The sequence below is a fragment of the Pseudomonas sp. AC239 genome (assembly GCF_979258545.1).
Genome location: NZ_OZ409864.1, coordinates 1,256,472 through 1,312,547 on the forward strand (window position 1 = coordinate 1,256,472; position 56,076 = coordinate 1,312,547).

General features: G+C 56.6%; 57 protein-coding genes, 6 tRNA genes and 3 rRNA genes (2 of these 66 running past the window's edge). 10 read left to right on the forward strand and 56 right to left on the reverse strand.

The window, feature by feature from the left end; translation table 11 throughout:
- The 44 genes from rplF to tyrS form a co-directional block, all read right to left on the reverse strand.
- A protein-coding gene (gene rplF, locus ACZ0AZ_RS05810) for a 50S ribosomal protein L6 (protein WP_007966176.1) crosses the window boundary here: on the reverse strand, positions 1-213 show its 5' end (the start). Its footprint begins 321 nt before the window's first position; only the first 213 of its 534 coding nucleotides appear in the window; the start codon lies at positions 211-213; the stop codon falls past the left edge of the window.
- A gap of 12 nt (positions 214-225) precedes the next feature.
- On the reverse strand, positions 226-618 hold the full coding sequence (rpsH, locus tag ACZ0AZ_RS05815) for a 30S ribosomal protein S8 (protein ID WP_016772944.1): 393 nt from the start codon (positions 616-618) through the stop codon (positions 226-228).
- 208 nt (positions 619-826) lie between these two features.
- Positions 827-1,132: a 30S ribosomal protein S14 gene (rpsN, locus tag ACZ0AZ_RS05820; protein ID WP_003186042.1), complete on the reverse strand. Its 306-nt coding sequence runs from the start codon at positions 1,130-1,132 to the stop codon at positions 827-829.
- A 13-nt stretch (positions 1,133-1,145) separates the two neighbouring features.
- On the reverse strand, positions 1,146-1,685 hold the full coding sequence (gene rplE, locus ACZ0AZ_RS05825; RefSeq protein WP_003210069.1) for a 50S ribosomal protein L5: 540 nt from the start codon (positions 1,683-1,685) through the stop codon (positions 1,146-1,148).
- 20 nt (positions 1,686-1,705) lie between these two features.
- Positions 1,706-2,020, reverse strand: a complete 315-nt coding sequence (gene rplX / locus ACZ0AZ_RS05830) for a 50S ribosomal protein L24 (protein WP_003186046.1) — start codon at positions 2,018-2,020, stop codon at positions 1,706-1,708.
- Between the two features lie 11 nt (positions 2,021-2,031).
- The gene (rplN, locus tag ACZ0AZ_RS05835; protein ID WP_002555479.1) at positions 2,032-2,400 is read right to left on the reverse strand and encodes a 50S ribosomal protein L14; all 369 of its coding nucleotides are present in this window, start codon (positions 2,398-2,400) and stop codon (positions 2,032-2,034) included.
- Between the two features lie 23 nt (positions 2,401-2,423).
- Positions 2,424-2,690 (reverse strand): 30S ribosomal protein S17, encoded by a 267-nt coding sequence (gene rpsQ, locus ACZ0AZ_RS05840; RefSeq protein WP_003194644.1) that lies wholly within the window; start codon positions 2,688-2,690, stop codon positions 2,424-2,426.
- 2 nt (positions 2,691-2,692) lie between these two features.
- A complete protein-coding gene (rpmC, locus tag ACZ0AZ_RS05845; RefSeq protein ID WP_002555481.1) occupies positions 2,693-2,884 on the reverse strand; it encodes a 50S ribosomal protein L29 in 192 nt (63 codons plus the stop codon).
- On the reverse strand, positions 2,884-3,297 hold the full coding sequence (gene rplP, locus ACZ0AZ_RS05850) for a 50S ribosomal protein L16 (RefSeq protein ID WP_003228729.1): 414 nt from the start codon (positions 3,295-3,297) through the stop codon (positions 2,884-2,886). Before rplP ends, rpmC begins: the two co-directional genes overlap by 1 nt.
- A 12-nt stretch (positions 3,298-3,309) precedes the next feature.
- The gene (gene rpsC, locus ACZ0AZ_RS05855) at positions 3,310-3,996 is read right to left on the reverse strand and encodes a 30S ribosomal protein S3 (RefSeq protein ID WP_003176422.1); all 687 of its coding nucleotides are present in this window, start codon (positions 3,994-3,996) and stop codon (positions 3,310-3,312) included.
- Between the two features lie 13 nt (positions 3,997-4,009).
- Positions 4,010-4,342 (reverse strand): 50S ribosomal protein L22, encoded by a 333-nt coding sequence (rplV, locus tag ACZ0AZ_RS05860; RefSeq protein ID WP_003103908.1) that lies wholly within the window; start codon positions 4,340-4,342, stop codon positions 4,010-4,012.
- A gap of 11 nt (positions 4,343-4,353) precedes the next feature.
- Positions 4,354-4,629, reverse strand: coding sequence for a 30S ribosomal protein S19 (gene rpsS / locus ACZ0AZ_RS05865; protein ID WP_011336172.1), 276 nt, complete (start codon positions 4,627-4,629; stop codon positions 4,354-4,356).
- Positions 4,630-4,645: 16 nt separating this feature from the next.
- Positions 4,646-5,470, reverse strand: a complete 825-nt coding sequence (gene rplB / locus ACZ0AZ_RS05870) for a 50S ribosomal protein L2 (RefSeq protein WP_016772943.1) — start codon at positions 5,468-5,470, stop codon at positions 4,646-4,648.
- 14 nt (positions 5,471-5,484) lie between these two features.
- A complete protein-coding gene (gene rplW, locus ACZ0AZ_RS05875; RefSeq protein WP_002555488.1) occupies positions 5,485-5,784 on the reverse strand; it encodes a 50S ribosomal protein L23 in 300 nt (99 codons plus the stop codon).
- Positions 5,781-6,383 carry a 50S ribosomal protein L4 gene (rplD, locus tag ACZ0AZ_RS05880; protein WP_003228735.1) on the reverse strand — a complete coding sequence of 201 codons (603 nt, stop codon included), beginning with the start codon at positions 6,381-6,383 and terminating at the stop codon, positions 5,781-5,783. Before rplD ends, rplW begins: the two co-directional genes overlap by 4 nt.
- A 12-nt stretch (positions 6,384-6,395) precedes the next feature.
- On the reverse strand, positions 6,396-7,031 hold the full coding sequence (gene rplC / locus ACZ0AZ_RS05885; RefSeq protein ID WP_463537073.1) for a 50S ribosomal protein L3: 636 nt from the start codon (positions 7,029-7,031) through the stop codon (positions 6,396-6,398).
- 80 nt (positions 7,032-7,111) lie between these two features.
- Positions 7,112-7,423 (reverse strand): 30S ribosomal protein S10, encoded by a 312-nt coding sequence (rpsJ, locus tag ACZ0AZ_RS05890; protein ID WP_003186070.1) that lies wholly within the window; start codon positions 7,421-7,423, stop codon positions 7,112-7,114.
- A gap of 154 nt (positions 7,424-7,577) precedes the next feature.
- Positions 7,578-8,771: an elongation factor Tu gene (tuf, locus tag ACZ0AZ_RS05895; RefSeq protein ID WP_024014521.1), complete on the reverse strand. Its 1,194-nt coding sequence runs from the start codon at positions 8,769-8,771 to the stop codon at positions 7,578-7,580.
- 31 nt (positions 8,772-8,802) lie between these two features.
- A complete protein-coding gene (fusA, locus tag ACZ0AZ_RS05900) occupies positions 8,803-10,908 on the reverse strand; it encodes an elongation factor G (RefSeq protein WP_016772942.1) in 2,106 nt (701 codons plus the stop codon).
- Between the two features lie 30 nt (positions 10,909-10,938).
- Entirely contained in the window at positions 10,939-11,412 is a 474-nt protein-coding gene (rpsG, locus tag ACZ0AZ_RS05905; RefSeq protein WP_016772941.1) for a 30S ribosomal protein S7, read from the reverse strand.
- 107 nt (positions 11,413-11,519) lie between these two features.
- Positions 11,520-11,891 (reverse strand): 30S ribosomal protein S12, encoded by a 372-nt coding sequence (rpsL, locus tag ACZ0AZ_RS05910; protein WP_003186084.1) that lies wholly within the window; start codon positions 11,889-11,891, stop codon positions 11,520-11,522.
- A 216-nt stretch (positions 11,892-12,107) separates the two neighbouring features.
- Positions 12,108-16,307 (reverse strand): DNA-directed RNA polymerase subunit beta', encoded by a 4,200-nt coding sequence (rpoC, locus tag ACZ0AZ_RS05915; RefSeq protein ID WP_016772940.1) that lies wholly within the window; start codon positions 16,305-16,307, stop codon positions 12,108-12,110.
- 64 nt (positions 16,308-16,371) lie between these two features.
- Positions 16,372-20,445 carry a DNA-directed RNA polymerase subunit beta gene (rpoB, locus tag ACZ0AZ_RS05920; protein ID WP_016772939.1) on the reverse strand — a complete coding sequence of 1,358 codons (4,074 nt, stop codon included), beginning with the start codon at positions 20,443-20,445 and terminating at the stop codon, positions 16,372-16,374.
- A gap of 221 nt (positions 20,446-20,666) precedes the next feature.
- Positions 20,667-21,032, reverse strand: a complete 366-nt coding sequence (rplL, locus tag ACZ0AZ_RS05925; protein WP_007962228.1) for a 50S ribosomal protein L7/L12 — start codon at positions 21,030-21,032, stop codon at positions 20,667-20,669.
- 73 nt (positions 21,033-21,105) lie between these two features.
- The gene (gene rplJ / locus ACZ0AZ_RS05930) at positions 21,106-21,606 is read right to left on the reverse strand and encodes a 50S ribosomal protein L10 (protein ID WP_008081912.1); all 501 of its coding nucleotides are present in this window, start codon (positions 21,604-21,606) and stop codon (positions 21,106-21,108) included.
- Positions 21,607-21,804: 198 nt separating this feature from the next.
- Positions 21,805-22,500, reverse strand: a complete 696-nt coding sequence (gene rplA, locus ACZ0AZ_RS05935) for a 50S ribosomal protein L1 (protein WP_024014523.1) — start codon at positions 22,498-22,500, stop codon at positions 21,805-21,807.
- On the reverse strand, positions 22,500-22,931 hold the full coding sequence (rplK, locus tag ACZ0AZ_RS05940; protein ID WP_003176435.1) for a 50S ribosomal protein L11: 432 nt from the start codon (positions 22,929-22,931) through the stop codon (positions 22,500-22,502). Before rplK ends, rplA begins: the two co-directional genes overlap by 1 nt.
- 118 nt (positions 22,932-23,049) lie before the next feature.
- Positions 23,050-23,583 carry a transcription termination/antitermination protein NusG gene (nusG, locus tag ACZ0AZ_RS05945; protein ID WP_007957598.1) on the reverse strand — a complete coding sequence of 178 codons (534 nt, stop codon included), beginning with the start codon at positions 23,581-23,583 and terminating at the stop codon, positions 23,050-23,052.
- Between the two features lie 9 nt (positions 23,584-23,592).
- A complete protein-coding gene (gene secE / locus ACZ0AZ_RS05950) occupies positions 23,593-23,961 on the reverse strand; it encodes a preprotein translocase subunit SecE (protein WP_016772937.1) in 369 nt (122 codons plus the stop codon).
- A gap of 45 nt (positions 23,962-24,006) precedes the next feature.
- A tRNA-Trp gene (locus tag ACZ0AZ_RS05955) sits at positions 24,007-24,082 on the reverse strand.
- A 53-nt stretch (positions 24,083-24,135) separates the two neighbouring features.
- Positions 24,136-25,329 carry an elongation factor Tu gene (gene tuf, locus ACZ0AZ_RS05960; RefSeq protein WP_024014521.1) on the reverse strand — a complete coding sequence of 398 codons (1,194 nt, stop codon included), beginning with the start codon at positions 25,327-25,329 and terminating at the stop codon, positions 24,136-24,138.
- Positions 25,330-25,414: 85 nt separating this feature from the next.
- Positions 25,415-25,490, reverse strand: a tRNA-Thr gene (locus ACZ0AZ_RS05965).
- Between the two features lie 27 nt (positions 25,491-25,517).
- Positions 25,518-25,591 (reverse strand) — tRNA-Gly (locus ACZ0AZ_RS05970).
- A gap of 25 nt (positions 25,592-25,616) precedes the next feature.
- A tRNA-Tyr gene (locus ACZ0AZ_RS05975) sits at positions 25,617-25,701 on the reverse strand.
- A 142-nt stretch (positions 25,702-25,843) separates the two neighbouring features.
- Complete coding sequence (locus tag ACZ0AZ_RS05980; protein WP_463537074.1) at positions 25,844-26,275, reverse strand: hypothetical protein; 432 nt, start codon at positions 26,273-26,275, stop codon at positions 25,844-25,846.
- A 7-nt stretch (positions 26,276-26,282) separates the two neighbouring features.
- A complete protein-coding gene (locus tag ACZ0AZ_RS05985; RefSeq protein WP_039764222.1) occupies positions 26,283-27,035 on the reverse strand; it encodes a pantothenate kinase in 753 nt (250 codons plus the stop codon).
- Positions 27,025-27,978 carry a bifunctional biotin--[acetyl-CoA-carboxylase] ligase/biotin operon repressor BirA gene (gene birA / locus ACZ0AZ_RS05990; RefSeq protein WP_129999700.1) on the reverse strand — a complete coding sequence of 318 codons (954 nt, stop codon included), beginning with the start codon at positions 27,976-27,978 and terminating at the stop codon, positions 27,025-27,027. Before birA ends, ACZ0AZ_RS05985 begins: the two co-directional genes overlap by 11 nt.
- A 132-nt stretch (positions 27,979-28,110) precedes the next feature.
- Positions 28,111-28,226, reverse strand: a 5S ribosomal RNA gene (gene rrf, locus ACZ0AZ_RS05995).
- A 153-nt stretch (positions 28,227-28,379) separates the two neighbouring features.
- A 23S ribosomal RNA gene (locus tag ACZ0AZ_RS06000) occupies positions 28,380-31,273 on the reverse strand.
- 247 nt (positions 31,274-31,520) lie between these two features.
- Positions 31,521-31,596 (reverse strand) — tRNA-Ala (locus tag ACZ0AZ_RS06005).
- 30 nt (positions 31,597-31,626) lie between these two features.
- A tRNA-Ile gene (locus ACZ0AZ_RS06010) sits at positions 31,627-31,703 on the reverse strand.
- 81 nt (positions 31,704-31,784) lie between these two features.
- Positions 31,785-33,321: ribosomal RNA gene (locus ACZ0AZ_RS06015) — 16S ribosomal RNA — on the reverse strand.
- The 16S, 23S and 5S rRNA genes sit together here with 2 tRNA genes alongside, the layout of an rRNA operon.
- Positions 33,322-33,614: 293 nt before the next feature.
- The gene (locus ACZ0AZ_RS06020; protein ID WP_463537075.1) at positions 33,615-33,794 is read right to left on the reverse strand and encodes a hypothetical protein; all 180 of its coding nucleotides are present in this window, start codon (positions 33,792-33,794) and stop codon (positions 33,615-33,617) included.
- 80 nt (positions 33,795-33,874) lie between these two features.
- A complete protein-coding gene (gene tyrS, locus ACZ0AZ_RS06025; protein ID WP_129998085.1) occupies positions 33,875-35,074 on the reverse strand; it encodes a tyrosine--tRNA ligase in 1,200 nt (399 codons plus the stop codon).
- A gap of 212 nt (positions 35,075-35,286) precedes the next feature.
- Between tyrS and ACZ0AZ_RS06030 the strand changes: the two genes are divergently transcribed.
- On the forward strand, positions 35,287-36,711 hold the full coding sequence (locus tag ACZ0AZ_RS06030; protein WP_463537076.1) for a peptidoglycan DD-metalloendopeptidase family protein: 1,425 nt from the start codon (positions 35,287-35,289) through the stop codon (positions 36,709-36,711).
- Positions 36,712-36,714: 3 nt separating this feature from the next.
- Positions 36,715-37,806, forward strand: coding sequence for an anhydro-N-acetylmuramic acid kinase (locus ACZ0AZ_RS06035; protein WP_217878908.1), 1,092 nt, complete (start codon positions 36,715-36,717; stop codon positions 37,804-37,806).
- 69 nt (positions 37,807-37,875) lie between these two features.
- Here ACZ0AZ_RS06035 and erpA read toward each other — a convergent pair whose 3' ends face one another.
- Entirely contained in the window at positions 37,876-38,226 is a 351-nt protein-coding gene (gene erpA, locus ACZ0AZ_RS06040) for an iron-sulfur cluster insertion protein ErpA (protein ID WP_007918905.1), read from the reverse strand.
- 168 nt (positions 38,227-38,394) lie between these two features.
- Positions 38,395-39,429, reverse strand: a complete 1,035-nt coding sequence (gene argC / locus ACZ0AZ_RS06045) for an N-acetyl-gamma-glutamyl-phosphate reductase (RefSeq protein ID WP_463537077.1) — start codon at positions 39,427-39,429, stop codon at positions 38,395-38,397.
- Positions 39,430-39,563: 134 nt separating this feature from the next.
- Between argC and hemJ the strand changes: the two genes are divergently transcribed.
- The 6 genes from hemJ (at position 39,564) to coq7 (ending at position 44,108) form a co-directional block, all read left to right on the forward strand.
- Entirely contained in the window at positions 39,564-39,992 is a 429-nt protein-coding gene (gene hemJ / locus ACZ0AZ_RS06050; protein ID WP_129997717.1) for a protoporphyrinogen oxidase HemJ, read from the forward strand.
- A 32-nt stretch (positions 39,993-40,024) separates the two neighbouring features.
- Complete coding sequence (locus tag ACZ0AZ_RS06055) at positions 40,025-40,993, forward strand: NAD(P)H-dependent flavin oxidoreductase (RefSeq protein WP_129997718.1); 969 nt, start codon at positions 40,025-40,027, stop codon at positions 40,991-40,993.
- Between the two features lie 78 nt (positions 40,994-41,071).
- Positions 41,072-42,019, forward strand: a complete 948-nt coding sequence (locus ACZ0AZ_RS06060; protein WP_463537078.1) for a DUF805 domain-containing protein — start codon at positions 41,072-41,074, stop codon at positions 42,017-42,019.
- Between the two features lie 61 nt (positions 42,020-42,080).
- The gene (locus ACZ0AZ_RS06065) at positions 42,081-42,869 is read left to right on the forward strand and encodes an SDR family NAD(P)-dependent oxidoreductase (RefSeq protein WP_039757750.1); all 789 of its coding nucleotides are present in this window, start codon (positions 42,081-42,083) and stop codon (positions 42,867-42,869) included.
- Positions 42,870-42,925: 56 nt separating this feature from the next.
- Entirely contained in the window at positions 42,926-43,264 is a 339-nt protein-coding gene (locus ACZ0AZ_RS06070) for a histidine triad nucleotide-binding protein (RefSeq protein WP_017128660.1), read from the forward strand.
- Between the two features lie 196 nt (positions 43,265-43,460).
- A complete protein-coding gene (coq7, locus tag ACZ0AZ_RS06075) occupies positions 43,461-44,108 on the forward strand; it encodes a 2-polyprenyl-3-methyl-6-methoxy-1,4-benzoquinone monooxygenase (RefSeq protein WP_039757746.1) in 648 nt (215 codons plus the stop codon).
- A gap of 111 nt (positions 44,109-44,219) precedes the next feature.
- Here coq7 and speD read toward each other — a convergent pair whose 3' ends face one another.
- Positions 44,220-45,014: an adenosylmethionine decarboxylase gene (gene speD, locus ACZ0AZ_RS06080; RefSeq protein ID WP_463537079.1), complete on the reverse strand. Its 795-nt coding sequence runs from the start codon at positions 45,012-45,014 to the stop codon at positions 44,220-44,222.
- Between the two features lie 237 nt (positions 45,015-45,251).
- Positions 45,252-45,674 carry an OsmC family protein gene (locus ACZ0AZ_RS06085; protein ID WP_016772921.1) on the reverse strand — a complete coding sequence of 141 codons (423 nt, stop codon included), beginning with the start codon at positions 45,672-45,674 and terminating at the stop codon, positions 45,252-45,254.
- 235 nt (positions 45,675-45,909) lie between these two features.
- Here ACZ0AZ_RS06085 and crp point away from each other — a divergent pair, with 235 nt between their 5' ends.
- Positions 45,910-46,554, forward strand: a complete 645-nt coding sequence (gene crp, locus ACZ0AZ_RS06090) for a cAMP-activated global transcriptional regulator CRP (protein WP_016772920.1) — start codon at positions 45,910-45,912, stop codon at positions 46,552-46,554.
- Positions 46,555-46,563: 9 nt separating this feature from the next.
- Here crp and ACZ0AZ_RS06095 read toward each other — a convergent pair whose 3' ends face one another.
- The 4 genes from ACZ0AZ_RS06095 to ACZ0AZ_RS06110 form a co-directional block, all read right to left on the reverse strand.
- Positions 46,564-47,265: a lipoate--protein ligase family protein gene (locus ACZ0AZ_RS06095; RefSeq protein ID WP_039757743.1), complete on the reverse strand. Its 702-nt coding sequence runs from the start codon at positions 47,263-47,265 to the stop codon at positions 46,564-46,566.
- Between the two features lie 136 nt (positions 47,266-47,401).
- Complete coding sequence (gene trpC, locus ACZ0AZ_RS06100; RefSeq protein ID WP_150743524.1) at positions 47,402-48,238, reverse strand: indole-3-glycerol phosphate synthase TrpC; 837 nt, start codon at positions 48,236-48,238, stop codon at positions 47,402-47,404.
- Complete coding sequence (gene trpD, locus ACZ0AZ_RS06105; RefSeq protein WP_039757740.1) at positions 48,235-49,284, reverse strand: anthranilate phosphoribosyltransferase; 1,050 nt, start codon at positions 49,282-49,284, stop codon at positions 48,235-48,237. Before trpD ends, trpC begins: the two co-directional genes overlap by 4 nt.
- A 9-nt stretch (positions 49,285-49,293) precedes the next feature.
- On the reverse strand, positions 49,294-49,887 hold the full coding sequence (locus ACZ0AZ_RS06110; RefSeq protein WP_463537080.1) for an aminodeoxychorismate/anthranilate synthase component II: 594 nt from the start codon (positions 49,885-49,887) through the stop codon (positions 49,294-49,296).
- A 407-nt stretch (positions 49,888-50,294) separates the two neighbouring features.
- Between ACZ0AZ_RS06110 and estP the strand changes: the two genes are divergently transcribed.
- Complete coding sequence (gene estP / locus ACZ0AZ_RS06115) at positions 50,295-52,202, forward strand: esterase EstP (RefSeq protein ID WP_463537081.1); 1,908 nt, start codon at positions 50,295-50,297, stop codon at positions 52,200-52,202.
- Between the two features lie 172 nt (positions 52,203-52,374).
- Here the strand turns inward: estP and trpE are convergent, their stop codons facing one another.
- The 4 genes from trpE to ACZ0AZ_RS06135 all read right to left on the reverse strand — a co-directional run.
- Positions 52,375-53,856 (reverse strand): anthranilate synthase component I, encoded by a 1,482-nt coding sequence (gene trpE / locus ACZ0AZ_RS06120; RefSeq protein WP_039757736.1) that lies wholly within the window; start codon positions 53,854-53,856, stop codon positions 52,375-52,377.
- Positions 53,857-53,926: 70 nt separating this feature from the next.
- Complete coding sequence (locus tag ACZ0AZ_RS06125; RefSeq protein ID WP_041476686.1) at positions 53,927-54,745, reverse strand: phosphoglycolate phosphatase; 819 nt, start codon at positions 54,743-54,745, stop codon at positions 53,927-53,929.
- A complete protein-coding gene (gene rpe, locus ACZ0AZ_RS06130; RefSeq protein WP_007918813.1) occupies positions 54,742-55,416 on the reverse strand; it encodes a ribulose-phosphate 3-epimerase in 675 nt (224 codons plus the stop codon). The genes ACZ0AZ_RS06125 and rpe overlap by 4 nt, the downstream gene beginning before the upstream one ends.
- 114 nt (positions 55,417-55,530) lie before the next feature.
- Positions 55,531-56,076, reverse strand: the 3' portion of a protein-coding gene (locus ACZ0AZ_RS06135; protein ID WP_463537082.1) for an iron-containing alcohol dehydrogenase. The gene runs 603 nt beyond the window's last position; the window shows 546 of its 1,149 coding nt (coding positions 604-1,149); its start codon lies off the right edge, out of view; the stop codon is at positions 55,531-55,533.

A 56,076-nucleotide genomic window follows, 5' to 3' on the forward strand; every position in this document is an offset into this window, starting at 1 on the left:
CAACGCACGCGTGGTACCGGCCATTGCGCGAGTTTGTTGATCGCCATTGCGAGCAGCGAAACGCAGCTCACCAGCTTCTTCAACGATCTCAACGGACGAATGGATGTTCAGTTCAAGAGTGCCCTTGGCACCCTTCACCGAAAGCTGTTGGCCTGCGAATTTGACTTCGACACCGGCTGGCAGCTTAACGGGGTTCTTAGCGACGCGAGACATGCTTATCCCCCCTTAGAACACAGTGCAAAGAACTTCGCCGCCGACACCGGCAGCGCGCGCAGCACGATCCGTCATCACACCTTTGTTGGTGGAGACGATAGACACGCCAAGACCGCCACGAACTTTCGGCAGATCTTCAACGGACTTGTACTGACGCAGGCCTGGACGACTAACGCGCTTCACTTCTTCGATAACCGGACGGCCTTCGAAGTACTTCAGCGAGATGGACAGCGACGGCTTGGCGTCGGTGGTGATCTGAAAATCCGCGATGTAACCTTCGTCCTTCAGGACTTTTGCTACAGCTGCCTTCAACGTGGAAGACGGCATGCTTACGACAGACTTTTCAGCCATCTGGGCATTACGGATTCGAGTTAGCATGTCCGCTAACGGGTCCTGCATACTCATGGGCTAGACGCTCCTAATACAAAAAAATTAGCCTTGCGGCTACTACTTGTCGCCGAGAACTTCCGGGCAGAAAAACACGGGCTCAGGCGAGCCGGTCATTCTAGACACACCCCAGAAATGAATCAAGCCCCAAAAGGGGCTTGATTCAGATTCAAGGCCACCGATGGTCAGGTTCTTGCGAACCCGAACATCGAGACTTTGACAACTATTACCAGCTGGCTTTAACCAGACCTGGCACGTCACCACGCATTGCAGCTTGACGCAGCATGTTACGGCCGAGGCCGAACTTGCGGTACACGCCGTGCGGACGACCAGTCAGGCGGCAACGGTTACGCATGCGCGAAGCGCTTGCGTCACGTGGTTGCTTCTGCAGTGCTACGGTAGCTTCCCAACGCGCTTCTGGACTTGCGTTCAGATCGACGATGATAGCTTTCAGCGCTGCACGCTTGGTGGCGTACTTGGCAACGGTGAGCTGACGCTTCAGCTCACGGTTCTTCATGCTCTTCTTGGCCATTTTCCTACTCCAATCAGTTGCGGAACGGGAATTTGAAAGCACGCAGCAGAGCGCGGCCTTCATCATCGTTCTTGGCAGTGGTGGTCAGGGTAATGTCCAGACCGCGGAGAGCATCGATCTTGTCGTAGTCGATTTCCGGGAAGATGATCTGCTCTTTCACGCCCATGCTGTAGTTGCCACGACCATCGAAGGACTTGGCATTCAGGCCGCGGAAGTCGCGAACCCGAGGCAGGGAGATCGACAGCAGACGATCCAGGAACTCGTACATACGCTCACGGCGCAGGGTCACTTTGACGCCGATCGGCCATCCTTCGCGGACTTTGAAGCCAGCGATGGATTTACGAGCGTAGGTCACAACGACTTTCTGGCCGGTGATCTTTTCCAGGTCAGCAACAGCGTGCTCGATGACTTTTTTGTCGCCGATCGCTTCGCCCAGACCCATGTTCAGGGTGATTTTGGTAACGCGCGGAACTTCCATCACGTTCGAAAGCTTAAGTTCTTCCTTAAGTTTCGGAGCGATTTCCTTCCGGTAAATCTCTTTTAGTCGTGCCATGGTCTTCTACCTAGCAGTGTTCAAGCATCAACCGCTTTTTGGGTCGACTTGAAGACACGAATTTTCTTACCGTCTTCTACTTTGAAACCAACGCGGTCAGCCTTGTTGGTTTCGCCGTTGAAGATGGCGACGTTGGAAGCGTGCAGTGGCGCTTCTTTCTCGACGATACCGCCCTGTACGCCCGACATCGGGTTAGGCTTGGTATGACGCTTGACCAGGTTCAGACCACCAACAACCAGACGGTTGTCAGCAAGAACCTTCAGCACCTTACCGCGCTTACCTTTGTCTTTGCCGGCGATCACGATGATCTCGTCGTCACGACGAATCTTTTGCATGTCGGATCTCCTTACAGCACTTCTGGGGCGAGCGAGACGATCTTCATGAACTTCTCAGTACGAAGTTCACGGGTCACTGGCCCAAAGATACGGGTGCCGATCGGCTCTTGCTTGTTGTTCAGAAGAACAGCAGCGTTGCCATCAAAGCGGATAATGGAGCCATCAGCACGACGTACGCCGTGACGAGTGCGGACTACAACAGCAGTCATCACTTGGCCTTTTTTCACCTTACCGCGAGGAATTGCTTCCTTCACGGTAACTTTGATGATGTCACCGATACCAGCGTAACGACGATGGGAGCCACCCAGCACCTTGATGCACATAACACGGCGAGCGCCGCTGTTATCGGCCACATCGAGCATGGATTGAGTCTGAATCATATAATTTCTCCGACCCCTAGCCCTTAGACTTCCACAGCGCGTTCGAGAACATCAACCAGCGCCCAAGACTTGGTCTTGGCCATCGGACGAGTTTCACGAATAGTGACTTTGTCGCCGATGTGGCACTGATTGGTTTCGTCGTGCGCGTGCAGCTTAGTCGAACGCTTAACGTATTTACCGTAGATCGGGTGCTTTACGCGACGCTCGATCAGAACGGTGATGGTTTTGTCCATCTTGTCGCTGACAACACGGCCAGTCAGCGTACGGACAGTTTTTTCGGCTTCAGCCATGATCACTTACCTGCCTGCTGGTTGAGCACAGTCTTCACGCGAGCGATGTCACGCTTAACTTGCGAGAGCAGATGAGACTGCCCCAACTGGCCAGTTGCTTTCTGCATGCGCAGATTGAACTGGTCGCGCAGCAAGCCGAGCAGTTGCTCGTTCAGCTGCTGTGCGGATTTTTCACGAAGTTCATTCGCTTTCATCACATCACCGTCCGTTTAACAAAGGAGGTGGCGAGCGGCAGCTTTGCAGCAGCCAGGGCGAAAGCCTCACGCGCCAGCTCTTCAGAAACACCCTCGATTTCATACAGGACTTTGCCTGGCTGAATCTGGGCAACCCAGTACTCCACGTTACCCTTACCTTTACCCATACGAACCTCGAGAGGTTTCTTGGAGATCGGCTTGTCCGGGAATACACGGATCCAGATCTTGCCGCCACGTTTTACGTGACGGGTCAGAGCACGACGCGCTGACTCGATCTGACGAGCGGTGAGACGACCACGAGCAACAGACTTCAGCGCGAACTCGCCGAAGCTGACTTTGCTACCGCGCAGTGCCAGACCACGGTTGTGGCCGGTCATCTGCTTGCGGAACTTCGTACGCTTTGGTTGCAACATTTGGCGTACCCCTTACTTAGCAGCTTTTTTACGAGGCGCTGGTGCTTGTGGTTTCAGTTCTTCTTGGCGACCACCAATAACTTCGCCTTTGAAGATCCAAACCTTTACACCGATCACACCGTAAGTGGTGTGAGCTTCGTAGTTGGCATAGTCGATGTCGGCACGCAGGGTGTGCAGTGGCACACGACCTTCGCGATACCATTCAGTACGTGCGATTTCAGCACCGCCGAGACGACCGCTCACTTGGATTTTGATGCCTTTGGCACCAATGCGCATGGCGTTCTGTACAGCGCGCTTCATAGCGCGACGGAACATTACACGACGCTCCAGCTGCTGAGCTACGCTCTGCGCAACCAGCATACCGTCGAGCTCCGGCTTGCGGATCTCTTCGATATTGATGTGCACAGGCACACCCATTTGCTTGGTCAGGTCCTGACGCAGTTTCTCAACATCTTCACCTTTCTTCCCGATAACGATACCTGGACGAGCGGTGTGGATGGTGATGCGTGCAGTTTGGGCCGGACGATGGATATCGATACGGCTTACGGACGCGCTTTTTAGTTTGTCTTGGAGATACTCACGCACTTTCAGATCTGCGAACAAGTAGTCCGCATAAGTCCGACCGTCTGCGTACCAGACGGAGGTGTGCTCCTTGACGATTCCCAGGCGAATGCCAATGGGATGTACTTTCTGACCCATCTCTTCGACTCCGTTACTTGTCAGCAACCTTGACAGTGATATGGCAAGACCGCTTGACGATGCGATCAGCACGGCCTTTGGCACGTGGCATGATGCGCTTCAGCGAACGCCCTTCGTTGACGAAAACGGTGCTGACCTTCAGGTCATCAACGTCTGCGCCTTCGTTATGCTCGGCGTTGGCTACGGCCGACTCCAGCACTTTCTTCATGATCTCGGCGGCTTTCTTACTGCTGAAAGCCAACAGGTTGAGCGCTTCGCCCACCTTCTTCCCGCGGATCTGGTCGGCGACCAAGCGGGCTTTCTGGGCGGAGATTCGAGCGCCCGACAACTTAGCGGCTACTTCCATTTCCTTACCCCTTAACGCTTGGCTTTCTTGTCAGCCACGTGCCCGCGATAGTTGCGGGTACCGGCGAACTCGCCCAGTTTGTGGCCGACCATGTCTTCGTTAACGAGAACTGGGACGTGCTGACGACCGTTGTGTACTGCGATGGTCAGACCGACCATTTGTGGCAGGATCATCGAACGACGCGACCAGGTTTTAATTGGTTTGCGATCGTTCTTTTCCGCCGCCACTTCGATCTTCTTCAGTAGGTGAAGATCAATAAAAGGACCTTTTTTCAGAGAACGTGGCACTGTCGTATCCCTCTATTTACTTGCGACGACGGACGATCATTTTGTCGGTACGCTTATTACCACGAGTCTTCGCGCCCTTAGTCGGGAAGCCCCATGGCGATACCGGATGACGACCACCAGAGGTACGACCTTCACCACCACCATGTGGGTGGTCAACCGGGTTCATGGCAACACCACGAACGGTTGGGCGAACGCCACGCCAGCGTTTGGCACCAGCTTTACCCAGCGAACGCAGGCTGTGCTCGGAGTTCGAGACTTCACCCAGGGTCGCACGGCATTCAGCCAGGACTTTACGCATTTCACCGGAACGCAGACGCAGGGTCACGTAGACACCTTCACGAGCGATCAGCTGAGCCGAAGCACCAGCGGAACGAGCGATCTGTGCACCTTTACCTGGCTTCAATTCGATGCCGTGTACGGTAGAACCGACTGGAATGTTGCGCAGCTGCAGAGCGTTGCCTGGCTTGATTGGAGCCAGAGCGCCTGCGATCAGCTGGTCGCCAGCACTCACGCCTTTAGGGGCGATGATGTAGCGGCGCTCGCCGTCTGCGTAGCAGAGCAGTGCGATGTGAGCAGTACGGTTTGGATCGTATTCAATACGCTCGACAGTGGCGACGATGCCATCTTTGTCGTTGCGACGGAAATCGACCATACGGTAATGCTGCTTATGACCACCACCGATGTGACGAGTGGTAATACGGCCATTGTTGTTACGACCACCAGACTTCGATTTTTTCTCGAGCAGCGGTGCGTGAGGAGCGCCTTTATGCAGCTCCTGGTTGACCACCTTGACCACAAAACGGCGGCCAGGGGAAGTCGGTTTGCATTTAACGATTGCCATGATGCACCCCTTCCTTACTCAGCACTGCTGCTGAAATCGAGATCTTGGCCTGGCTGAAGGGAGATAACTGCCTTCTTCCAGTCATTACGCTTGCCCAGACCGCGAGCAGTGCGCTTGCTCTTACCCAGAACGTTCAGGGTAGTGACGCGCTCTACTTTCACGCTGAACAGGCTTTCGACGGCCTTCTTGATTTCCAGCTTGGTTGCATCGGTAGCAACCTTGAAAACGAACTGGCCTTTCTTGTCTGCCAGAACCGTAGCCTTCTCGGAAACGTGCGGGCCAAGCAGAACTTTAAATACGCGTTCCTGGTTCATCCCAGCAGCTCCTCGAATTTCTTCACGGCCGACACGGTGATCAACACCTTGTCGTATGCGATCAGACTAACTGGATCGGAACCTTGCACATCACGTACATCTACGTGCGGCAGGTTGCGAGCAGCCAGGTACAGGTTCTGATCAACAGCGTCCGACACGATCAGAACGTCGGTCAGGCTCATGTTGTTCAGTTTGCCCAGCAGATCTTTGGTTTTCGGAGTTTCAACAGCGAAATCCTGAACCACGACCAGACGATCAGTACGCACCAGCTCAGCAAGGATGGAACGCATTGCTGCGCGATACATCTTCTTGTTCAGCTTCTGGGAGTGATCCTGTGGACGAGCTGCGAAAGTGGTACCGCCGCCACGCCAGATTGGGCTACGGATAGTACCGGCACGAGCACGGCCAGTACCTTTCTGACGCCATGGGCGCTTGCCGCCACCACGAACGTCGGAACGGGTCTTCTGCTGCTTGCTACCTTGACGGCCGCCGGCCATGTAGGCCACGACTGCTTGGTGAACCAGCGTCTCGTTGAATTCGCCGCCAAATGTCAGTTCGGAAACTTCGATCGCTTGAGCGTCATTTACATTTAATTGCATGTCAGCTTCCCCTTAACCGCGAGCCTTGGCTGCTGGACGTACAACCAGGTTGCCGCCAGTAGCGCCAGGAACAGCACCCTTGACCAACAACAGATTGCGTTCAGCGTCCACGCGCACTACTTCCAGGGACTGCACGGTCACGCGCTCAGCGCCCATATGACCGGACATTTTTTTGCCCTTGAATACACGACCAGGAGTCTGGCACTGGCCGATAGAGCCTGGGACGCGGTGGGATACGGAGTTACCGTGGGTGTTATCTTGCCCGCGGAAATTCCAACGCTTGATCGTACCCTGGAAGCCTTTACCCTTGGACTGACCGGTTACATCAACCAGTTGACCAGCGGCGAAGATTTCAGCGTTGATCAGATCGCCTGCCTGGTACTCGCCTTCTTCAAGGCGGAATTCCATGGTGGTGCGACCAGCGGCAACGCTCGCTTTAGCGAAGTGGCCAGCCTGAGCTGCTGTTACACGCGAAGCGCGACGCTCGCCGACAGTGACTTGCACTGCACGATAGCCATCGGTCTCTTCAGTTTTGAACTGGGTGACGCGATTCGGCTCGATCTCAATGACCGTGACCGGAATGGAGACACCTTCTTCGGTGAAAATACGGGTCATACCGCATTTACGACCGACTACACCAATAGTCATGTTGTAAACCTCATGAGTGTACGGGGCTTTCACCCGCTATGGCCGCCCATTTCAGAGCGTTACACGACCAAGACCGAGTCTTAGCCGAGGCTGATCTGCACTTCCACACCGGCCGCAAGATCAAGCTTCATCAGCGCATCAACGGTTTTATCCGTTGGCTGGACGATGTCCAGAACACGCTTATGAGTGCGGATCTCGTACTGGTCACGCGCGTCTTTGTTGACGTGCGGGGAAACCAGAACGGTGAACCGCTCTTTACGGGTAGGCAGTGGAATTGGACCACGCACTTGAGCACCAGTACGTTTCGCGGTTTCCACGATTTCCTGGGTTGATTGGTCGATCAGGCGATGGTCAAAAGCCTTCAACCTGATACGGATTTGCTGATTTTGCATTGGATTTCAGACTCCGGCTGCTATTCCCACCGGGCGCAATACGCCCGTTAAAAGGAGGCGCAATTCTATAGACGCCCCCGATAGGTGTCAACCCAATAAAAAAGCCCCCGCTGAGCGGGGGCTTTTTCAATCCATCAAGCTGACTTTAAAAGCCTTACTCGATGATTTTGGCTACGACGCCAGCGCCGACGGTACGACCGCCTTCACGGATAGCGAAACGCAGACCGTCTTCCATCGCGATGGTTTTGATCAGGGTAACAGTCATCTGAATGTTGTCACCTGGCATTACCATTTCAACGCCTTCTGGCAGCTCGCAGTTACCAGTCACGTCAGTAGTACGGAAGTAGAACTGTGGACGGTAGCCTTTGAAGAACGGAGTGTGACGACCGCCTTCTTCCTTGCTCAGAACGTAAACTTCTGCGGTGAACTTGGTGTGCGGCTTGACCGAACCTGGCTTGACCAGAACCTGGCCACGCTCAACGTCGTCACGCTTGGTACCGCGCAGCAGAACGCCGCAGTTCTCGCCAGCACGACCTTCGTCGAGCAGTTTGCGGAACATCTCAACACCGGTGCAGGTGGTGGTGGTGGTGTCACGCAGACCAACGATTTCCAGCGCGTCCTGAACGCGAACGATACCGCGCTCGATACGACCAGTCACAACAGTACCGCGACCCGAGATCGAGAACACGTCTTCGATTGGCATCAGGAATGGCTTGTCGATCATACGAACTGGTTCTGGGATGTAGGTATCCAGAGTTTCAACCAGTTTACGAACGGCAGTGGTGCCCATTTCGTTGTCGTCTTTGCCTTCCAGCGCCATACGAGCCGAACCGATGATGATCGGAGTGTCGTCGCCCGGGAAGTCGTAGGTCGACAGCAGGTCACGAACTTCCATCTCAACCAGTTCCAGCAGCTCAGCGTCGTCTACCAGGTCAGCCTTGTTCAGGAAAACCACGATGTACGGAACGCCTACCTGACGGGACAGCAGGATGTGCTCACGGGTTTGCGGCATCGGACCATCAGCGGCCGAGCAAACCAGGATCGCGCCGTCCATCTGAGCAGCACCGGTGATCATGTTCTTCACGTAGTCAGCGTGACCTGGGCAGTCAACGTGAGCGTAGTGACGAATAGTCGAGTTGTACTCAACGTGAGCGGTGTTGATGGTGATACCGCGAGCTTTTTCTTCTGGTGCGCTGTCGATCTTGTCGAATTCAACGACGGCCGAACCGAAAACTTCGGAGCAGACGCGAGTCAGAGCAGCAGTCAGAGTGGTTTTACCGTGGTCAACGTGACCAATGGTGCCAACGTTGACGTGCGGTAGGGAACGATCAAATTTTTCTTTAGCCACGACAATTAACTCCTAGCCTAAAGGGGCTGAATCAGCCTTGTTTTTTGGTTACGGATTCGACGATGTGCGACGGAGCCGTATCGTATTTTTTGAATTCCATAGAGTAGCTTGCGCGACCCTGGGACATGGAACGAACGTCGGTCGCATAACCGAACATCTCACCCAGTGGAACCTCGGCACGGATAACCTTGCCGGACACTGTGTCTTCCATACCCTGGATCATGCCGCGACGACGGTTAAGGTCGCCCATCACATCACCCATATAGTCTTCAGGCGTAACAACCTCTACCGCCATGATCGGCTCGAGCAACTCACCACCACCCTTCTGGGCCAGTTGCTTGGTCGCCATGGAAGCAGCCACCTTGAACGCCATCTCGTTGGAGTCGACGTCGTGGTAAGAACCATCGAACACGGTAGCCTTCAGGCCGATCAGCGGATAGCCGGCAACAACGCCGTTCTTCATCTGCTCTTCGATACCCTTCTGGATAGCCGGGATGTATTCCTTAGGAACCACACCACCTACAACTTCGTTCACGAACTGCAGACCTTCCTGACCTTCGTCAGCAGGAGCAAAACGGATCCAGCAGTGACCGAACTGGCCGCGACCACCGGACTGACGAACGAACTTGCCTTCGATTTCACAGTTCTTCGTGATGCGCTCACGATACGAAACCTGAGGCTTGCCGATGTTGGCTTCGACGTTGAACTCACGGCGCATCCGGTCAACCAGGATGTCCAGGTGCAGCTCGCCCATGCCGGAGATGATCGTCTGACCAGTCTCTTCATCAGTTTTAACGCGGAAAGACGGGTCTTCCTGAGCGAGCTTGCCCAGAGCGATACCCATTTTTTCCTGGTCATCCTTGGTCTTAGGCTCTACGGCAACCGAAATAACCGGCTCCGGGAAGTCCATGCGAACCAGGATGATTGGCTTGTCAGCGTTGCAGAGGGTTTCACCGGTGGTGACGTCCTTCATGCCGATCAGGGCCGCGATGTCACCAGCGCGTACTTCCTTGATCTCTTCACGGGCGTTTGCGTGCATTTGCACCATACGACCCACGCGCTCTTTCTTGCCTTTGACCGAGTTGATCACGCCGTCGCCGGAGTTCAACACGCCCGAGTAAACGCGGACGAAGGTCAGAGTACCCACGAATGGGTCGGTAGCGATCTTGAACGCCAGAGCCGCGAAAGGCTCATTGTCGTCTGCATGACGCTCCATCTCTTCTTCCTCGTTATCAGGGTTGGAACCCTTGATAGCAGGAATGTCGGTCGGAGCAGGCAGGTAGTCGATAACGGCGTCGAGAACCAGGGGAACGCCCTTGTTCTTGAACGAAGAACCGCAAACGGCCAGAACGATTTCGCCGGCGATAGTACGCTGACGCAAAGCAGCCTTGATCTCTTCGATCGACAGCTCTTCGCCTTCCAGGTACTTGTTCATCAGCTCTTCGTTGGCTTCGGCAGCAGCTTCAACCATATTGTTGCGCCACTCTTCAGCCAGCTCTTGGAGCTCGGCAGGAATGTCCTTGCGAACAGGGACCATACCTTTGTCGGAGTCGTTCCAGTAGACAGCTTGCATGTTGATCAGATCGATCTGACCCTGGAAGTTGTCTTCGGAACCGATGGCCAACTGGATCGGCACCGGAGTGTGACCCAGACGCTGCTTGATCTGACCGATCACGCGCAGGAAGTTGGCGCCGGCACGGTCCATCTTGTTTACGTAAACAAGACGTGGAACGCCGTATTTGTTGGCTTGACGCCATACGGTTTCCGACTGCGGCTCAACACCCGAAGTACCGCAGAACACAACGACAGCGCCGTCGAGTACGCGCAGGGAACGTTCAACTTCAATGGTGAAGTCAACGTGGCCCGGGGTATCGATTACGTTGAAACGGTGCTCGTGAGAGTACTGCTTCTCGGAACCTTTCCAGAAGGCGGTAATGGCAGCAGAAGTAATGGTAATACCACGCTCCTGCTCCTGAACCATCCAGTCTGTGGTCGCGGCGCCATCATGCACCTCGCCCATTTTGTGACTTTTGCCGGTGTAAAACAGTACGCGCTCGGTGGTGGTGGTTTTACCAGCATCCACGTGAGCGACGATACCGATGTTACGGTAGCGGCTAATCGGAGTAGTACGAGCCATAAAGCCCTCGCAAAATTAGTGAAGCTAAAATTAGAAGCGGTAGTGCGAGAAAGCTTTGTTAGCTTCGGCCATACGGTGCACGTCTTCACGCTTCTTAACAGCAGCACCTTTACCTTCAGCAGCATCCAGCAGTTCGCCAGCCAAACGCAGAGCCATAGACTTCTCGCCGCGCTTACGGGCGAAGTCTACCAACCAGCGCATTGCCAGAGCGTTACGACGGGAAGGACGAACCTCGACCGGAACCTGGTAAGTAGCACCACCAACGCGGCGCGACTTCACTTCGACCAGCGGAGCGATGGCGTCGAGTGCTTTTTCGAAGAGTTCCAGGGGATCGGTGCCAGCCTTACGGGCCGCAACGGTTTCCAGGGCACCATAAACGATACGCTCGGCAACGGCTTTCTTGCCGCTTTCCATAACGTGGTTCATGAATTTGGCGAGGATCTGGCTTCCGTATTTCGGATCGTCCAGAATCTCACGCTTTGCTGCTACGCGACGTCTTGGCATGATAAGCCCTCAAGCGGTCTTCAGGTTAGCTCGGGACAGATCCAGAGGATGCGTGCCCGACCTTACTCTTATCGACTCAATAAAATAAAAATCTGCAAAACGGCCGATTACTTCGGACGCTTGGTACCGTACTTCGAACGACCCTGGTTACGGCCTTTAACGCCGGAAGTATCCAAGGAGCCGCGAACGGTGTGGTAACGAACACCTGGCAAGTCTTTTACACGACCGCCGCGGATCAGTACCACGCTGTGCTCTTGCAGGTTGTGGCCTTCACCACCGATGTACGAGGAAACCTCGAAACCGTTGGTCAGACGCACACGGCATACTTTACGCAGTGCCGAGTTAGGTTTTTTCGGCGTGGTGGTGTACACACGGGTGCACACGCCACGACGTTGCGGGCAGTTCTGCAGCGCAGGCACGTCGGATTTCTCGACGATACGCTTACGCGGCTGACGTACCAGCTGGTTGATAGTTGCCATCTACTAGCTCCACTGTTGTCTTGCGACGCTATTGTCTTGCAAGAAAAGCAAAATGGCAGGAACGAATTCCCGCCAAATTTAGGGGATCAAGAGTCTAAAGAGGATCTTGATTCCAGTCAAGGCAAGGCCCCGACCTCCCCGCCCATCGAACCTCGACTAAATGTCTCGATTCGACGAACGGAGCGATCAGGGCCTCACGCTCGTTTATCGCAGAACTCAGTTACCGCTCGAGTTCAGCGCTTCGGTCAGTGCAGCTTCCACTTCACTGGCGCTTACGCGCAACGGCTTGTCGGCATCACGGCGACGCTTGCGCTCGCTGTGATAGGCAAGACCGGTACCGGCCGGGATCAGACGACCCACGACTACGTTTTCTTTCAGGCCGCGCAGGTAATCGCGCTTGCCGGTGACTGCCGCTTCGGTCAGTACGCGGGTGGTTTCCTGGAAGGAAGCCGCCGAGATGAACGATTCGGTGGACAGCGACGCCTTGGTGATACCCAGCAGAACGCGAGTGAACTTGGAGACAAACTTGTCTTCCGCACTCAGACGCTCGTTCTCTACCAGAACGTGAGTCAGTTCCATCTGGTCGCCCTTGATGAAGCTGGAATCGCCGGACTCGGAGATCTCAACTTTACGCAGCATCTGACGCAGGATGGTCTCGATGTGCTTGTCGTTGATCTTCACGCCTTGCAGACGATAAACGTCCTGGATCTCGTTGACGATGTACTTGGCCAGCGCGCTTACACCCAGCAGACGCAGGATGTCGTGCGGATCGCTTGGACCGTCCGAGATAACTTCGCCGCGGTTTACCTGTTCGCCTTCGAAGACGTTCAGGTGACGCCACTTCGGAATCAGCTCCTCGTACGGATCGCTACCGTCGTTCGGGGTAATGACCAGACGGCGCTTGCCCTTGGTCTCTTTACCGAACGCGATGGTGCCGCTGACTTCAGCCAGAATCGACGCTTCTTTCGGACGACGGGCTTCGAACAGGTCGGCAACACGCGGCAGACCACCGGTGATGTCACGGGTCTTCGAAGTTTCCTGCGGGATACGAGCGATAACATCACCGATCGCAATCTTCGCACCGTCAGCCACACCGACCAAGGCGTTGGCTGGCAGGAAGTACTGAGCGATAACGTCAGTGCCTGGCAGCAACAGATCCTTGCCGTTGTCGTCGACCATCTTAACTGCTGGGCGGATTTCCTTACCGGCAGCTGGACGATCTTTCGCATCGAGTACTTCAATGTTGGTCATACCGGTCAATTCGTCAGTCTGACGCTTGATCGTGATGCCTTCTTCCATGCCCACGTAGGTCACGGTACCTTTCATTTCGGTAACGATCGGGTGAGTGTGTGGATCCCACTTGGCCACGATTGCGCCAGCGTCGACCTTGTCACCTTCCTTAACCGAAATCACAGCACCGTACGGCAGCTTGTAACGCTCGCGCTCACGACCGAAGTCGTCCGCGATTGCCAGCTCACCGGAACGGGACACAGCAACCAGGTGGCCATCCACTCGCTCAACGTGCTTCAGGTTGTGCAGACGGACGGTACCGCCATTTTTCACCTGAACGCTGTCAGCTGCGGAAGTACGGCTTGCCGCACCACCGATGTGGAACGTACGCATGGTCAGCTGGGTACCCGGCTCACCGATGGACTGGGCAGCGATAACGCCGACCGCTTCACCGATGTTCACCTGGTGACCACGAGCCAGATCACGGCCGTAGCACTTGGCGCAGATGCCGTAGCGGGTTTCGCAGCTGATCGGCGAACGCACGATCACTTCGTCGATGCTGTTCAGCTCGATGAACTCGACCCACTTCTCGTCAACCAGAGTGCCGGCAGGAACGATAACGTCCTCGGTACCCGGCTTGAATACGTCACGGGCAATGACACGACCCAATACGCGCTCACCCAACGGCTCTACAACGTCGCCGCCTTCAATGTGCGGAGTCATCAGCAGACCGTGTTCGGTGCCGCAATCGATCTCGGTTACTACGAGATCCTGCGCCACATCTACCAGACGACGAGTCAGGTAACCGGAGTTAGCGGTTTTCAACGCGGTATCCGCCAGACCTTTACGAGCACCGTGAGTCGAGATGAAGTACTGAAGTACGCTCAGACCTTCACGGAAGTTCGCAGTAATTGGCGTTTCAATGATGGAACCGTCCGGCTTGGCCATCAGACCACGCATACCGGCCAGCTGACGAATCTGTGCTGCGGAACCCCGCGCACCCGAGTCGGCCATCATGTACATCGAGTTGAAAGACTCTTGATCAACTTCGTCGCCGTGACGGTCGATGACTTTCTCTTTCGAGAGGTTGGCCATCATCGCCTTGGAAACTTCGTCGTTCGCCTTCGACCAGAGGTCGATCACTTTGTTGTACTTCTCGCCCTGGGTTACCAGGCCGGAGGCGTACTGGCTCTCGATCTCTTTCACTTCGTCGGTGGCTGCACCGATGATGCGGGCTTTTTCATCCGGGATAACGAAGTCGTTAACACCGATGGAAACGCCGGAAATGGTCGAGTAAGCGAAACCGGTGTACATCAACTGGTCAGCGAAGATCACGGTCTCTTTCAGACCAACCACGCGATAGCACTGGTTGATCAGCTTGGAGATCGCCTTTTTCTTCATCGGCAGGTTGACGACGTCGAACGACAGACCTTTCGGCACAACCTGGAACAGCAGCGCACGGCCGACAGTGGTGTCGACGATACGGGTACCGCTCACGCTGTTGCCGTCACGGTCGTTGACGGTTTCGTTGATACGAACCTTGACCTTGGCGTGCAGTGCGGCTTCGCCGGCACGGAACACACGGTCGACTTCCTGCAGATCCGCGAACACACGACCTTCGCCCTTGGCGTTGATCGCTTCACGGGTCATGTAGTACAGACCCAATACAACGTCCTGCGACGGAACGATGATTGGCTCACCGTTGGCTGGCGACAGAATGTTGTTGGTCGACATCATCAATGCACGCGCTTCGAGCTGGGCTTCCAGCGTCAGCGGTACGTGCACGGCCATTTGGTCGCCGTCGAAGTCGGCGTTGTACGCGGCGCAGACCAGAGGGTGCAGCTGGATAGCCTTACCTTCGATCAGTACCGGTTCAAACGCCTGGATACCCAGACGGTGAAGGGTCGGTGCACGGTTGAGCAGGACCGGGTGTTCGCGAATCACTTCAGCGAGAACGTCCCAAACCTCTGGCAGCTCGCGCTCGACCATTTTCTTGGCGGCTTTGATGGTGGTCGCCAGACCGCGCATTTCCAGCTTGCCGAAAATGAACGGCTTGAACAGCTCGAGAGCCATCTTCTTCGGCAGACCGCACTGGTGCAGACGCAGGGTCGGGCCTACGGTAATTACCGAACGACCGGAGTAGTCAACACGCTTACCGAGCAAGTTCTGACGGAAACGACCTTGCTTACCCTTGATCATGTCAGCCAGGGATTTCAGAGGACGCTTGTTGGAACCTGTGATAGCGCGTCCACGACGACCGTTGTCGAGCAGTGCATCGACCGCTTCCTGCAACATACGCTTTTCGTTGCGCACGATGATGTCCGGAGCGGACAGATCCAGCAGACGCTTCAAACGGTTGTTACGGTTGATCACTCGACGATACAGATCGTTGAGGTCGGAGGTCGCGAAACGACCGCCATCCAGCGGGACCAGTGGACGCAGATCTGGCGGCAGAACCGGCAGAACGGTCAGCACCATCCACTCTGGCAGGTTGCCGGAACCCTGGAAGGCTTCCATCAACTTCAGACGCTTGGACAGCTTCTTGATCTTGGTTTCCGAGTTGGTTTGCGGAATCTCTTCGCGCAGACGGCCAATCTCGTGTTCCAGGTCGATAGCGTGCAGCAGTTCACGGACAGCTTCGGCACCCATGCGGGCGTCGAAATCGTCACCGAACTCTTCCAGCGCTTCGAAGTACTGCTCGTCGTTCAGCAGCTGACCTTTTTCAAGGGTGGTCATGCCTGGATCGATAACGACATAGCTCTCGAAGTAGAGAACGCGTTCGATATCACGCAGGGTCATGTCCATCAGCAGGCCGATACGCGACGGCAGCGATTTCAGGAACCAGATGTGGGCAACCGGCGAAGCCAGTTCGATGTGCGCCATGCGCTCACGACGAACCTTGGCCAGTGCAACTTCAACGCCGCACTTCTCGCAGATCACACCACGGTGCTTCAAGCGCTTGTACTTACCGCACAGGCACTCGTAATCCTTTACCGGGCCAAAGATCTTGGCGCAGAACAGGCCGTCACGCTCAGGTTTGAACGTACGGTAGTTGATGGTTTCCGGCTTTTTAACTTCACCGAACGACCACGAACGGATCATCTCCGGCGAGGCCAATCCGATACGGATGGCGTCGAACTCTTCGACTTGACCCTGGTTTTTCAGCAAATTCAGTAGGTCTTTCAAGGCCTTTCCTCCTGGCGGAGCAGAGAGCGGGCAATCCTGCCCCGCTCTCGATTCGCGTCACGTGTTATTCGGTTTCCAGATCGATATCGATGCCGAGGGAACGAATTTCCTTGATCAACACGTTGAAGGACTCGGGCATGCCCGGCTCCATACGGTGATCGCCATCCACGATGTTCTTGTACATCTTGGTACGGCCGTTCACATCGTCCGACTTCACTGTGAGCATTTCTTGCAGAGTGTAAGCAGCACCGTATGCTTCCAGTGCCCAGACCTCCATCTCCCCGAAACGCTGACCACCGAACTGCGCCTTACCACCCAGCGGCTGCTGGGTAACCAGGCTGTAAGAACCGGTAGAACGCGCGTGCATCTTGTCGTCTACCAAGTGGTTCAGCTTCAGCATGTACATGTAGCCAACGGTAACTGGACGCTCGAACTTGTTGCCGGTACGGCCGTCGGTCAGCTGCATCTGGCCGCTTTCCGGCAGGTCTGCCAATTTCAGCATGGCCTTGATTTCGCTTTCCTTGGCGCCGTCGAACACTGGAGTGGCCATTGGAACGCCGCCACGCAGGTTGTTCGCCAGATCGAGGATTTCCTGATCGGAGAAGCTGTCCAGATCTTCGTTACGACCGCCGATCTGGTTGTAGATCTCGTCCAGGAAGGTGCGCAGTTCAGCGACTTTACGCTGCTCTTCGACCATCCGGTTGATCTTCTCGCCCAGACCTTTGGCCGCGAGGCCCAGGTGGGTTTCGAGGATCTGACCAACGTTCATACGCGAAGGTACGCCCAGCGGGTTGAGGACCACGTCGACCGGGGTGCCATTGGCATCGTGCGGCATGTCTTCAACCGGCATGATCACGGAGACCACACCCTTGTTACCGTGACGACCGGCCATCTTGTCGCCCGGCTGGATGCGGCGACGGATTGCCAGGTAAACCTTGACGATTTTCAGCACGCCTGGAGCCAGGTCATCGCCCTGCTGCAGTTTGCGCTTCTTGTCTTCGAACTTGTCGTCCAGCAGACGGCGACGATCAACGATGTAGGCCTGAGCCTTCTCGAGCTGCTCGTTCAGAGCATCTTCAGCCATGCGCAGCTTGAACCACTGGCCGTGCTCAAGACCATCGAGTACTTCGTCGGTGATGTCCTGACCTTTCTTCAGGCCGGCGCCGCCTTCGGCCTTGTGGCCTACCAGTGCGGAACGCAGACGTTCGAAAGTCGCGCCCTCAACGATGCGGAACTCTTCGTTCAGATCCTTGCGGATCTCGTCCAGCTGAGACTTCTCGATCGACAGTGCACGCGCATCACGCTCAACGCCGTCACGGGTGAAGACCTGTACGTCGATGACCGTACCTTTGGTGCCGGTTGGCACGCGCAGGGATGTGTCTTTAACGTCGCTGGCTTTTTCACCGAAGATTGCACGCAGCAGTTTTTCTTCCGGAGTCAGTTGGGTCTCGCCTTTCGGAGTGACCTTGCCAACCAGGATGTCGCCTGCGCCTACTTCAGCACCTACGTAAACGATACCGGCTTCGTCCAGTTTGTTCAGTGCAGCTTCACCCACGTTCGGGATGTCCGCAGTGATTTCCTCTGGGCCAAGCTTGGTGTCACGGGCCACACAGGTCAGTTCCTGAATGTGGATCGTGGTGAAACGGTCTTCCTGAACCACACGCTCGGACAGGCAGATGGAGTCTTCGAAGTTGAAGCCGTTCCATGCCATGAACGCGATGCGCATGTTCTGACCCAACGCCAGTTCACCCATGTCGGTGGACGGGCCGTCGGCCATGATGTCGCTACGCTGAACGCGATCACCTTTACGCACCAGCGGACGCTGGTTGATGCAGGTGTTCTGGTTCGAGCGGGTGTACTTGGTCAGGTTGTAGATGTCGACACCGGCTTCACCGGTTTCCACTTCGTCATCGGCAACACGAACCACGATACGGCTGGCATCGACGGAATCGATCACGCCACCACGACGAGCCACGACGCAAACGCCGGAGTCACGGGCTACGTTACGCTCCATGCCGGTACCTACCAGCGGCTTGTCAGCGCGCAGAGTCGGTACAGCCTGACGCTGCATGTTCGAACCCATCAACGCACGGTTGGCGTCGTCGTGCTCGAGGAACGGAATCAGCGACGCTGCAACCGATACAACCTGCTTCGGCGAAACGTCCATCAGGGTGACGTCTTCCGGCGCCTTGACGGTGAATTCGTTCAGGTGACGTACGGCAACCAGTTCGTCGATCAGGACTTTCTGCTCGTTCATGGTCGCCGAAGCCTGCGCGATCACGTGATCGGCTTCTTCAATAGCGGACAGGAACACGATCTCGTCGGTGACCACACCCTCTTTCACCACGCGGTACGGGCTTTCCAGGAAGCCGTACTGGTTGGTGCGAGCGTACGCAGCCAGGGAGTTGATCAGACCGATGTTCGGACCTTCCGGCGTTTCAATCGGGCAGACACGACCGTAGTGAGTCGGGTGTACGTCACGGACTTCAAAGCCTGCGCGCTCACGAGTCAGACCGCCAGGGCCGAGTGCAGAGACACGACGCTTGTGGGTGATCTCGGACAGCGGGTTGTTCTGGTCCATGAACTGTGACAGCTGGCTGGAACCGAAGAACTCTTTCACCGCCGCAGCCACTGGCTTGGCGTTGATCAGGTCTTGCGGCATCAGGCCTTCGCTTTCAGCCATCGACAGACGCTCTTTGACCGCACGCTCAACACGTACCAGGCCAACGCGGAACTGGTTCTCGGCCATTTCGCCTACGCAGCGAACACGACGGTTACCCAGGTGGTCGATGTCATCGACGATGCCTTTACCGTTACGGATGTCGACCAGAGTCTTCAGTACCGCGACGATGTCTTCCTTGCACAGCACGCCCGAACCTTCGATCTCGGTACGACCGATACGACGGTTGAACTTCATCCGGCCGACCGCAGACAGGTCATAACGCTCAGGGCTGAAGAACAGGTTGTTGAACAGGGTTTCGGCAGCGTCTTTGGTTGGCGGCTCGCCTGGACGCATCATGCGATAGATCTCGACCAGCGCTTCCAATTGGTTGCTGGTGGAGTCGATCTTCAGCGTGTCGGAGACGAAAGGACCGCAGTCGATGTCGTTGGTGTACAGGGTCTCGATGCGAACGACCTGAGCCTTGGCGATTTTTGCCAGGACTTCAGTGTTCAGCTCGGTGTTGCATTCGGCCAGGATTTCGCCGGTAGCCGGGTGCACGATAGCCTTGGCGGTGGTGCGGCCGAGGACGTAGTCCAGTGGCACATCCAGCGTCTTGATACCGGCTTTTTCGATCTGGTTGATGTGGCGCGCGGTAATACGGCGGCCTTGCTCAACAATGACCTTGCCCTTCTCGTCCTGGATGTCCAGAACCGCAACTTCACCACGCAGACGCGATGGCACCAGTTCCAGGCTGAGGGTTTCGCCGCTCAGGTGGAATACGTTGGTGGTGTAGAACGCGTCCAGCACTTCTTCGGTGGTGTAACCGAGCGCGCGCAGCAGTACCGAGGCCGGCAGCTTGCGACGACGGTCGATACGCACGAAGACGCAATCTTTCGGGTCGAATTCGAAGTCCAGCCACGAACCGCGGTAAGGAATGATGCGAGCCGAGTACAGCAGTTTGCCGGAGCTGTGCGTCTTGCCGCGGTCGTGGTCGAAGAACACGCCCGGGGAACGGTGCAGCTGGGAAACGATAACACGCTCGGTACCGTTGATTACGAAGGTACCGTTCTCAGTCATCAGGGGGATTTCACCCATGTAGACTTCTTGCTCTTTGATGTCCTTGATCGCTTTGTTCGACGATTCTTTGTCGAAAATGATCAGGCGCACTTTTACCCGCAAAGGTACGGCGAAAGTTACACCGCGCAATACGCATTCTTTGACATCAAATGCCGGTTCGCCCAGGCGATAACCGACGTACTCCAGCGCAGCATTGCCGGAGTAGCTGATGATCGGGAAAACGGATTTGAAGGCCGCATGCAGGCCCACGTCGCGGAACTGATCTTTAGTCGCTCCCGCTTGCAAGAATTCACGATACGAATCCAGCTGGATGGCCAGGAGGTAAGGCACATCCATGACGTCCGGCAACTTGCTAAAGTCCTTGCGGATACGTTTTTTCTCAGTATATGAGTAAGCCATCAGCGTTCCCCAGCTTGGTCACCTGCTTGTTTGGCCCCTCCCGACGGGAGCAGCCAGAAAATCGTGCAAACCCCATGGTTTGCGCCACCGCATCGGGTGGTTACAGCGCCTTTATCGACACCGACCCAGTCGGCTGCCAATAACGGAAAAAGGCCGGTGGCAAGAGCCACCAGCCATCAGCCTGTCGCTTGACGCTCGGGCTGGAGGAGCAAAGTCGATGCTTACTTCAGCTCGACTTTAGCGCCTGCTTCTTCCAGCTTCTTCTTGGCGTCTTCAGCCGCTTCTTTCGAAACGCCTTCAGCTACAACCTGAGGAGCGCCGTCTACTTTCTCTTTGGCTTCTTTCAGGCCCAGACCGGTCAGTTCACGAACTGCCTTGATCACGTTAACCTTCTTCTCGCCAGCTTCCAGCAGAACAACGTTGAACTCGGTTTGCTCTTCAACAGCAGCAGCAGCTACAGCTGGGCCAGCCGAAGCGGCAGCAGCGGTAACACCGAAGGTTTCTTCCATCGCTTTGATCAGCTCAACGATTTCCACTACGGATTTCTGGCCGATTGCTTCGATGATTTGTTCGTTAGTCAGAGACATGACTCAATTCCTGAATTGGGGGACGGCCTACGCGACCATCGAAATAAACAAAAAACGCGAGAAGTGACGAGCCTTAGGCTGCGGCAGCTTCTTTCTGGTCGCGAATTGCCGCCAGAGTACGAGCCAATTTGCTGGTAGCGCCTTGAATCACGCTCATCAGCTGGGAAATTGCTTCGTCACGGGTCGGCAGAGTTGCCAGTACGTCGATCTGATTAGCTGCGAGGAACTTGCCCTCGAACGCAGCTGCCTTGATCTCGAACTTGTCCTGACCCTTGGCAAACTCTTTGAAGATACGGGCAGCAGCGCCCGGATGTTCGTTCGAGAATGCAATCAGGGTCGGGCCGGTGAACACGTCGTTGAGGACACTGTATTGAGTGTCAGCAACGGCGCGCTTGAGCAGGGTGTTACGTACAACACGTACGTAAACGCCAGCTTCACGAGCCTCTTTACGGAGTCCGGTCATTGCGCCTACTGTTACGCCACGTGCATCAACCACGACAGCGGACAGAGCGACTTTGGCAGCCTCGTTGACTTCAGCGACGATGGCCTTCTTGTCTTCGAGATTAATTGCCACGGGTTTAACTCCTGCTTGTTACCGTTTCATTCGATCGGAACCGAATGTCGTTTTGGTGTCTGATTCGGTAAGGAACCGGGAGCACCATCTGCGTAGGCTTGAGGTTTAAGGCTTGCGCCGCCTACGGTCTTGGATAGCCCCCGCCAGGCAGGGACCCCAATCTTTCAATTGGCGCGGCAATCCGCGCCAACCTTTGTCTTACGCGTCGAGCGAGCTCTGATCGATAACCAGACCTGGGCCCATGGTAGTGCTCAGGGTAACGCGCTTGACGTAAATGCCTTTCGAGGAAGCTGGCTTGATACGCTTCAGATCAGCGATCAGGGCCTCAACGTTTTCCTTCAGCTTGACGGCGTCGAAGCCGATCTTGCCAACGGAAGTGTGGATGATGCCGTTTTTGTCGGTGCGATAACGAACCTGACCAGCCTTGGCGTTCTTGACCGCGTTGGCTACGTCTGGAGTCACGGTGCCGACTTTCGGGTTAGGCATCAGACCACGTGGACCGAGGATCTGACCCAACTGACCTACAACGCGCATGGCATCCGGGGATGCGATCACTACGTCATAGTTCAGATCGCCGCCTTTCATTTCGGCAGCCAGGTCGTCCATACCTACACGGTCAGCGCCGGCAGCCAGAGCGGCCTCAGCAGCTGGACCCTGGGTGAACACAGCAACGCGAACGGTCTTGCCAGTGCCGTGTGGCAGCACAGTAGCGCTACGAACAACCTGGTCGGATTTACGCGGGTCTACACCCAGGTTTACAGCAACGTCGAACGACTCGCTGAACTTGACAGTCGACAGCTCGGCCAGCAAAGCAGCGGCATCTACAATGTTGTAGGCCTTGCCTGCTTCGATTTTGCCGGCGATAGCCTTTTGACGCTTGGTCAGCTTAGCCATTACACACCCTCCACGTTAAGGCCCATGCTACGAGCAGAACCGGCGATAGTACGCACGGCTGCATCCATATCAGCTGCAGTCAGATCCGCGTTTTTGGTTTTCGCGATTTCTTCCAGCTGAGCACGGGTAACGGTGCCAACCTTAACGGTGTTCGGACGAGCGGAACCGCTGGTCAGACCGGCCGCCTTCTTCAGCAGAACCGAAGCAGGGGTGGATTTGGTTTCGAAAGTGAAGCTACGGTCGCTGTAGACAGTGATGATCACTGGAGTCGGCAGACCTGGCTCAAGACCCTGGGTACGGGCGTTGAAAGCCTTGCAGAATTCCATGATGTTCACGCCGTGCTGACCCAGAGCAGGACCAACCGGTGGACTTGGGTTAGCCTGAGCGGCCTTCACTTGCAGCTTGATGTAAGCGGTAATCTTCTTGGCCATGAGGCACTCCAATTACGGGTTCGAACGCCTCGAAAGGCTCCCCGGTTACTTGCGCGTTTATCCCAGTGACGACAAAACCCCACAGCCTAAGGCTGCGGGGTTGGGATTGCTTGTCCAGTTAGACCTTCTCGACCTGACTGAACTCGAGCTCCACCGGAGTAGAGCGACCGAAAATGAGCACTGCCACTTGGATCCGGCTCTTTTCGTAGTTAACTTCTTCCACAACGCCATTGAAATCAGCGAATGGACCGTCATTGACACGTACCGTCTCGCCTGGCTCGAACAACGTCTTCGGCTTCGGCTTGTCGCTACCGTCAGCAACGCGACGCAGAATCGCTTCTGCCTCTTTATCGGTAATTGGCGCAGGCTTGTCAGCGGTACCGCCGATGAAACCCATCACTCGAGGAGTATCCTTGACCAAGTGCCAGGTACCCTCGTTCATATCCATCTGGACCAGCACATAGCCCGGGAAGAACTTGCGCTCGCTTTTGCGCTTCTGGCCGTTACGCATTTCAACCACTTCTTCAGTGGGAACCAGAATCTCGCCGAAGCCATCTTCCATGCCAGCCAGCTTTACGCGCTCGATCAGCGAGCGCATCACATGCTTCTCGTAACCCGAGTAAGCATGCACAACATACCAACGCTTAGCCACGGGACACCCTTAGCCGACAATCAAGGAAACAAGCCAGCCGAGCAGGGAATCAAGACCCCACAACAGCAACGCCATAACCAGAACAACAGCCACGACAATCAGCGTGGTCTGCGTGGTTTCTTGGCGAGTTGGCCACACGACTTTACGAATCTCGGTGCGAGCTTCCTTAACCAGTACAAAGAAAGACTTGCCCTTCGCAGTCTGCAGGCCTACAAAGGCAGCTACAGCAGCAATGGCAAGCAAAGCGAGTACACGGTACAGGATCGGCGAAGCAGCGTAATACTGATTGCCAACAACGCCAACAACTACCAAAGCGACTACTACAAGCCACTTGAGCAGATCGAAGCGAGAGCCTTGAGCTTCAGCTTTAGGAGTCATCTATGAAGATCCTGTGAAAAGAAAGCCAGACACACCAAGTGAATCTGGCAGGTCAGGAGGGAATCGAACCCCCAACCTACGGTTTTGGAGACCGTCGCTCTGCCAATTGAGCTACTGACCTAAAACAAAATCAGGCCGACCATTATGCCGGCCCGAAAAATACATTACAACCGCTTATTCGATGATTTTGGCTACGACGCCAGCGCCGACGGTACGACCGCCTTCACGGATAGCGAAACGCAGACCGTCTTCCATCGCGATGGTTTTGATCAGGGTAACAGTCATCTGAATGTTGTCACCTGGCATCACCATTTCAACGCCTTCTGGCAGCTCGCAGTTACCAGTCACGTCAGTAGTACGGAAGTAGAACTGTGGACGGTAGCCTTTGAAGAACGGAGTGTGACGACCGCCTTCTTCCTTGCTCAGAACGTAAACTTCTGCGGTGAACTTGGTGTGCGGCTTGACCGAACCTGGCTTGACCAGAACCTGGCCACGCTCAACGTCGTCACGCTTGGTACCGCGCAGCAGAACGCCGCAGTTCTCGCCAGCACGACCTTCGTCGAGCAGTTTGCGGAACATCTCAACACCGGTGCAGGTGGTGGTGGTGGTGTCACGCAGACCAACGATTTCCAGCGCGTCCTGAACGCGAACAATACCGCGCTCGATACGACCAGTCACAACAGTACCGCGACCCGAGATCGAGAACACGTCTTCGATTGGCATCAGGAATGGCTTGTCGATCATACGAACTGGTTCTGGGATGTAGGTATCCAGAGTTTCAACCAGTTTACGAACGGCAGTGGTGCCCATTTCGTTGTCGTCTTTGCCTTCCAGCGCCATACGAGCCGAACCGATGATGATCGGAGTGTCGTCGCCCGGGAAGTCGTAGGTCGACAGCAGGTCACGAACTTCCATCTCAACCAGTTCCAGCAGCTCAGCGTCGTCTACCAGGTCAGCCTTGTTCAGGAAAACCACGATGTACGGAACGCCTACCTGACGGGACAGCAGGATGTGCTCACGGGTTTGCGGCATCGGACCATCAGCGGCCGAGCAAACCAGGATCGCGCCGTCCATCTGAGCAGCACCGGTGATCATGTTCTTCACGTAGTCAGCGTGACCTGGGCAGTCAACGTGAGCGTAGTGACGAATAGTCGAGTTGTACTCAACGTGAGCGGTGTTGATGGTGATACCGCGAGCTTTTTCTTCTGGCGCGCTGTCGATCTTGTCGAATTCAACGACGGCCGAACCGAAAACTTCGGAGCAGACGCGAGTCAGAGCAGCAGTCAGAGTGGTTTTACCGTGGTCAACGTGACCAATGGTCCCAACGTTGACGTGGGGCAGGGAACGATCAAATTTTTCCTTAGCCATCGATATCACCCTCTACAGAAGAAATTAGACAAACAATATCAACCATTAAAACAAAGGCAGATATTTTCATATCTGCCTTGTTATATGGAGCTCTTGAGCGGATTTGAACCGCTGACCTCACCCTTACCAAGGGTGTGCTCTACCAACTGAGCTACAAGAGCAAAACCCTTTTGCACAACCTGCAAACTTGGAGCGGGTAGCGGGAATCGAACCCGCATCATCAGCTTGGAAGGCTGAGGTTCTACCACTAAACTATACCCGCGGAGCCTGCAGCTCACGCTTAAATCTGGTGGAGGGAGAAGGATTCGAACCTTCGAAGTCGTAGACGTCAGATTTACAGTCTGATCCCTTTGGCCGCTCGGGAACCCCTCCTAATCAGGCCGGCATTCTATATCATGCCAAACCCCTGTCAAGCATTTTCTCATTTAAAAACCTGAGGTTAGCTGCGTTGACACACTCCACTTCGAATTCCGCTTAAGGTGTTCGCTGTGGAGCGGGCGCCATTCTATGCAAACTATTGAGTGGGTGCAACCCCTTCACACAGCATTATTTTATGTTTTAACTCATTGAATTCCTTGGAAAGGTTTTGCAACTGTTGATCGCCCAACAAACGCTGGCCGTCCGGAGCAACCGCCAGCCAATAACCGCTCCCGGCAGCATCTTTCGGCACGGATTGCACACTGACCCTCATCGTCCCCAGACGCTGCTGCAACTTGGCAATTGAATCCTCATCAGAAAACCCACCAAGAAACAGGCACTGTTGACGCGCAGCACCCTCCATCCTGCGCCCATCACTGGCTGTTTCACTAAGCAAACGAATATCCTGCTGCGAACCGCGATACAGGTTCAGAGGCGTTACGTCTTTGGCTCGCAAGGGCGCCTCCTGCTGATGCCAGACATAATAGAAACCGTTGAGAACTACGAGGAGCAGGAACAACCAACGCATATAAACCTCAGGACAAGGGACACGCCATGGCCAAGCCGACGAAAACAAGATCGGGTACAACCCGAGCATCAGGCACGACGCCACCAACCAGCTCAGCATCCCCCCCCGTAATGAAAACGAGGTAGTTTTCGCCCCAATATGCTTGAGCCAGCTGTAATTGAGTGAGCACGAAGCCCCTCAACATTAGCGAACACCCGCGCTCCACCGCCTCTGCGGTAGACCGCCCCGGCACATGACTGGAGAGGGCGCGCTCCGCAGCCTGATCCCCGTAGCGAATTTTACGAGTATGAGTGCGCAGCTGGTTTCGCATCAAAGGCATACCAGGACAGATGAACCCACCGAGATGCTCACCGTCAGCCGCAACAAAATCAGCAGTGACTGCTGTACCAAAGTCGAGAATCAGGCAAGCATCGCCGGCAGCCAGGTGAAAACCCCCAAGCATCGCTAGCCAGCGATCAAGCCCTAGACGCTCATAATCCTCATAGCCGTTACGAACGCCGGACATCTCACGAGCGGATTTCGCACATACGACAGGTATCGTGAATTCACGCTCAATAAGCTCGATTAACGCGCCCGTTTCTTCGTCAGTCCTGACGCTGACCAAACGACAGTTGCGCAGTGACAGCGCATTTATGATACGCAGGCTCTCAATCAAAGCCAGATTGGAATCTACCACCCCTTCCGAGACCACTTCGCTCGCCAAGCCATCGAGCACGCGCCACTTTATAAAACTGTTGCCGCAGTCAAGCTCAAGAATCATCACGCAACCTCAGGCTGAGCTCTCCGCCACTAAAGACTTGTTCAACACCGTCTACCATCAAGCGCAACCCGCCCTGATTATCGATGCCGAGCACAACCCCTTCGATATGACTGTTACCCGCAATCAATGAAACAGTGCGACCCTGCCACAAATGATTTTCCGCCCATTCTGCTTGCAAACCAGCGAATCCATGGGCTTGGTGCCTATGGATATAGGTGTTCAGTTGAGTGCTAAGCTCAACCACCAAAGCGTTGCGATCACAGGCCTGCCCAGACTCAAGCCTTATGGAAGTCCACTGCTGGTCGACCTCTTGTGCAACCTGCATATTCACATTGATTCCTATACCCAGCACAACATGACAGACATCTGCCGGATCTCCGACGAGCTCAAGTAGGATCCCGGCAATCTTCTTGTTTCCCACCAAGACATCATTGGGCCATTTCAAACCGGCGTTCGACACCCCCGAGCTTCGCAAGGTCTGCATGACGGCCAAGCCAACAACAAGGCTCAGCCCTTCAAGCTGGCGCATTCCGCCGTCGATACGGAGCACAAGGCTGTAATAAAGGTTTTCCGCAAATGGGCTTACCCACTTACGACCTCGACGACCACGGCCTGCCAATTGTCGCTCCGCGAGCAGCAAAAACGGCGCGGGGGCACCGTCATTGATGGAGCGCAGAGCTTCGGCATTTGTCGAGTCAACAGAGTCGAACACACGCACCGGCCATGGAGGCATCTTCTTGGTTATTTCAAGAGGATCAAGGAGCGTCAGAGGCGTCGACAATTGATATCCGCGACCGCGAACTTTATGGATCGACAGGCCAAGTTCAGCTTCAAGCTGTTGTAGCTGCTTCCATACAGCACTTCGGCTAATTCCCAAGGCAACGCCCAAGTCCTGTCCGGAATGGAATCGTCCATCCTTCAGTAGATTCACCAACGTCAGCATGCAGGTATCGCCTCACAATGAGGTCCGCATAATAGCCATGCCCCGGGCCGTTGCATAGAAATCAAGCGGACACATTTCTCGCAGGCAAAACAAAACCCCAACAGCTTTCGCAATTGGGGTTTCGGAATTTAATCTTGACGATGACCTACTCTCACATGGGGAAACCCCACACTACCATCGGCGATGCATCGTTTCACTGCTGAGTTCGGGATGGGATCAGGTGGTTCCAACGCTCTATGGTCGTCAAGAAATTCGGGTACTGACTCGTGACCAGATGGTCTCGCTTCAGCAAATTGGGTATGTGACAGCTGGTGTTTGTGCGTTTCGAACTTTCGGTTCGTTTCGTCTTCACACACCGCAATCTGGCGCCTTCTCAGGTCAGCAAATTGCTTGGGTGTTATATGGTCAAGCCTCACGGGCAATTAGTATTGGTTAGCTCAACGCCTCACAGCGCTTACACACCCAACCTATCAACGTCGTAGTCTTCGACGGCCCTTCAGGGAACTCAAGGTTCCAGTGAGATCTCATCTTGAGGCAAGTTTCCCGCTTAGATGCTTTCAGCGGTTATCTTTCCCGAACATAGCTACCCGGCAATGCCACTGGCGTGACAACCGGAACACCAGAGGTTCGTCCACTCCGGTCCTCTCGTACTAGGAGCAGCCCCTCTCAAATCTCAAACGTCCACGGCAGATAGGGACCGAACTGTCTCACGACGTTCTAAACCCAGCTCGCGTACCACTTTAAATGGCGAACAGCCATACCCTTGGGACCGGCTTCAGCCCCAGGATGTGATGAGCCGACATCGAGGTGCCAAACACCGCCGTCGATATGAACTCTTGGGCGGTATCAGCCTGTTATCCCCGGAGTACCTTTTATCCGTTGAGCGATGGCCCTTCCATACAGAACCACCGGATCACTAAGACCTACTTTCGTACCTGCTCGACGTGTCTGTCTCGCAGTCAAGCGCGCTTTTGCCTTTATACTCTACGACCGATTTCCGACCGGTCTGAGCGCACCTTCGTACTCCTCCGTTACTCTTTAGGAGGAGACCGCCCCAGTCAAACTACCCACCATACACTGTCCTCGATCCGGATAACGGACCTGAGTTAGAACCTCAAAGTTGCCAGGGTGGTATTTCAAGGATGGCTCCACGCGAACTGGCGTCCACGCTTCAAAGCCTCCCACCTATCCTACACAAGCAAATTCAAAGTCCAGTGCAAAGCTATAGTAAAGGTTCACGGGGTCTTTCCGTCTAGCCGCGGATACACTGCATCTTCACAGCGATTTCAATTTCACTGAGTCTCGGGTGGAGACAGCGCCGCCATCGTTACGCCATTCGTGCAGGTCGGAACTTACCCGACAAGGAATTTCGCTACCTTAGGACCGTTATAGTTACGGCCGCCGTTTACCGGGGCTTCGATCAAGAGCTTCGCGTTAGCTAACCCCATCAATTAACCTTCCGGCACCGGGCAGGCGTCACACCCTATACGTCCACTTTCGTGTTTGCAGAGTGCTGTGTTTTTAATAAACAGTCGCAGCGGCCTGGTATCTTCGACCGGCATGAGCTTACGGAGCAAGTCCTTCACCCTCACCGGCGCACCTTCTCCCGAAGTTACGGTGCCATTTTGCCTAGTTCCTTCACCCGAGTTCTCTCAAGCGCCTTGGTATTCTCTACCCAACCACCTGTGTCGGTTTGGGGTACGGTTCCTGGTTACCTGAAGCTTAGAAGCTTTTCTTGGAAGCATGGCATCAACCACTTCGTCACCCAAAGGGTAACTCGTCATCAGCTCTCGGCCTTGAGATCCCGGATTTACCTAAGATCTCAGCCTACCACCTTAAACTTGGACAACCAACGCCAAGCTGGCCTAGCCTTCTCCGTCCCTCCATCGCAATAACCAGAAGTACAGGAATATTAACCTGTTTTCCATCGACTACGCTTTTCAGCCTCGCCTTAGGGACCGACTAACCCTGCGTCGATTAACGTTGCGCAGGAAACCTTGGTCTTTCGGCGTGGGTGTTTTTCACACCCATTGTCGTTACTCATGTCAGCATTCGCACTTCTGATACCTCCAGCAAGCTTCTCAACTCACCTTCACAGGCTTACAGAACGCTCCTCTACCGCATCATCCGAAGATGATACCCGTAGCTTCGGTGTATGGTTTGAGCCCCGTTACATCTTCCGCGCAGGCCGACTCGACTAGTGAGCTATTACGCTTTCTTTAAAGGGTGGCTGCTTCTAAGCCAACCTCCTAGCTGTCTAAGCCTTCCCACATCGTTTCCCACTTAACCATAACTTTGGGACCTTAGCTGACGGTCTGGGTTGTTTCCCTTTTCACGACGGACGTTAGCACCCGCCGTGTGTCTCCCATGCTCGGCACTTGTAGGTATTCGGAGTTTGCATCGGTTTGGTAAGTCGGGATGACCCCCTAGCCGAAACAGTGCTCTACCCCCTACAGTGATACATGAGGCGCTACCTAAATAGCTTTCGAGGAGAACCAGCTATCTCCGAGCTTGATTAGCCTTTCACTCCGATCCACAGGTCATCCGCTAACTTTTCAACGGTAGTCGGTTCGGTCCTCCAGTCAGTGTTACCTAACCTTCAACCTGCCCATGGATAGATCGCCCGGTTTCGGGTCTATTCCCAGCGACTAGACGCCCTATTAAGACTCGCTTTCGCTACGCCTCCCCTATTCGGTTAAGCTCGCCACTGAAAATAAGTCGCTGACCCATTATACAAAAGGTACGCAGTCACAGAACAAAGTCTGCTCCCACTGCTTGTACGCATACGGTTTCAGGATCTATTTCACTCCCCTCTCCGGGGTTCTTTTCGCCTTTCCCTCACGGTACTAGTTCACTATCGGTCAGTCAGTAGTATTTAGCCTTGGAGGATGGTCCCCCCATATTCAGACAAAGTTTCTCGTGCTCCGTCCTACTCGATTTCATGACTAAGAGATTTTCGCGTACAGGGCTATCACCCACTATGGCCGCACTTTCCAGAGCGTTCCGCTAATCTCAAAGCCACTTAAGGGCTAGTCCCCGTTCGCTCGCCACTACTAAGGGAATCTCGGTTGATTTCTTTTCCTCAGGGTACTTAGATGTTTCAGTTCCCCTGGTTCGCCTCTTGCACCTATGTATTCAGTACAAGATAACCATCTTATGATGGCTGGGTTCCCCCATTCAGACATCTCCGGATCAAAGTCTGTTTGCCGACTCCCCGAAGCTTTTCGCAGGCTACCACGTCTTTCATCGCCTCTGACTGCCAAGGCATCCACCGTATGCGCTTCTTCACTTGACCATATAACCCCAAGCAATCTGGTTATACTGTGAAGACGACATTCGCCGAAAATTCGAATTTCTCAACTAAGAGAACTCACAAATTTTACCTTAGCCTGATCCGTTACCAGTGAAAGTAACGTTCAGTCTATCTTTCTATCACATACCCAAATTTTTAAAGAACGATCTAGTCAAAGACTAGAAATCAACATTCATCACCGAACCGGTGGAATGCTCATTTCTAAGCTTTCAAACTTCAGAAGCAGTAGTGGTGGAGCCAAGCGGGATCGAACCGCTGACCTCCTGCGTGCAAGGCAGGCGCTCTCCCAGCTGAGCTATGGCCCCGTATTTCTACAGGCGTTTCCCACACAAAATTGGTGGGTCTGGGCAGATTCGAACTGCCGACCTCACCCTTATCAGGGGTGCGCTCTAACCAACTGAGCTACAGACCCAATTTCGGGCTGCTTCTATCGTCTTCTTCAATGAATCAAGCAATTCGTGTGGGAGCTCATGCAGCAGCTGATGTCGTCGATTAAGGAGGTGATCCAGCCGCAGGTTCCCCTACGGCTACCTTGTTACGACTTCACCCCAGTCATGAATCACACCGTGGTAACCGTCCTCCCGAAGGTTAGACTAGCTACTTCTGGTGCAACCCACTCCCATGGTGTGACGGGCGGTGTGTACAAGGCCCGGGAACGTATTCACCGCGACATTCTGATTCGCGATTACTAGCGATTCCGACTTCACGCAGTCGAGTTGCAGACTGCGATCCGGACTACGATCGGTTTTATGGGATTAGCTCCACCTCGCGGCTTGGCAACCCTTTGTACCGACCATTGTAGCACGTGTGTAGCCCAGGCCGTAAGGGCCATGATGACTTGACGTCATCCCCACCTTCCTCCGGTTTGTCACCGGCAGTCTCCTTAGAGTGCCCACCATTACGTGCTGGTAACTAAGGACAAGGGTTGCGCTCGTTACGGGACTTAACCCAACATCTCACGACACGAGCTGACGACAGCCATGCAGCACCTGTCTCAATGTTCCCGAAGGCACCAATCCATCTCTGGAAAGTTCATTGGATGTCAAGGCCTGGTAAGGTTCTTCGCGTTGCTTCGAATTAAACCACATGCTCCACCGCTTGTGCGGGCCCCCGTCAATTCATTTGAGTTTTAACCTTGCGGCCGTACTCCCCAGGCGGTCAACTTAATGCGTTAGCTGCGCCACTAAGAGCTCAAGGCTCCCAACGGCTAGTTGACATCGTTTACGGCGTGGACTACCAGGGTATCTAATCCTGTTTGCTCCCCACGCTTTCGCACCTCAGTGTCAGTATCAGTCCAGGTGGTCGCCTTCGCCACTGGTGTTCCTTCCTATATCTACGCATTTCACCGCTACACAGGAAATTCCACCACCCTCTACCATACTCTAGCTTGCCAGTTTTGGATGCAGTTCCCAGGTTGAGCCCGGGGATTTCACATCCAACTTAACAAACCACCTACGCGCGCTTTACGCCCAGTAATTCCGATTAACGCTTGCACCCTCTGTATTACCGCGGCTGCTGGCACAGAGTTAGCCGGTGCTTATTCTGTCGGTAACGTCAAAATTGCAGAGTATTAATCTACAACCCTTCCTCCCAACTTAAAGTGCTTTACAATCCGAAGACCTTCTTCACACACGCGGCATGGCTGGATCAGGCTTTCGCCCATTGTCCAATATTCCCCACTGCTGCCTCCCGTAGGAGTCTGGACCGTGTCTCAGTTCCAGTGTGACTGATCATCCTCTCAGACCAGTTACGGATCGTCGCCTTGGTGAGCCATTACCTCACCAACTAGCTAATCCGACCTAGGCTCATCTGATAGCGCAAGGCCCGAAGGTCCCCTGCTTTCTCCCGTAGGACGTATGCGGTATTAGCGTTCCTTTCGAAACGTTGTCCCCCACTACCAGGCAGATTCCTAGGCATTACTCACCCGTCCGCCGCTGAATCCAGGAGCAAGCTCCTTTCATCCGCTCGACTTGCATGTGTTAGGCCTGCCGCCAGCGTTCAATCTGAGCCATGATCAAACTCTTCAGTTCAAACATCTTTGGGTTTTTAAGAAACCCTAAACTTGGCTCAGCAATCGTTGGTTACATCTTTGATTTCTCGCGGAGTAACTTGTGATGCTGATAATCTTGTTGACTATCAGCCTGACTGCACAAGCACCCACACGAATTGCTTGATTCAGTTGTTAAAGAGCGGTTGGTTAAGATCTTTCGTCTCAACCGAGGCGCGCATTCTACAGCAGCCTCATTTGCTGTCAAGTGATTATTTTCAGAAGTTTTCGAAGAATTCTTCAACAACTTCAACCACTTGCGCTTCCGATCTCTCGTTAGCGGGAGGCGAATTCTACAGCGTTAATCGCTGCTGTCAACACCTCTTTTTCTCCGCTTTCGACCGATAAGATCGAACCGTTAAAAGAGCCAAACATCACCGCTCTCTCAACTTCTTCCAGGCTTCGATGATCTGAAGCAAGTCGCTGTCGAAAACCGCGCAACTCTTTGAATCTCAAGGAGTTTTCCGTTTCGACTGCGCCGGAAGTGGGGCGAATTATAGACCTCTGGAATTCGCCGTCAACCCCCAATTTCAACTTTATTCAGATTTCAGCGTAATACGTGCAAAAGCCTTCTTGCCGGCCTGGCAAACGTGAGTCGTGCCCAGTACATATATAAAGGAGCGATCAACAACTTCGCCATCGACACGCACCCCGCCAGCTGCCAACAGATCTCGCGCCGCCGCTGAGTTCTTCACCAAGCCTGCCTTATTAAGGACGGCAGCGATTGGCATATCCTCAACCGAAGACAGCTCGATCTCAGGCAAGTCATCTGGAAGTTCGCCATCCTTCATGCGGTTGCCAGCGCCTCGGTGAGCGTTCGCCGCAGCCTCTTCACCATGGAAACGCGCAACGATCTCTTCAGCGAGTTTGATTTTGATATCACGTGGATTCGCCCCAGCTTCGACGTCAGCCCGGAATGCGTTGATATCATCCATCGAACGGAAGCTGAGCAACTCGAAGTAACGCCACATCAGCGCATCCGGGATGGAAACCAGCTTGCTGTACATGACGCCCGGCGCTTCCTGGATACCGACATAGTTACCCAGCGACTTGGACATCTTCTTCACGCCATCCAGACCTTCCAGCAATGGCATGGTCAGAATGCACTGTGCCTCCTGACCATACCCACGCTGCAACTCGCGACCCATCAGCAGGTTGAATTTCTGATCGGTACCGCCCAGCTCGACATCGGCGCGCAGCGCGACCGAGTCATAACCCTGAACCAGCGGATAGAGGAACTCGTGAATAGCGATCGGCTGGTTGGTGGTATAGCGCTTGTCGAAGTCATCGCGCTCAAGCATGCGAGCGACGGTGTATTGCGAGGTCAGACGAATGAAATCCGCCGGCCCCATCTTGTCCATCCAAGTGGAGTTGAAGGCAACTTCGGTTTTCGCCGGATCAAGGATTTTGAAAACCTGAGTCTTGTAGGTCTCGGCATTCTCCAGAACCTGCTCACGCGTCAGTGGCGGACGCGTGGCGCTCTTGCCACTCGGATCACCGATCATCCCGGTGAAGTCACCTATAAGGAAGATCACCTGGTGCCCCAGTTCCTGGAACTGACGCAGCTTATTAATAAGCACGGTATGCCCAAGATGCAGATCCGGAGCGGTAGGGTCGAAACCAGCCTTGATACGCAGCGGTTGGCCGCGCTTGAGCTTCTCGACCAGCTCGGACTCGACCAATAGTTCTTCCGCACCACGTTTAATCAGCGCTAGCTGCTCTTCAACCGACTTCATAACAGACCCGCAAGGCTCAGATTCAAAGGGAACCAACCATACAAGAACGCGCACCAATTACAAGTTTTGCCCGGCGCACGGACACCAATCCACAGACCCGAGGTCTGTAGACTTGCTTCAGCGATGATTTGGTTATATTTTATACAGTTATTTCATCTTCATCATGTCATTCATCTTTTCCAATTCATCTATTTCAAAGTCAAAAATTACCTATGACCACAGAACCGTCTAAAGCGCCCCCGCTTTACCCGAAGACCCACCTGCTCGCCGCAAGTGGAATCGCCGCCCTTCTCAGCCTGGCGCTGCTGGTATTTCCCTCCAGCGATGTTGAAGCCAAAAAGACGACTCTGAGTCTTGAACTGGAAAGTCCCGCTGAACAACTGACACAAGACCAAGACGCTGCTGATGCGACTCAAGCCACAAACGAGCCCGTAGCTTCGCCGTTCGCACAAATCGAAAACAGCGACGAAAACGCCGCGCAAACCGCTGAAACCGCGCCGTCACCTGTAGCCCCTGCTGAGAAACCAAAAGAGCCTGGGCACCGCGAGGTCGTGGTTTCCAAAGGCGATACGCTGTCTACCCTGTTTGAAAAAGTCGGCCTACCGGCAGCCTCCGTGCACGAAATACTGGCAAGCGACAAGCAAGCCAAGCAGTTCAGCCAACTCAAGCGCGGTCAGAAACTCGAATTCGAACTCAGCCCGGAAGGCCAGTTGACCAGCCTGCACAGCAAGGTCAGCGACGTTGAAACCATCACCCTGACCAAGAATGACAAGGGTTATTCGTTCAACCGAGTGACTGCCAAGCCAACCGTTCGCACTGCCTACGTCCACGGTGTCATCAACAGCTCACTGTCGCAGTCCGCAGCCCGCGCCGGCCTTTCTCACAGCATGACCATGGACATGGCCAGCGTCTTTGGCTACGACATCGATTTCGCGCAGGACATTCGTCAGGGTGATGAATTCGATGTGATCTACGAGCAGAAAGTCATCAACGGCAAGGCTGTCGGCACCGGCCCGATCCTGTCGGCGCGCTTCACCAACCGCGGGAAGACTTACACCGCTGTTCGCTACACCAACAAACAAGGCAACAGCAGCTATTACACTGCCGATGGCAACAGCATGCGCAAGGCCTTCATCCGTACGCCGGTTGACTTCGCCCGCATCAGCTCGAAGTTCTCCATGGGCCGCAAGCACCCTATCCTCAACAAGATCCGCGCGCACAAAGGTGTCGATTATGCAGCGCCGCGAGGCACGCCGATCAAGGCTGCCGGTGACGGCAAAGTGTTGCTGGCCGGTCGTCGTGGTGGTTACGGCAACACTGTGATCATTCAGCACGGCAACACTTATCGTACGCTCTATGGCCATATGCAGGGCTTCGCCAAAGGCGTGAAAACCGGCGGCACTGTCAAGCAGGGTCAAGTCATTGGCTACATCGGTACCACCGGCCTCTCCACCGGCCCTCATCTGCACTATGAGTTCCAGGTCAACGGCGTTCACGTCGATCCGCTGGGCCAGAAGCTGCCGATGGCCGATCCGATCGCCAAGTCCGAACGCGCGCGCTTCCTCGCGCAGAGCCAGCCGTTGATGGCGCGCATGGATCAAGAGAAGGCCACCATGTTGGCTTCGAGCAAGCGCTAAGCCATGGCCCTGTATATCGGTGTGATGTCCGGAACCAGTCTCGACGGGCTGGACATCGCCCTGATCGAGCAGACCTCGGCGATCAAACTGATCGCCACCCACTACCTGCCAATGCCTGACTCCCTGCGCGCCGAGCTGCTTGGCTTGTGCGCCAGCGGCCCCGACGAGATCGCCCGCTCGGCGATTGCCCAGCAACACTGGGTCGAACTTGCCGCGTCGGGCATTCACACCCTCCTCGCGCAACAACAACTCAAGCCCGATGCCATTCGTGCCATCGGTAGCCACGGTCAGACCATTCGCCATGAGCCGGCGCGCGGGTTTACCGTGCAGATCGGTAATCCAGCCCTGCTGACTGAGTTGACCGGTATTACCGTCGTCAGCGATTTCCGCAGTCGCGATGTCGCAGCGGGTGGCCAAGGTGCGCCTCTGGTGCCAGCCTTTCACGAAGCGTTGTTTGAAGAGCGTACTGGTAACCAGGCAGTCTTGAATGTCGGCGGATTCAGCAATCTCAGCCTGATTGAGCCGAACAAACCTGTAGCCGGTTTCGACTGCGGACCGGGGAATGTTCTGATGGACGCCTGGATTCACCGGCAACGGGGCGAGAACTATGACCGGGACGGCAAATGGGCTGCGATCGGCAAGGTTGAACCAGCCCTGCTCACGGCACTGCTCAGCGACCCGTTCTTCGTCACCAAAGGCCCGAAGAGTACCGGCCGGGAAGTCTTCAATCTGCCATGGCTGGAACAGCATCTTTCGAACCTGCCAACCTTCGCAGCCGAAGACGTTCAGGCCACGCTGCTCGAACTGACGGCGCTGACCATCGTCGAGTCGCTACAAAGCGCTCAATCGGACACTCAGGAATTGCTGGTTTGTGGCGGCGGCGCGCACAACGCGACGCTGATGAGACGTCTGGCGGATCTGCTGCCAAATACCCAAGTCGCCAGCACCGCAACTCACGGCGTTGACCCTGACTGGGTAGAAGCCATGGCCTTCGCCTGGCTGGCTCATTGCTGCCTCGAAGGCATCGCCGCCAATCGGCCAAGCGTCACCGGCGCTCGCGGGCTGCGCGTACTCGGCGCCATCTACCCGGCATAAACTTCAGATACAAAAACGCCGCAGAACCGAAAGGCTCTGCGGCGTTTTGTTGTGTGCGCTGAAGCGCGATCAGATCGAGAACGACGACCCGCAACCACAAGTCGTGGTGGCATTCGGGTTCTTGATCACGAAGCGCGAACCTTCCAGACCTTCCTGATAATCCACCTCGGCACCGGCCAAGTACTGGAAGCTCATCGGATCGACCACCAGGCTCACGCCTTCGCGCTCGACGATGGTGTCGTCATCGGCCACGTCTTCATCGAAGGTGAAACCGTATTGAAACCCTGAACAACCGCCGCCCGTAACGAATACGCGCAGCTTCAAGCGATCATTCCCCTCTTCATCGACCAGGCTCTTCACCTTGTGCGCAGCACCTTGAGTGAATTGCAAAGCCGTGGGGGTGAAGGATTCGACGCTCATGCTGACTATCTCCCGGCGTTACGCCGCCATAATGCGTGATGACGCGCATTATCCGCTTGTCCTAGAAAATTGGTCAACTATTAGAGGAGCAGCGGCAAGCTTCAAGCGGTGAGCTTCAAGCTTGCCTCTGATCTCTTGTCGCTTGTGGCTGGAAGCTCGTAGCTGCTTTTAAGGAAGCATGCCGGCATGGGACAGGCCGAAGCGCTCGTCCAGGCCGAACAGGATGTTCATGTTCTGCACCGCTTGGCCCGAGGCGCCCTTGACCAGATTGTCGATCACCGAGAGCACGACTACGAGGTCGCCATCCTGTGGACGATGCACGGCGATGCGGCAGACGTTGGCGCCGCGCACGCTACGGGTTTCCGGGTGACTGCCGGCTGGCATGACATCGACGAACGGTTCGTTGGCATAGCGCTTTTCGAACAGTGCCTGCAGATCAACCGAGCGATCCGCTACTGTCGCGTAGAGCGTGGAGTGGATACCACGAATCATCGGCGTCAGGTGCGGGACGAAGGTCAGGCCGACATCCTTGCCCGCCGCCCGACGCAGGCCCTGGCGAATTTCCGGCAGGTGACGATGACCTTTTACCGCATAGGCCTTCATGCTTTCCGACGTCTCGGAGTACAAAGAACCTATAGCCGCACCACGCCCGGCACCACTGACACCGGATTTGCAGTCGGCGATCAAACGCGATGCGTCGGCCAGACCGGCTTCCAGCAATGGCAGGAAACCCAACTGCGTTGCGGTCGGATAGCAACCCGGCACCGCGATCAGGCGCGCTTTCCTGATTTGCTCGCGATTGACTTCCGGCAGACCATAGACCGCTTCGTCCAGCAATTCCGGGGCGCCGTGTGGCTGGCCATACCACTTGGCCCACTCATCAGCATCTTGCAGACGGAAGTCGGCGGACAGGTCGATGACCTTGGTGCCCGCCGCCAGCAGCTCGCCTGCCAAGGCGTGAGCCACACCATGTGGCGTGGCGAAAAACACCACATCGCAAGCGCCGAGGGTTTTCACGTCCGGCACGCTGAACGCCAGGCCGTCGTAGTGGCCACGCAGGTTCGGGTACATGTCAGCCACGGCCAGACCGGCCTCGGATCGGGAAGTGATGACGACCACTTCTGCCTGCGGATGCTGTGCCAACAGACGCAGCAGTTCGACACCGGTGTAACCCGTGCCGCCGACGATACCGACCTTGACCATAAACCTGCCCTCAACGAACCCACTGGAAAGCCGTCGATAATAGGGGCCGCGCGCGCCTGCGACAACCGCCAACGTGACGCGCGGACGCTCAAGCCTCTACTATCTGGCTACCGTGAATGAGGGAATAACCCAAAATGCTCTATCTATGGCTCAAAGCGTTTCACATTGTCAGCATCGTCTGCTGGTTTGCCGGGCTGTTCTACTTGCCGCGCCTGTTCGTTTACCACGCGCAAAGCGCAGACACGATCAGCCAGGAACGCTTCAGTGTCATGGAGCGCAAGCTGTACCGCGGCATCATGGGCCCGGCGATGATCGCCACGCTGATCTTCGGTGGCTGGCTGATCTACCTCAACCCAAGCCTTTTCAGCCAGGGCGGCTGGATCCACGCCAAACTGACCCTGGTCGTGCTGCTGATCGGTTACCACCATATGTGTGGCGCGCAGGTAAAACGCTTTGCCCGTGGCGAAAACACCCGCAGCCATGTCTTTTATCGCTGGTTCAATGAAGTGCCGGTTCTGATATTGCTGGCTATCGTAATTCTGGTCGTGGTCAAGCCGTTCTAACTTCAATCGATACAGATCCCTGGGGGTTCACAATGTCGCTGCCCGCTCTGCTCGAACAACGTCTGCGTCTGCCCGTAGTAGCAGCGCCGATGTTTTTGATCTCCAATCCGGAACTGGTGCTCGCCTGCTGCCGCAACGGCGTGGTCGGCAGTTTTCCGGCTCTGAACCAACGCGAAAGCAGTGGGTTCAAGGCTTGGCTGGAACAGATCGAAGCGGGCCTGGCGACGCTGGATAATCCGGCCCCTTATGCGGTGAACCTGATTGTTCACCACAGCAACCCGCGCCTTCAGGCGGATCTGGACATCTGCGTCGAGCACAAGGTGCCGATCGTGATCACCAGCCTCGGCGCGGTGAAGGAACTGGTCGACGCGGTGCACAGCTACGGCGGTCTGGTGTTTCACGACGTGACCACGCGGCGCCATGCCGAGAAAGCCGCTGAAGCGGGTGTCGACGGGCTGATTGCCGTCGCGGCCGGCGCCGGCGGGCATGCCGGCACCTGGAGTCCGTTTGCGCTGATTGCCGAGATCCGCGAGTTTTTCGACAAGACGCTGTTGCTTGCAGGATGTTTGAACCACGGCCATGAGATTCTCGCCGCGCAGCTGCTCGGCGCGGATTTGGCCTACTTCGGTACGCGATTTATCGGCACCAGCGAAAGTCACGCGCCTGACGCTTATAAAGAGATGCTGCTGACAGCCAAGGCTGCCGACATCATTCATACTCCAGCGGTGTCGGGAGTGCCGGCCAGTTTCATGCGCCAGAGTCTGGAGGCGGCCGGTTTCGACATGGCAGCCCTGCAAGGCAAAGGCGAGGTGAATTTCGGCGACAAGCTCAAGCCGATCAACGATGAAGCCAAAGCCTGGAAGACCGTATGGTCGGCAGGCCAGGGCGTAGGACAGATTGACGACCTGCCGAGCGTCGATCAGTTGATCGCAAGGCTGGATGGTGAATATCGTCAAGCTCAAACGCGCGCCGCACAGCTGCCACAACGCTGGCCGCGCTGAAGATACCCCGGCCAGTCGCTGGCAGACTGGCATTGAACTGAATACAGCAAACCCAATCGCGACAAGGATGCCTCGGCCATGAGCGAACCCCGTTACAAGATCGTCTTCGACGGCGCGCTGCAACCCGGCGTCGACCTCACCACCGCCAAACTGAATCTGGCGGATCTGTTCAAGAGCGATGTGGCTGCCATCGAGCGCCTGTTCAGTGGCCGCGCCGTCGCCCTCAAGCGTGATCTGTCCCACAGCGATGCGCAGACGTATCTGCAAGCGTTGAACAAAACCGGGATCGATGCGCGTATAGAAGCGGAAACGGCCATCGAGCTCAATCTGGCGGATGTTCACGAGAACCCGGCAGCTGTGGCTGAGCCGGATTCGCCTTACGCCCCACCGCGCGCCAATGTTGCTGAAACTCTGCCGCCGTTCGCCACGCTCAAGCCATTCAGCGTCGAAGGCCGGATCGGTCGCCTGCGCTTTCTGGCCTGGACCATGGTCTTGAGTCTGGTGACCCTGCCCATCGTCGGTGTGTTTGCATTGATTGCCTTGGGCCTGGTCAGTGGCGACTCGACCACCGGCCTGATCCTCGGCGGGATCCTGGCGGTCTTCCTGTTCATTGGCTTCATGATCGTCAGCATTCTGTTCAGCGTTCAGCGCCTGCACGATATCGGCTGGTCGGGCTGGCTGTGGCTGTTGAATCTGGTGCCGTTCGTGGGCAGCCTCTTCCCACTGGTGATCATGGTTGTTCCCGGCAATACCGGCGCCAACCGCTATGGCCCACCACCTCCGCCGAACAGCACGGCGGTCAAAGTGCTGTGCTCGTTGTGGATCGTATTCTTCGCACTGATTTTTGCCGCAGGCCTGCTTGGCGGTTTCTCGGCCGTGCAGGAAGAATATGAAAGCAATCTGGAGAGCAGCTATGACAGCGGCTCGGTGATCACCGACGAAGTTGAGGTCGTCGAACCGCCAGCGATTTCCGCCGACGAGGCAGCCGAACCGGCGCAGGCCCCTGTAGACTCTGCGCAAGAATGAACAGCGCTCTTCGCCGCGACAACCGCGTCGCCGGCGCGGAGCTGTTGCGATGGAGAACTGCATGACCCGTTACGCTCTGATCACTGGCGCTTCCAGCGGCATCGGCCTGGCCATGGCCGAAGCACTGGCCCGGCGCGGCCGCAGCCTGATTCTGGTGGCACGACAGCGTGATCAGCTGGAAAGTATCGCCATCGAGCTGACCCAGCGCTTCGATGTCGAAGTGTTGTTTCGTGCCTGCGATCTCGGCGAACCGTTACGCCTGTCCGGCTTTTTGCTGGAGTTGGAAGAAGGCGACCGGCAGATCGATCTGCTGGTCAATTGCGCCGGCATCGGCACCTGCGGGCCCTTTCTCGCGCAAGACTGGATGACCGAGCAGGACCTCATAGAGGTCAATATCCTCGCCCTCACCCGCCTCTGCCATGCGCTGGGTAACAGCATGGCGCTGCTGGGCGGCGGGCAGATTCTCAACGTCGCCTCGGTGGCCGCGTACAGCCCCGGCCCGTGGATGAGCACGTACTACGCCAGCAAAGCGTATGTGCTGCATTTTTCCGAAGCCTTGCGCGTGGAGCTCAAACAAAGCGGCGTGAAAGTCTCGGTACTGTGCCCCGGGCCCACGCGCACACCGTTCTTCCGTACGGCGCAGATGACTAGCGAAAAGATCGAAAGCAGCCACTCGCTGATGAGTCCGGAAGAAGTGGCGCTGCATGCCGTACGTGCATTGGAAAAAAACCGCGCGATCATCATTCCGGGACGACGCAACCGCTGGCTGGCGTTCCTGCCGCGACTGGGTTCGCGCTGGCTTAACCGGACGATTGTCGGCATGGTCAATAAAGCTTACTGCCCCCGCTAGCAAGACAACTTCGCAGCGGTACACTCATTTCAGCCCAACTCAACGGAGAAACAGCAGTGGATACTCTGTTCACCAAGATCATCAACCGGGAAATCCCGGCGAAGATCATTTACGAGGACGACCAGGTTCTGGCCTTCCACGACATTGCCCCCCAGGCTCCGGTGCACTTTCTGGTGATCCCGAAGAAACCGGTGCGCACGCTCAATGACCTGACCGAAGACGACAAGGCGCTGGCCGGGCACATCCTGTTCACCGCCCAGCGCCTGGCGCTGGAGCTGGGTTGCGAAGAAGGCTTCCGCGTGGTGATGAACTGCAATGAACTTGGCGGGCAGACTGTCTATCACATTCATATGCACGTGCTGGGGCAGCGCCAGATGAATTGGCCGCCGGGCTGATTGGCGACAACTAACTGTGGGAGCGAGCCTGCTCGCGAAGGCGCCGATACATTCAACACTTCAGTATCCGATAATCCGCTTTCGCGAGCAGGCTCGCTCCCACAAAAAAGCCTGATCGCCCAGCAAGTGACCCAGCGCAAACCCTCGCCGGCCGATTCGGTTAAACTGGCCGCCGAGATTCTTCCCGGAGGTCAGCATGACTACCCAACGTCACTACTCGCCCATAGACCGTCTGCTGCTGCAAGCCGATGCCGCGATGCGCACGCTGTTGCCCTTCAGTGGCCAGCCGTACCGCCCGTCGCCGGCGATTCTGCAGCCGGATACGCAGATGAGCGATGAAGACACCCGCCATGTCGCCGGTCTGATGCGCATCAACCACACCGGTGAAGTTTGCGCCCAGGCGCTGTATCAGGGCCAGGCGCTGACGGCCAAGTTGCCGCAGGTACGCGAAGCCATGGAGCACGCGGCTGAAGAAGAGGTCGATCATCTGGTCTGGTGCGAGCAGCGCATCCATCAGCTGGGCAGCCACACCAGCGTGCTGAATCCACTGTTTTACGGCATGTCGTTCGGCATCGGCGCGGTGGCCGGGCTGATCAGTGACAAGGTCAGTCTTGGTTTCGTTGCGGCGACCGAGCATCAGGTGTGCAAGCACTTGAACGAACATTTGGAGCAATTGCCGGCCGAAGACGAGAAGTCCCGGGCGATTCTCGAGCAGATGCGCATCGATGAAGAACACCATGCGGAAAGTGCCCTGGATGCGGGCGGGTTTCGTTTTCCGGCGCCGGTGAAATTCGGCATGAGTTTGTTGGCGAAGGTGATGACCAAGAGTACTTATCGGATCTGAGATCTGTGTCGGTGCTGATGGCCTCTTCGCGAGCAGGCTCGCTCCCACAGGGGTTTTGTGTGAGGCATGAAAAAGGCGACCAGGAGGTCGCCTTTTTTGTGTCCGGTAATCTTAGGTCGGCATGTTGCGCGCGTAGAAGATTTCCAGCATTTCGTGTTTCACACGGTCGGTCACCTGGGCACGTTGCTCGGGCGAGAGGTTGCTGGTCGCGTCGCCGAACAGGTAGTTGTCCAGTTCGAAGTTCTTCAGCAGCATTTTGGTGTGGAACAGGTTTTCCTGGTACACGTTCACGTCGGTCATCTGGTACGCGTCGCGGGTGTCTTCGGAGAGGTAGTTCTGGACCGAGTTGATCTCGTGGTCGATGAAGTGTTTGTTGCCTTCAACGTCACGGGTGAAGCCGCGCACACGATAATCCACGGTCACGATGTCCGAATCGAACTGGTGAATGAGGAAGTTGAGCGCTTTGAGCGGTGAAATGACACCACAGGTCGACACGTCGATATCCACACGGAAGGTCGCAATACCGTCGTCCGGATGGATTTCCGGATAGGTGTGCACCGTGATGTGGCTCTTGTCGAGGTGGGCCAGAATGATTTCGGGCAACGGGCCCGGCGATTCTTCGATCTGGCTGTCAGTCGGGGTCACCGGCTCTTCCGAAATCAGAATCGTGACGCTGGCGCCCTGGGGTTCATAGTCCTGACTGGCGATGTTCAGGATGTTGGCACCAATGATCTCGACAACTTCTGTGAGAATCTGCGTCAGGCGTTTCGCGTTGTACTCTTGATTGATGTACTCGACGTAAGCCTGCTGGTCTTGCGGGGTCTCCGCGTAGCAGATGTCATAGATGTTGAAGCTCAAGGTCTTTGTCAGGTTATTGAACCCGTGGAGCTTGAGTTTGCTTTTCACCGTTAAAAACTCTCTATGTATGCGGCGCGGCCGCGTGATCAAGCATGCCCGTCAAGTGCGAACAACGCACCTGCGTAGGACGGTTAACACCTCTTCGCGATGGCGATTTTGGTTATCTGTTCAGGCGGATGACCAATCGGCTGACCGATCACTGCCCTGAAAAAAGTGGCGCATTATGCAGACGTCAGCGGGGGATCGCCAGAGTCTGCACTGCTTTTATGATAGTTGAATGTCGGTTCAGCCGAGTTCAACGATTTCATAGTCGTGGGTAATCGCCACGCCAGCCGCGCCGAGCATGATCGACGCCGAGCAATACTTCTCGGCCGACAGCTCGATGGCGCGCTTGACCTGAGCTTCCTTCAGACCGCGGCCCTTGACCACGAAATGCATGTGGATCTTGGTAAAGACCTTGGGATCTTCAGTCGCACGCTCGGCGTCGAGGAAAGCCTCGCAGCTTTCAACGGCCTGACGCGACTTCTTCAAGATGCTGACCACGTCGAAGTTGCTGCAACCGCCGACACCCAGCAAAAGCATTTCCATCGGACGAACCCCGAGGTTACGGCCACCGGCGTCCGGCGGGCCGTCCATCACCACGACATGACCGCTGCCGGATTCGCCGAGGAACATGGCTTCGCCAGCCCATTGGATGCGTGCCTTCATCGCCCAGACTCCACTGTAAAAAAAGGGTCGCCAGCTTAGCACAGCACTTTGTCCCGACAGGAACGACGTCCTAGGACGGATGCTTTCTGGCTGTAGGTAATTTCTCGAATTTTCGACGAAGTGTCTGGTAAGCTGGCGCCAATTCGCTGGCGCCCATTCGTCAGCCCTGTAGCGACCGCCTTCAGCGCCTCATAAAAACTCAAACATCACCGTGCAGTCTTTTCGGGATACAACCATGGTTGCTATTACCCCCACACCCAAAATCAAGAACATCGACAAGCTGTTGATGCATTGCCAGCGCCGGCGTCACGCGGCCAAGAGCAACATCATCTGCGCCGGCGATCGCTCGGACACGCTGTACTTCATCATCAAGGGTTCGGTGACCATCCTCATCGAGGACGACGATGGTCGCGAGATGATCATCGCCTACCTCAACGCCGGGGATTTCTTCGGCGAATTGGGTCTGTTCGAGCAGGCAGGTCAGGAGCAGGAACGCAGCGCCTGGGTGCGGGCCAAGGTCGAATGTGAAACCGCAGAAATCAGTTACGCCAAGTTCCGCGAACTGTCGCAGCAGGATCCAGACATTCTTTACGCGCTCAGCGGACAAATCGCACAACGCCTGCGCAATACCACGCGCAAAGTCGGTGACCTCGCATTCTTCGACGTCACCGGTCGAGTCGCCCGCTGTCTGTTGGAGTTGTGCAAACAGCCGGACGCCATGACTCACCCGGACGGCATGCAGATCAAAGTCACCCGTCAGGAAATCGGTCGAATCGTCGGTTGTTCGCGAGAGATGGTCGGCCGCGTGCTCAAGGATCTGGAAGAACGCAATTTGGTCGACGTGAAGGGCAAGACCATGGTGGTCTTCGGCACGCGTTGAGCCCGTGAATCAAGGGCTGTAAATCTGCGCCAGCATCAAACGAAACAATTCATCGAGACGCGCCAGCGCCAGTGGCGCGTTGAATTTTTCATGCAGGGCGATATGGCTTTGCGCCCTCACCCGCTGCTCCAGGCCGCAGGCTTCATTGAAACGATTGACCGCGGCGACCATTGACTCGCGTTCGTCTTCCATCAGCATCGCCCCATGCACCAGGCCCACCGGACGTTGTCCGCCCTGGCTCTGACGCCAGCGCTGGGCGGTGCCGACCATCTTACGGCCGTCGAGATTGACGTTGAAGCGGCCATCGCAGAACGCACCGTCGATTTCTCCCACCGACGAGGTGCCACCCAACTCATCCAGCAACTGACAGATCGGATCGCACAGACGGCGGTAGCCGGTTTCGATGCGGTTCAGATCGCCTTCGCTGCGAGGCGGGGCATACACCAAGGCGATGTTGATGGTTGCAGCGGATTGCGGGACGGGCTCGCCGCCGGTCTCGCGCAACAGCACCGGCCAGCCAGCGGCAGCGGAGACTTCGCAGGCGTGGTCGAATTGCGCGAGACGGTTGAGGCGGCGCGGCATGACCAGGGCGCGGTCGGTGGGTTGCCAGAATAGCAGGCCAAATTCGGCGTCGCCAGCGCAGACCGAGGCCAGCAAGTCCTGTTCGGCTTGCAGGCCGGATTCGATGGTCAGAGGGGTTGGCAGCGACATCGATAACTCCGGAAGATCTGGAATCTTTAGAGGTTATGAGGACGTCTTCGCGAGCAAGCTCGCTCCCACAGGGAAATGCATTCCAAATGTGGGAGCGAGCTCGCTCGCGAAACGGTCGACTCGGTCTGAAAGAATATCAGTCGAGGGTCGACCCGCTGATCGGCACGCCACGCTCCGGAAAGAACAAGCGCTGCAATTCAACGCCAGGGTTTTCCGCGCGCATGAACGCTTCGCCGACCAGAAACGAGTACACGTCGCTGATTTCCATCAGCTCGACGTCGGCCCGATTGAGGATGCCGCTCTCGGTGATCACCAGGCGATCGCGCGGGATGCGCGGCAGCAGGTCGAGGGTGGTTTCCAGGCTGACATCAAAAGTATGCAGGTTGCGGTTGTTGACCCCGACCAGCGGCGTGTCGAGGGTTTTCAACGCACGCTCAAGTTCGTCACCGTCGTGCACTTCCACCAAGACGTCGAGACCGACGCCTTTGGCCACGGCGGCCAGTTCGGCCATTTTCACGTCGTCCAGCGCGGAGACGATCAGCAGCACACAATCGGCGCCCAGCGCGCGGGCTTCAACGATCTGGTACGGATCGATCATGAAGTCCTTGCGGATCACCGGCAATTTGCAGGCGGCGCGCGCCTGTTGCAGGTAGGCATCGGCGCCCTGGAAGTAATCGATGTCGGTCAGCACCGACAGACAGGTCGCCCCGCCCTTCTCGTAGCTTTTGGCGATGTCGGCCGGCACGAAGTCTTCGCGGATTACGCCTTTGCTCGGCGAGGCCTTTTTGATTTCAGCAATCACGGCCGGTTGCTTCTTCTTCGCTTGCGCCAGCAAAGCCTGGGCAAAACCACGGGGTGCATCGGCCGCCTTGGCCAGACTTTCCAGCTCGCTCAGGCTGACCCGGGCGCTGCGCTCGGCGACTTCCTCAACCTTGCGCGCCAAAATGTTTTCCAGAACCGTCGGTACACTCATCCTTCATTCTCCACTTTGAATACCGCGGTAAAGGCACCCAGCTCCTCGAGCTTTTCTCGAGCGAGGCCGGTGTGCAGCGCGTCGTGCGCCAGCTCCACACCCTGTTTCAGACTGCTTGCCAGGTCGGCGGCATACAGCGCCGCACCGGCATTGAGCACAATCATCTCGGCAGCTTTCTGGCCGTTTTCGGTTTTGCGCTTGCCGAGGGCATCACGGATCAGCGCCAGCGAAGCTTCCGGGCCTTCGACCGACAGGCCGTGCAGGCTCTGGCTCTTCATGCCGAGGTCTTCCGGTTCGACCCAATACTCAGTGATTTCGTTGTTTTTCAATTCAGCGACAAAGGTCGGCGCGGCGAGGCTGAATTCATCCAGACCGTCCTTCGAATGCACCACCAGCACGTGCTTGCTGCCCAGCCGCTGCAAGACTTCGGCCAGTGGCCGGCATAGCGTCTGGGTGAACACGCCGACGACCTGATGTTTCACACCGGCCGGATTCGTAAGCGGGCCAAGCATGTTGAACAACGTGCGCAGGCCGAGTTCGCGGCGCGGGCCGGCGGCGTACTTCATCGCTTTGTGATGGGTCTGGGCGAACATGAAACCGATGCCGACGTTGTCGATGCAGCGCGCGACCTGTACCGGAGTCAGATTCAGGTAAATGCCGGCAGCTTCCAGCAGATCGGCGCTGCCGCTCTTGCCGGACACTGCGCGGTTGCCGTGCTTGGCCACGGTGCAACCGGCCGCCGCGACAACAAAGGAAGACGCGGTCGAGACGTTGAAGATGTTCGCACCGTCACCGCCGGTACCAACCACATCGACCACGCCATCGAGGGTTTTCAGCTGGACCTGATCGGCCAGCTCGCGCATCACCGACACCGCGCCGACAATTTCGTCGATGCTCTCGCTCTTCATGCGCATGGCCATCATGAACGCGCCAATCTGCGCTTCGGTGCACTGGCCGGTCATGATCTCGCGCATCACGTCACGCATTTCCTCGGTGCTCAGGTCGAGGTGTTCGACGATACGGCTCAGGGCTGTCTTGATATTCATGGGAAGTCCTTAGCGCGTGCCGCCGGTTTGTTTGAGGAAATTGGCAAACAGTTCATGACCCTGCTCGGTGAGGATCGACTCGGGGTGGAACTGCACACCCTCGATATTCAGGGTCTTGTGACGCAGGCCCATGATCTCGTCGACCGAGCCGTCATCGTGCTGGGTCCACGCGGTCAGCTCGAGGCTATCGGGCAGGCTGTCGTGCTTGACGATCAGCGAGTGGTAACGGGTAACGGTGAGTGGATGATTGAGGCCGGCGAACACGCCCTTGTCCTCGTGGAATACCGGGCTAGTCTTACCGTGCATGACTTGGCGGGCACGCACCACATCACCGCCGAAGGCCTGGCCGATGGACTGGTGGCCGAGGCAAACGCCGAGGATCGGCAGTTTGCCGGCGAAGTGCTTGATCGCGTCGATGGAAATGCCTGCCTCGGTAGGCGTGCACGGCCCGGGGGAAACCACGATGCGCTCGGGATTCAGCGCTTCGATTTCGGCGATGGTCAGTTCGTCGTTGCGCACCACTTTAACCTCGGCACCCAGCTCGCCGAGGTATTGCACAACGTTGTAGGTAAAGGAGTCGTAGTTGTCGATCATCAGCAACATGGCGTTTCGAACCTCTTGAATTCTGACTTGATGACGGCCTTCAGATGACTTGCCCGCAGGGCGCTGCGCGATGTCGGACGCGCAGAGAGCGCCAGCACAGCGGCATTTCAAACAGACAAGGAAGGCAAAGCGATACAGATCCGGCGGAGCCGGCAGAGAAGATTCAGGCGCGCCAACGCCAGCGGGCGTGTGCCTTGATGACTTGATCCAGAAGTTTGCTGGTGATCAACACGGGGAAGGTCTCGTTCATACGTTCCGGCACAGTAACTTAGCTGGGCGGACCGTGCAATATGGCGGGGCCTGCGGGTTATAAAACGGCAGAAGGATTCGCGACCGATGGCAAAATGCCGAACGTTTTTGGTACTGTCGTTTCGTTCACCTACAACAATAAATAAACGGACTTGCTCATGATCAGACAGACGTTGTTTGTACCGCTGGCCAGTTGCTTGCTCGCGCTGGCCTGCGCCCAGGCCAATGCGGCGCCCAATCCTTATTCCAGTTTCATTGTGTTCGGCGACAGCCTCAACGATGCTGGGACCTTCGCCGACACCGGCGGCCCCGCGGGTTCCACCGAGCGCTACACCAACCGCACCGGGCCGGTGTATCAGAACGGCAGCGGCGAAGTTTATTCGTTGAATTCCACGCAACTGCTCGGTGCCCGCCTGGGCTATTCGCCTGACCAGACAGCCTCCTCCAGTTCTGCGGTACGCGCGGCAAACGGTCAGCCCGACGGCAACAACTGGGCGGTCGGCGGTTATCGCACCGACCAGATTCTCGACTCGATCACTACCCAGTCGGCCACTGGCGAACGCACGCGGCCCGGTTACCTTCCTTCGAACGGCCTGCGCGCCGACCCGAATGCGCTGTATTACATTTCCGGTGGCGGCAACGACTTCCTCCAGGGCCGCATTCTCAGCCTGCCCCAGGCCAACGCCGCAGCCGATCGCCTGGCCGACAGCGTGCAAACCCTGCAGACCGCCGGCGCCAAATACGTGATGGTCTGGCTGCTGCCCGACGTGGGCCTGACCCCGGCCCTCAATGGCACGCCGCTGCAAGCATTCAGCAGCACCCTCGCCAACCAGTTCAACAGCCAGTTGGTGACGCGCCTGCAGGGCATCAATGCCGAAGTCATTCCGCTGAATATTCCAGTGCTGCTCTCGGAAGTCTTCGCCGACCCGGGGCGCTTTGGCCTGGCCACCGACCAGAACCTCACGGCGACTTGCTTCAGTGGCAATAACTGCCCGGAAAACGCCCGCTACGGCATCAACAGTGCTACGCCGGATCCGACCAAGCTGATCTACAACGATGGCGTGCACCCGACCGAATCCGGGCAGAAACTCATCGCCGATTACGCCTACTCTCTACTGGCAGCGCCGTGGGAACTGAGCCTGTTGCCGGAAATGGCCCACGGCACTGTGCGTGCGCATCAGGATGAATTGCGTAACCAATGGCAGGCGGACTGGGAGAACTGGCAAGCGGTCGGCCAATGGCGCGCGATTGTCTCGGCCGGCGGACAACGTCTGGATGTCGACAGCCAGAGCAGCGGCGCGAGTGCCGATGGCAGTGGTTACAACCTCAACGTCGGCGGCAGCTATCGCCTGAACGAGGCTTGGCGCGTGGGCGTAGCGGCCGGTTTGTACCGACAGAATCTCGAGGCTGGGCACAACGATTCCGACTACAAACTCAATAGCTACATGGCCACCGCGTTCGCCCAGTTCCAGCAGAACCGCTGGTGGGCCGACGCGGCGCTGACCGGCGGAAAACTCGACTACGACAACCTCAAGCGCAAGTTCGACCTCGGCGCCAGCGAGGGCGCGGAGAAAGGCGATACCGACGGCAGCCTGTGGGCGTTCAGCACCCGACTGGGCTATGACATTGCGCAACCGGTCAGCCAATGGCACCTGTCGCCGTTCGTCAGCGCCGATTACGCCAGTGTCGATGTCGACGGTTACTCGGAAAAGAGCAACCGCGCCACCGCGCTGACCTTCGATGACCAGAGCCGCGATTCAAAACGCCTGGGCCTGGGCATCCAGGGCAAGTACAACTTCACCGCGCAAACCCAGGTGTACGGCGAATACGCCCACGAGCGTGAGTACGAAGATGACGTGCAGAAGGTCAACATCGCACTCAACACCCTGCCGGCCAATGACTTCACCCTGGAAGGCTACACACCGGCAAGTCACCTGAACCGCTTGAGCCTCGGTGTCAGTCACAAGCTGACGGCGGATCTGGCGCTGCGTGGCGGTTATACGTTCCGCAAGGACGATGACTTCAAGCAGCAGGGAGTGAATGTCGGGGTCGTGCTGGATTTCTGAGTCGTAGATGCAAAAAAGCGGCGCCTGACAGGGCGCCGCTTTTTTATGCCTCAACACAAAACCCAATGTGGGAGCGAGCCTGCTCGCGAAAGCGCTGGGTCAGTCAATATCAACGGTGACTGACACCCCATCTTCGCGAGCAGGCTTGCTCCCACATGGGAAATTGCGTGGATCAGGCGTCCGGGGTCTGCTCGGCCAACGCCACGGCGCGGAACATCGCGCGGCGTTTGTTCAGGGTTTCTTCCCATTCCAGCGCCGGCACCGAGTCGGCGACGATGCCGCCGCCGGCCTGCACGTGCAATTCACCGTTCTTGATCACCGCCGTGCGAATGGCAATGGCGGTGTCCATGTTGCCGTTCCAGGCGAAGTAACCGACCGCACCGCCGTACACGCCACGCTTGACCGGCTCCAGTTCATCGATGATTTCCATCGCACGAATCTTCGGCGCGCCCGACAAGGTGCCCGCTGGCAGAATCGCCCGCAGTGCGTCCATCGCGGTCAGTCCTTCTTTCAACTGGCCGGTGACGTTGGAGACGATGTGCATCACATTGGAATAACGCTCGATGACCATTTTCTCGGTGAGCTTCACCGAACCGATTTCCGAGACTCGCCCGGTATCGTTGCGACCCAGATCGATCAGCATCAAGTGCTCGGCGATCTCCTTGTCATCCGAGAGCAGATCCTGCTCCAGCGCCACATCGGCTTCTTCGGTGGCACCGCGTGGGCGCGTGCCGGCGATCGGGCGCACGGTGATCAGATTGTCTTCGACGCGCACCAGCACTTCCGGCGAACTGCCGACGACGTGGAAATCGCCGAAGTTGAAGAAGTACATGTACGGCGTCGGGTTGAAGCAACGCAGCGCGCGATACAGATCGATCGGCGCAGCCTTGAAGTCGATCGACATGCGCTGCGACGGCACCACCTGCATGCAGTCGCCGGCGAGGATGTATTCCTTGATGGTGTCGACGGCTTTTTCGTAATCGTCCTGAGTGAAACTGGAACGAAACACCGGATCGGCCGCTTGCTGTTTGCTGAAATCCAGGCCACGACGCGGGGTGATCGGCTGACGCAGTTGCTCGAGCAGTTCCTGCAACCGCGCCTGGCCTTGTTCGAAGGCATCGGCTTGCGCAGGGTCGGCAAGGACAATTGCGTGCATCTTGCCAGCGAGGTTGTCGAACACCACGACGGCGTCGGAGACCATCAGCAGAATGTCCGGCACGCCCAGCGGATCCGGGTTCGGGCATTTGCCCAGACGCTTCTCTACATAACGTACACAGTCGTAACCGAAGTAGCCGACCAGACCACCGTTGAAGCGCGGCAGGCCGGCGATGGTCGGCACGTTGTAGCGCGCCTTGAAGGTTTCGACGAACGCCAGCGGGTCTTCAACCTCGTGGCTCTCGGTCTCGACGCCATCCACGCTGATGCTGACGTGATGGTCGTGCACCCGCAGCACAGTGCGGCACGGCAGGCCGATGATCGAGTAACGGCCCCATTTCTCGCCGCCCTGCACCGATTCGAGCAGGTAGGAGTTGGGCTGGTCGGCCAGTTTCAGGTAGATCGACAGCGGCGTGTCGAAGTCGGCCAGGGTTTCGCAGGCCAGCGGGATGCGGTTATAGCCGTCAGCGGCCAGACGCAGGAATTCTTCGCGATTCATAAGGTGCCTCGTGGTGTGAGGTGCAATCAGTCAGGTATGCAAACGCGCCGGCAGGGCCGGCCAGAATCAGTCAGGCGCGCCAACGCCAGCGGGCCAGGGCCTTGATGACTTTCATCCAGAGTTTGCGGGTGACCACCACGATGGCGTTTCCAGAAGGGGGTTGAACAGCGTCGGGCAACGTTATCCCACCGGCCAGATCCAGGCAACCGGGAATTAGTTTGCGCAAATCGTCGATCACCAGTGCCGGCGATTCCTCGGCAATCGGCCGGCCATGGTTGTAGCCATAACTCAGCGCCACACACTTGACCCCTGCTGCTTTCGCCGCCTGCACATCGCTGCGCGAGTCGCCGACGAACAACGATTGCGAGGCCGGAATGTTGGCCATTTTCATTACGAAAAACAGCGCCGCCGGGTCAGGCTTCTTCTGCGGCAGGGTATCGCCGCCGATGATCCACTTGAAGTAGCGGCCGATCTTCATCTGATCGAGCAGCGGCGCGACGAAGCGCTCGGGCTTGTTGGTGATCAGCGCCATGGCCACGCCTTGCTTGTGCAGCCACTTGAGCGTGTCGCGCACACCGGGATAGACCACGGTCAGCTCATGGCTGGCGCCGTACGCCTCCATGAAAATCTCCAATGCGCGCTCGGCTTCAGCGTCATCCACAGCCGAATGATCGATGCCACCGGCCAAGGCCCGACGCACCAGCACCGGCGCGCCATTGCCGACCCATTCGCGCACTGCTTCGATGCCCGCCGGCGGACGGCCGAGGGAGAGCAGCATGGTGTCCACCGCCGCCGCCAGGTCGGGAACCGAATCGATCAGCGTGCCATCCAGATCGAACATCACCAACCGTGGCAGTTGCCCCGGGAACAACTGCTCAAAACCGCTCATGGGCGTGCCAGTGCCAGTTCGGAACGCATCTTGTCGATGACTTCCTGATAGTTCGGCGCGTTGAAAATGGCCGAACCGGCGACGAAGGTGTCAGCGCCGGCAGCGGCGATTTCGCGGATATTGTTGACGTTGACGCCGCCGTCGATTTCCAGACGGATGTCGCGGCCCGAGGCATCGATGATGGCGCGCGCTTCACGCAGCTTGTCGAGGGTGCCGGGAATGAACTTCTGCCCGCCGAAGCCCGGGTTGACGCTCATCAGCAGGACCATGTCGACCTTGTCGATCACGTACTTGAGCACGTCCAGCGGAGTCGCCGGATTGAACACCAGGCCGGACTTGCAGCCGCCTTCACGGATCAGCTGCAGCGAGCGATCGACGTGCAAAGTAGCTTCGGGGTGGAAGGTGATGTAGGTCGCGCCGGCTTCAATGAAGTCGCCGACGATGCGGTCCACCGGGCTGACCATCAGGTGCGCGTCGATCGGCGCGGTGACGCCGTACTTGCGCAGCGCCGCGCAGACCATCGGGCCGATCGTCAGGTTCGGTACGTAGTGGTTGTCCATGACATCGAAGTGGACGAAGTCGGCGCCGGCGGCGAGAACGTTGTCCACTTCCTCGCCGAGGCGGGCGAAGTCGGCGGAGAGGATCGACGGAGCAATTACGAAGGGCTGCATGACGCACCTGTGCTGAGCTAAATCACGATGGCGCGCATTGTATACCTCAAGTTTCCACGCGCGCACCGTGACCGCGATGATTGGGTTGTGCCATGAGCCCTCAGCGACCGCGCCTCAGTAAGCCGCGCGGTAGATCTTCTCGATATCGCCGGCGCTGAGTTTGCGCGGGTTGTTGCGCATCAGCCGCTCGATGCCGGCGGCCTCCACGGCCATCGCCGGGATCGCTTCCTCCGGCACGCCGAAACTGCGCAGCCCGGCAGGGATTTCCACCGCCGCGCACAGGTCGGTCATGGCCTGCACGGCTTTGTCCGCAGCTTCGCTGACGCTCAGATGAGCGGTCTTCACACCCATGGCTTCGGCAATATCCTGCATGCGTTCGACGCAGGCCATTTTGTTCCAGGTCATCACATAGGGCAGCAGCAAGGCGTTGCTGACGCCGTGGGCAATGTTGAAGCGCCCGCCCAGCGGATACGCCAGCGCATGCACCGCACCCACCCCGGCGTTACCGAACGCCATGCCGGCCATCAGGCTGGCGGTGGCCATGTCTTCGCGCGCTTGCAAGTTGGCACCGTTGGCGTAGGCCTTGGGCAAGGCGCTGGCGATCAACTTGATCGCGCCAATGGCGAGGGAGTCGGTGATCGGCGAGGCATTCACCGACAG

What these genes read in the sequence shown, in the direction of transcription:
- rpsH (WP_016772944.1), bottom strand. Translation starts at nt 618, where the DNA reads ATGAGTATGCAGGACCCGTTAGCGGACATGCTAACTCGAATCCGTAAT.
- rpsN (WP_003186042.1), bottom strand. Translation starts at nt 1,132, where the DNA reads ATGGCCAAGAAGAGCATGAAGAACCGTGAGCTGAAGCGTCAGCTCACC.
- rplE (WP_003210069.1), bottom strand. Translation starts at nt 1,685, where the DNA reads ATGGCACGACTAAAAGAGATTTACCGGAAGGAAATCGCTCCGAAACTT.
- rplX (WP_003186046.1), bottom strand. Translation starts at nt 2,020, where the DNA reads ATGCAAAAGATTCGTCGTGACGACGAGATCATCGTGATCGCCGGCAAA.
- rplN (WP_002555479.1), bottom strand. Translation starts at nt 2,400, where the DNA reads ATGATTCAGACTCAATCCATGCTCGATGTGGCCGATAACAGCGGCGCT.
- rpsQ (WP_003194644.1), bottom strand. Translation starts at nt 2,690, where the DNA reads ATGGCTGAAGCCGAAAAAACTGTCCGTACGCTGACTGGCCGTGTTGTC.
- rpmC (WP_002555481.1), bottom strand. Translation starts at nt 2,884, where the DNA reads ATGAAAGCGAATGAACTTCGTGAAAAATCCGCACAGCAGCTGAACGAG.
- rplP (WP_003228729.1), bottom strand. Translation starts at nt 3,297, where the DNA reads ATGTTGCAACCAAAGCGTACGAAGTTCCGCAAGCAGATGACCGGCCAC.
- rpsC (WP_003176422.1), bottom strand. Translation starts at nt 3,996, where the DNA reads ATGGGTCAGAAAGTACATCCCATTGGCATTCGCCTGGGAATCGTCAAG.
- rplV (WP_003103908.1), bottom strand. Translation starts at nt 4,342, where the DNA reads ATGGAAGTAGCCGCTAAGTTGTCGGGCGCTCGAATCTCCGCCCAGAAA.
- rplB (WP_016772943.1), bottom strand. Translation starts at nt 5,470, where the DNA reads ATGGCAATCGTTAAATGCAAACCGACTTCCCCTGGCCGCCGTTTTGTG.
- rplW (WP_002555488.1), bottom strand. Translation starts at nt 5,784, where the DNA reads ATGAACCAGGAACGCGTATTTAAAGTTCTGCTTGGCCCGCACGTTTCC.
- rplD (WP_003228735.1), bottom strand. Translation starts at nt 6,383, where the DNA reads ATGCAATTAAATGTAAATGACGCTCAAGCGATCGAAGTTTCCGAACTG.
- rplC (WP_463537073.1), bottom strand. Translation starts at nt 7,031, where the DNA reads ATGACTATTGGTGTAGTCGGTCGTAAATGCGGTATGACCCGTATTTTC.
- rpsJ (WP_003186070.1), bottom strand. Translation starts at nt 7,423, where the DNA reads ATGCAAAATCAGCAAATCCGTATCAGGTTGAAGGCTTTTGACCATCGC.
- fusA (WP_016772942.1), bottom strand. Translation starts at nt 10,908, where the DNA reads ATGGCTCGTACTACTCCGATTAGCCGCTACCGTAACATCGGTATCGTC.
- rpsG (WP_016772941.1), bottom strand. Translation starts at nt 11,412, where the DNA reads ATGCCAAGACGTCGCGTAGCAGCAAAGCGTGAGATTCTGGACGATCCG.
- rpsL (WP_003186084.1), bottom strand. Translation starts at nt 11,891, where the DNA reads ATGGCAACTATCAACCAGCTGGTACGTCAGCCGCGTAAGCGTATCGTC.
- rpoB (WP_016772939.1), bottom strand. Translation starts at nt 20,445, where the DNA reads ATGGCTTACTCATATACTGAGAAAAAACGTATCCGCAAGGACTTTAGC.
- rplL (WP_007962228.1), bottom strand. Translation starts at nt 21,032, where the DNA reads ATGTCTCTGACTAACGAACAAATCATCGAAGCAATCGGCCAGAAATCC.
- rplA (WP_024014523.1), bottom strand. Translation starts at nt 22,500, where the DNA reads ATGGCTAAGCTGACCAAGCGTCAAAAGGCTATCGCCGGCAAAATCGAA.
- rplK (WP_003176435.1), bottom strand. Translation starts at nt 22,931, where the DNA reads ATGGCCAAGAAGATTACCGCTTACATCAAGCTGCAAGTGAAGGCCGCT.
- secE (WP_016772937.1), bottom strand. Translation starts at nt 23,961, where the DNA reads ATGACTCCTAAAGCTGAAGCTCAAGGCTCTCGCTTCGATCTGCTCAAG.
- tuf (WP_024014521.1), bottom strand. Translation starts at nt 25,329, where the DNA reads ATGGCTAAGGAAAAATTTGATCGTTCCCTGCCCCACGTCAACGTTGGG.
- ACZ0AZ_RS05980 (WP_463537074.1), bottom strand. Translation starts at nt 26,275, where the DNA reads ATGCGTTGGTTGTTCCTGCTCCTCGTAGTTCTCAACGGTTTCTATTAT.
- ACZ0AZ_RS05985 (WP_039764222.1), bottom strand. Translation starts at nt 27,035, where the DNA reads ATGATTCTTGAGCTTGACTGCGGCAACAGTTTTATAAAGTGGCGCGTG.
- birA (WP_129999700.1), bottom strand. Translation starts at nt 27,978, where the DNA reads ATGCTGACGTTGGTGAATCTACTGAAGGATGGACGATTCCATTCCGGA.
- tyrS (WP_129998085.1), bottom strand. Translation starts at nt 35,074, where the DNA reads ATGAAGTCGGTTGAAGAGCAGCTAGCGCTGATTAAACGTGGTGCGGAA.
- ACZ0AZ_RS06030 (WP_463537076.1), top strand. Translation starts at nt 35,287, where the DNA reads ATGACCACAGAACCGTCTAAAGCGCCCCCGCTTTACCCGAAGACCCAC.
- ACZ0AZ_RS06035 (WP_217878908.1), top strand. Translation starts at nt 36,715, where the DNA reads ATGGCCCTGTATATCGGTGTGATGTCCGGAACCAGTCTCGACGGGCTG.
- erpA (WP_007918905.1), bottom strand. Translation starts at nt 38,226, where the DNA reads ATGAGCGTCGAATCCTTCACCCCCACGGCTTTGCAATTCACTCAAGGT.
- argC (WP_463537077.1), bottom strand. Translation starts at nt 39,429, where the DNA reads ATGGTCAAGGTCGGTATCGTCGGCGGCACGGGTTACACCGGTGTCGAA.
- hemJ (WP_129997717.1), top strand. Translation starts at nt 39,564, where the DNA reads ATGCTCTATCTATGGCTCAAAGCGTTTCACATTGTCAGCATCGTCTGC.
- ACZ0AZ_RS06055 (WP_129997718.1), top strand. Translation starts at nt 40,025, where the DNA reads ATGTCGCTGCCCGCTCTGCTCGAACAACGTCTGCGTCTGCCCGTAGTA.
- ACZ0AZ_RS06060 (WP_463537078.1), top strand. Translation starts at nt 41,072, where the DNA reads ATGAGCGAACCCCGTTACAAGATCGTCTTCGACGGCGCGCTGCAACCC.
- ACZ0AZ_RS06065 (WP_039757750.1), top strand. Translation starts at nt 42,081, where the DNA reads ATGACCCGTTACGCTCTGATCACTGGCGCTTCCAGCGGCATCGGCCTG.
- coq7 (WP_039757746.1), top strand. Translation starts at nt 43,461, where the DNA reads ATGACTACCCAACGTCACTACTCGCCCATAGACCGTCTGCTGCTGCAA.
- ACZ0AZ_RS06085 (WP_016772921.1), bottom strand. Translation starts at nt 45,674, where the DNA reads ATGAAGGCACGCATCCAATGGGCTGGCGAAGCCATGTTCCTCGGCGAA.
- crp (WP_016772920.1), top strand. Translation starts at nt 45,910, where the DNA reads ATGGTTGCTATTACCCCCACACCCAAAATCAAGAACATCGACAAGCTG.
- ACZ0AZ_RS06095 (WP_039757743.1), bottom strand. Translation starts at nt 47,265, where the DNA reads ATGTCGCTGCCAACCCCTCTGACCATCGAATCCGGCCTGCAAGCCGAA.
- trpC (WP_150743524.1), bottom strand. Translation starts at nt 48,238, where the DNA reads ATGAGTGTACCGACGGTTCTGGAAAACATTTTGGCGCGCAAGGTTGAG.
- trpD (WP_039757740.1), bottom strand. Translation starts at nt 49,284, where the DNA reads ATGAATATCAAGACAGCCCTGAGCCGTATCGTCGAACACCTCGACCTG.
- ACZ0AZ_RS06110 (WP_463537080.1), bottom strand. Translation starts at nt 49,887, where the DNA reads ATGTTGCTGATGATCGACAACTACGACTCCTTTACCTACAACGTTGTG.
- estP (WP_463537081.1), top strand. Translation starts at nt 50,295, where the DNA reads ATGATCAGACAGACGTTGTTTGTACCGCTGGCCAGTTGCTTGCTCGCG.
- trpE (WP_039757736.1), bottom strand. Translation starts at nt 53,856, where the DNA reads ATGAATCGCGAAGAATTCCTGCGTCTGGCCGCTGACGGCTATAACCGC.
- ACZ0AZ_RS06125 (WP_041476686.1), bottom strand. Translation starts at nt 54,745, where the DNA reads ATGAGCGGTTTTGAGCAGTTGTTCCCGGGGCAACTGCCACGGTTGGTG.
- rpe (WP_007918813.1), bottom strand. Translation starts at nt 55,416, where the DNA reads ATGCAGCCCTTCGTAATTGCTCCGTCGATCCTCTCCGCCGACTTCGCC.